Raw genomic sequence first — 57,671 nt, 5'->3', positions numbered from 1 at the left:
TATATTGCCGAGAAGCCTCGCGGAGAAGGCGGCTTCGGCTACGATCCGTTATTCTGGCTTCCCCAGCTTAACCGCTCGATGGCGGAGCTGTCCAAGGAAGAGAAGCAGGCGATCAGCCATCGCGGCAATGCTCTCGCTAAGCTGATCGAGAAGCTTGCCAACAAGTAACCATGCAAAAAAACGTCACCGGATTATACCGGTGACGTTTTTTATTCTCCCTTTTAAGGTTTGGTGAGCGGAACGATCGAATGATTCTGGAGGGGAACAACAGCGGCCGGAAAAACATTCGAATGCGCGGCGATTATCGTTTATCGCTTCACGTTCACTTTACGCTTACTCCATACTCCTTCAGCCAAGTATTCACCTGATACAAATAAGCAAACAGCTGCGGCCCCGACATCAGCTGACCAAACCACGGTATATTCGATTTTGCCGAATCCGATTCGGCCAGCTCTCTGATCCTGCTTACATTAATAAGCGGAAGCAGCGGTGAGGAAGGATCGTTTAATATATCAAGCACAAGCCCTTTTACGGCCGCGAGGTAATTCGGATTATGCGTCTTTGGATAAGGGCTTTTCTTGCGCGTCAGCACATCGTCGGGCAGCACGCCTCGCAGCGCCCGGCGAAGAATGCCCTTCTCGCGGTCGCCGGCCGTTTTGATTTCCCAAGGGATATTCCAGACATACTGCACAAGCCGGTGGTCGCAGAACGGCACCCGCACCTCCAATCCGGCAGCCATGCTCATCCGGTCCTTCCGGTCAAGCAGGGTCGGCATGAAACGGGTGATGTTCAGGTAAGACATTTTGCGCATTTTGCGTACCGTTTCGGATTCTCTGTCCAGATGAGGCACTTCGGCAATGGCTTGCGCATAACGGTCGTTAATATAGTCAATCGGTTTGATCCATGCCGCAACGTCCGGCGCAAGCAGATCTGCCCGCATCGAGGAGGCAAGAGACCATGGGAATGTATCGGCGCTTAGCGCTTCCTCCCGGTGGAACCACGGATAACCGCCGAAGATTTCATCCGCCGCTTCGCCGGAGATCGCAACGGTAGCGCCTTTTTTGATCTCGCGGCAAAACAATAGGAGGGAGGCGTCAACGTCTGCCATGCCCGGCAAATCGCGTGCCAGCGTGGCGTCTCGGAGCGCGCCAACCAGCTCCGGCGTATCGAACTGGATCGAATGATGAATGGTATCCAGGTGGGAGACCATGCGCTCGATCCAAGGAGCGTCGCTGTTCGGCTGGAACGCATGCGCCTTGAAATGCTTGTCGTTATCCCGGTAGTCGACGGAATACGTATTTACATTGCCTTGGCCGGTCTGTTCGTAATAACGCACGGCCAGCGCCGTTAACGCGCTCGAGTCGAGTCCCCCGGAGAGCAGCGTGCCAACCGGCACATCCGATACAAGCTGCCGCTCGGTCGTATCCTTCAAGAGCTCGCGAACATGCTCGGCGGTAGCTTCGACATCCTCTTCGTGGGGGATGGCCTCAAGGCTCCAATATTTGGTCTTGCGGATGCCGGAGCGGGTAACCGTCATGCATTGTCCCGGCAGCAGCTCCGTGATGTCCTTATAGACTCCCTGGCCCGGCGTGCGGGCAGGACCGATAATAAAGATTTCCGCCAAGCCTTCGGCCCCAACCTCCGCTTTCACAGCCGGGTGGGCCAGAATGGCCTTTTGCTCGGAACCAAAAATAAAAAGTCCATCCGCAAAGCTGATGAACAACGGTTTTACGCCTAGTCTGTCGCGGGCCAGGAACATCTCCTGTTCGGTAACGTCCCAAATCGCAAATGCAAAAATGCCGTTGAACCGTTCGACGCAAGCCTTGCCCCATTCCATATAGGACACCAGAAGAACTTCCGTATCGCAGTGGGTCGTAAAGGTTCTGCCGCGGTCCTCCAGCTCTTTCCTCAGTTCAAGCGCGTTGTAAAGCTCGCCGTTATAGACAACGACATATGTGTCATCGCCCGAGCGCCGAATCATCGGCTGAGCGCCATTCTCGGGATCAATAACGCTAAGCCTGCGGTGGCCAAGCGCGCAATGGGATGAAATCCATGTACCCGACGCATCAGGACCGCGCAGCGCTAATGTCTCGGTCATTTTGATCAGGCTGCTGCTGTCCTGCGTTAAATCCCGGGTCCAATCGATCCAGCCGGTTATTCCACACATAATCTCATTCCTCTCTTCTGCTGGACTCCTGTAGCGATAATATCCGTTATATGCGGAAAAAAGGGATAAAATGTCTGTCCGCCGGGGGATGCTAAAAGCGCATGTTTGTGAAAAGGAGCTGAGTATTTACCTATGTCAGGCAATGAGCGTAAAAAATATTATGTCTCGGTCCAGGCCGGGCAAATTTTGCGGGATCAGGGAGCGGCCTCCTACGAGCTGGAGATTACGGCAAACGATGAGGAATTTAATCAGCTGCAAGTCATGTTCGAGGATTTATCCAGCATGGACGAAGCGATAACAGGGCATTACAATTACGCGGTGGGTACACTGCAGGATCTGCCAAGCGACAAACGGATGAATGCCGGCTACGACGCCATTCTCCACGATATCTACTTGTTTATTCATGAGCACGGAACAGAGACTACGCGCAAGCATGTTGAGGCTATGGGGATTTTGGATCCTGGCCGTCTATAAAATAGACCAATTCAGGGATAATGGACGCTCTTAGGAGAACATTATCCTTTTTTTGTAAGGGGATTGTCCGAAAATGACGGATTTTGTTAGCTTTGTGATACCTTTATTAGGCGAGGAGTGGTACAATGAGAGGATAAAACTAGTTTTATAGTGGAGGCATCAAGCATTGCAAAAGTTAGTGTTTTTCGTAGGTGTGGCAGGTACGGGCAAGACAACCGTAGCCAGAAAAATTTCCGAGCGCATTCCGGCGGCATTTCTGGATCGCGATACGGTAGGCGGGCGGTTTGTTGAGGCGATGCTGGAGCGTAACGGCCTCGACAAGAACGACCGCGATTCGGATTTCTACAAACAAAACCTTCGTGATCTGGAATATGACACAACCAAGGACATTTGCATCGAGAATCTCGCAGCAGGTCAAAACGTCTTTATGATCTCTCCTTTTACGGCGGAGCTTAAAAATAAAGCTTGGATTGAGGAAGTCATTGCGGCAGCGGGGCTGACAAAATCGCAGGTGGATGTTAAGGTGATCGTGGTCACGCTCGACAACATCGAGCTGCAAAAGAATCGCATTATTGGACGCCATACCGACCGCGACCAATGGAAGCTCGACAACTGGTCGCAATTCGAGAAACGCGTTGCTTTTGTACCCGAGATTAACTGGGATATCCCGCAATCATCCATCCTCGTGTATGACAATAGCGGCGATATGACGGACGAGCAGGTGGAAAAGCTTTATCAATTCGTAGCGGACAAAACCGCCGCTGCCGTATAATCATTCAGCAGGACGGTGCCCATTCGGGTCTTCGTTTTTTTATAATCTAAGCATGTATAGTTTTCTCTCTAACCGTGACTTATAATTCTCCGGATTTAAAACGAGCACCCCGCCTACGGACGGAGATTGCCGCGTTGCCTTGACCCGCGTGCGCCTTGAGATACAAGGCGCACGCGGGTTTCTTGTATTAATGCACCCATTCAACGACTTCGTCGATTGGACGCCGGGCCTGCTGATGTTTTGGCTCGGACGCGCGGTATCCGAAGGCAACCATGACCGACAGGTCGTATACCTCCTCGTCCAGGACGCCGGCCTTCTTTAGAATAGCCGTAACCTTTTCTTTGTTGTAACCTTCCATCGGGCAGGAATCGATGCCGATTTGCGCGGCTGCCGTCATCATATTGGCTAGCGGGATATACGTTTGCTTGGAAGACCAGTCTATCAGCGCTCTTTCGTTCTCCAGAATGCGGATATCGTTTTCTTGAAACTCCTTGTACACCGCGGGAATGGACTTGAACGCCTCATCGGACAAACCTTTAATATTCTTGTAAATGTATTCGACATATTCGGAATCGTATCTTACGTCCTTGCGGGCAAGGAGAAGGACCAGGTGGCTTGCGGTCGGGAGCTGTCCTTGTCCGCCGAACGCGACTTCGCGAATCTTCATTCGAAGCTCTTCGTTCTGGACAACGAGGAATTTCCACGCCTCAAACCCGACGGAGCTGGGGGAAAGTCTTCCCGTTTCCAATATAAATTGAAAATCCTCATCGGAAATTTTCCGGTCGGGATCAAATTGCTTGGTGGCATGACGGAATGCGAAGGCATCCAGAATTTCTTTCTTTTTTTGCATGTTATTCATCGTTGGAGTCTTCCTTTCGAATATCGGGTATTCATCAACGCGTTGATAAATTAGATCTTACATTCACGCATGCAAGGCAACAAGTACGCACAATTTTGTCGGATAATATCAAAATTGTGCTATAGTATTAAAAAAGATACTATAGGAACGTCAAACACAATACGGCTTCGTGCAAAGGAGAATCGTAATTATGGACAATAAAACGGATATCATTAATTTCGGGTGCCCGGTAACCGTTACGGTGGACGTCATCGGCGGGAAGTGGAAAGGCGTTATTTTATACCATTTGACGGATGGGCCCAAACGCTTTAACGAGCTGCGCAGGCTGTTTCCCCGGATTACGCAGCGCATGCTTACGCTGCAATTGCGGGAGCTGGAAAGCGACGGCGTCATCCATAGGGAAATTTACAAGGAGATCCCGCCAAGGGTGGAATACTCGCTTACGGAGTTTGGCGAAACGTTAAGGCCGCTGATCGTGCTTATGAGGGACTGGGGCGTGACCCACGAGAAAACCGTTCTCGCCAATCGGAAAACCAATGACGTCATGGCAAGGAACAGCGCGTCCATCAGCAGTTGCGGAGTTGAAGCGTAACAGGGGGATTTCGTTGAAGGAAGCTCAGATGGGGATTTACCCGGAAACGACAAAAAACCCGCATCTCCTTGTTTAGCAAGGAAGTGCGGGTTTGTGATTAATGGCTATAAAATGGCGTCCCAGGAGGGATTCGAACCCCCGACCGCACGCTTAGAAGGCGTGTGCTCTATCCGGCTGAGCTACTGGGACACGTAAGAATGAGTATAGCATTAAGTTGCTTGGCTTGGCAAGAGGTAATTTTTGAAAAAGTCTTAAATTACATCCGCGAATCAAATTCGCTTGGTAAATATAGCATAGGCGTGAATAGAAAATCAAGACTTAAGGGAACTAAGTTTTTATATTTATAGGTTCCGTGATATAATCGAACGCAAGCAATAGGCAGACGAATGATACGGTTTGACCGATAAGGCGGTGATACCATAACTACATCAGACAACGTATATTTATTTCCGAAGATGCTGGATCATTATCAAATTCAGCTCACCCGCATGCTGGAATCCGAGCAATACGGCGAAGCCAAAAATTTGCTTCGCTTCCTGCTGCAGTGCCGCGGTGAGGATGAACGGCATTACGAGGAATGGGGCAGCCTCCTTACCTGGCTGGAAATGGCTTTTCCGGGCTCCGAAGACGCGGCTATGCCGACCGGCGCCGACAATGAGGCGGGAGAGAGCGAAGAGAGCTTCCGGGAGCAGCTCTTGAACCCGCCCGAGCAAGATGAGGCTTACATTAAGCAAGTGCTCTATATTATGGAGCATCATCCGATGATCGACCAGCAGATCCTGGCGCTGGAACGAGCGGCATACATACACTCGCAGGAAGTGGACCAGGTTATGCTGGACTGGCTCTCGAGCGGCAAGACCATTCATCCGGTCGTTCAATTCAAGGCTTTGCAATGCCTGAAGAAGCGGGAGATATCGGGAATGGTCATGCTAGACCGGATGGGCGAGAAGGTGGAGCTTGATATAGAGGCGACGCCGCTGGCGCTGGATGATTTTCCGCAGCCTGTCATCCGGATTCTGGAGCGGGTGGAAGCCGTCACCGAAGCCGACGATCCGACGCTTCCTCATTTTGCCAGGGAGCTGTGGAAGGAAAGTCTCCAATTTCTGTATGGAACTTCGGCCTATCAGTGGATGCAAAGAGAGGACGATGAGACGGTCGACAGCTATGCGGCGGCGCTCCATCTTACCTTGCTGCTTACGGTTTACGGCTCCGCGAACGATGACGATATCCGCGAGGCGTATGGCATAACCGAACCGTTGAGGTTCCGTTACGAGCAGGCATGCAGGACTCTTCGGCAGGTAGCTGCCATGCAGCAATCTACCGAAGATGATCATCAGCCTTGAAATGATGGCCAAGGTTGATTATAATAGAGTGGTTTATGAAGCGAATACTAATTGGCGTGATGCGTAATTTTGGAGGGGAAAGCATAAAATGAAAGCAACTTGGGAAAAAATAGACAAGAACCTCGTGTCGATCGACGTTGAGGTTGATGCTGAGAAAGTCGCTGCAGCACTTGATCAAGCATTTAAGAAAGTCGTTCAAAAGGTAAACGTACCTGGCTTCCGCAAAGGCAAAGTGCCTCGTGGAATGTTCGAATCCCGTTTCGGCGTGGAAAGCCTATACCAGGATGCCATTGACATCCTGCTGCCGCAAGCTTACGAAGAAGCGGTAAAAGTGACGGAGCAACGTCCTGTTGACCGTCCGGAAATCGACGTTGAACAATTCGCTAAAGGCCAATCGTTCAAATTCAAAGCGAAAGTTATCGTTCGCCCTGAAGTAACGCTTGGCGAATACAAAGGTCTGGAAGTTCCATCCTTTGAAGCGACAGTTAGCGAAGAAGAAGTTAACGCTGAACTGGAGCGCCTGCAACAACGCCACGCGGAGCTGACTGTTGTTGAAGAAGGTCCTGCTCAAAGCGGCGACATCGCTGTAATCGACTTCGACGGTTATGTAGACGGCGAAGCATTCGACGGCGGCAAAGCGGAAAATTATTCCCTGGAACTGGGCTCCGGTTCGTTCATCCCAGGCTTCGAAGAGCAAGTTGTTGGCATGCAAACAGGCGACTTCAAGGATGTTGAAGTAACATTCCCTGAGAGCTACCATGCGGAGAACCTGGCAGGCAAACCAGCCGTGTTCAAAGTGAAACTGCATGAAATCAAACGCAAAAACCTGCCGGCTCTTGACGATGAGTTCGCGAAAGACATCAGCGAATTCGACACTCTTGATGAGTACAAGCAGGATCTTGTCTCCAAGCTGAAGGAAAACAAAGAGGGCGAAGCGGAACGCAACCTTCAAAACGCTGTAATCGAAAAAGCGGCTGAAGCTGCCGAAGTAGAAGTGCCGCAACCAATGATCAACACGGAAGTTGACTTTATGCTCCGCGATTTCGAGAACCGTCTTCGCATGCAAGGCATGAACATCGACCTGTACTATCAGTTCTCCGGCCAAAGCGAGCAAGTTCTGCGCGATCAAATGAAAGAAGACGCAGAGAAACGCGTTCGCAACAACCTGGTTCTGAATGCAATCGCGAAAGCGGAGAACATTCAGGTTTCCGAAGAAGACGTGAACGAAGAGCTCGAATCCCTGTCGAAAGCTTACAACCGCCCTGCGGCTGAGCTTCGCGACGTTTTCGAGAAAAACGGTCAATTCGACAGCTTGAAAGAAGACATCGAGCTTCGCAAAACGATTGAATTCCTCGTTGAAAACAGCAAAACGGCTGAAGTTGCCGGAGCGTAATAGATCAATTGAATAAATAGGAAGAAAAGGCACGTCATCGTCAGATACGTGCCTTCTTTTCACCCTACATAACGAAAGAGCCTTACCTGAAGAATGATCTTCAGTACATATCGAGCAATGCCCACCGTATACTGTATTATGGAAAAATGACATTGACCATTTGACGTGATACAATAGAGAACATGAACCAAAAAGTCATAGTAGAAAAGAGGTTGGTCGCATGAATCTGGTACCTATCGTAGTTGAACAAACGAATCGCGGAGAACGGTCTTACGATATTTACTCGCGCTTGCTTAAGGACAGAATCATTTTTCTCGGGAGCGCTATCGATGATGATGTAGCAAACTCAGTTATCGCACAGCTGCTTTTTCTGGCGGCCGACGACCCGGAGAAAGACATCCACTTGTACATTAATTCACCTGGCGGCTCGGTAACGGCCGGCATGGCGATTTATGATACAATGCAATATATTAAGCCTGACGTATCCACGATTTGCATGGGGATGGCGGCAAGCATGGGCTCGCTCCTCCTTACGGCTGGCGCGAAAGGCAAACGTTTCGCCCTTCCGAATGCGGAAGTTATGATTCATCAGCCGCTTGGCGGCGTTCGCGGCCAGGCATCGGATATTAAAATCCATGCGGACTGGATCCTGAAGACGAAGCAAAAGCTGAATCAGATCTATGTGGAGCGTACCGGTCAGCCTTACGAGAAAATCGATCGCGATACGGACCGCGATAATTTCATGAGCGCGGAAGACGCTCTGAATTACGGTTTGATTGACAAAGTAATAACTACTCCGGTATCCTAAGGATTTAATCGAAGGGGTGAATATGGCATGTTTAAATTCAATGATGAGAAGGGCCAGCTGAAATGCTCGTTCTGCGGAAAATCCCAGGAGCAAGTACGTAAACTGGTAGCCGGTCCCGGCGTTTATATATGCGACGAATGTATCGAGCTCTGCACGGAAATCGTGGAGGAGGAGCTTGGACATGAGGAAGAGCTTGATCTGAAGGACATTCCGAAACCAAAGGATATCCGCGCTATTCTTGATTCGTACGTAATCGGACAGGAATTCGCGAAGAAATCCCTTTCCGTTGCGGTATACAACCACTACAAACGGATCAACTCGCAAAGCAAGATCGAAGACGTTGAGCTTCAAAAATCCAATATCCTGCTTGTAGGTCCCACAGGCTCGGGTAAAACGCTGCTTGCTCAAACGATGGCAAAAATCTTGAACGTGCCGTTTGCGATTGCGGATGCAACCTCGCTGACGGAAGCCGGCTATGTCGGGGAAGACGTTGAGAATATCTTGCTGAAGCTCATTCAAGCTGCGGATTACGATGTAGAGAAGGCTGAACGCGGCATTATCTATATCGATGAAATTGATAAAGTAGCCCGCAAATCCGAGAATCCGTCGATTACTCGCGACGTATCCGGTGAAGGCGTGCAGCAGGCCTTGCTTAAAATACTCGAAGGCACGGTTGCATCCGTTCCGCCGCAGGGCGGACGCAAGCACCCGCACCAAGAGTTTATTCAAATCGATACTACGAACATCCTGTTTATTTGCGGCGGCGCATTTGACGGTCTGGAATCGCTGATCAAACGCCGTATCGGCAAAAAAGTGATCGGTTTCAGCTCGACCGGCGAAGTTCAAAAGGATCTGAAGCCGGGCGAATACCTGTCCATGGTTCTTCCGGAAGACTTGCTGAAATTCGGCTTGATCCCAGAGTTCGTAGGCCGTTTGCCGGTTATTTCGACTTTGGAGCCGCTTGATGAAGCAGCCCTGATGCGTATTTTGTCAGAGCCGAAGAATGCTTTGGTGAAGCAATACCAGAAGCTGCTTGAAATGGATAACGTGAAGCTGGACTTTGAACCCGCCGCTCTGGAAGCAATCGCCAAAGAAGCGATCAAACGGAACACGGGTGCCCGCGGCTTGCGTGCCATTATCGAGGGCATTATGCTTGAAGTGATGTACGAAGTCCCTTCGCGCGACGACGTGAGCACTTGTCTCATTACGGAGAAAAACGTAAAAGACAAAATCATGCCGGAGCTGACTGCTAAGAAGGGCAAGAAGAAGGAAGAAAGCGCCTAAGTTCATTACCGTCATTCCCTCCACCCTTTGGCCGCGGATTTATCGCTCGTCAAAGGGTGGACTTTGACGTTCATGGGAGAGATCATTTTATGTATTTGCGCAAGGATACTGTGCCGGTCAAAGTCGGCAACCTGACGATTGGCGGAAGCAATGAAGTCATCATTCAGAGTATGTGTACAACAAAGACGGCTGATGTAGAGGCTACAGTAGCCGAGATTTTGCGTCTGGAAGAAGCAGGCTGCCAGATTGTGCGGGTTACCGTCAACAATAAGGAAGCCGCCGATGCGATTAAGGAAATCAAGAAACGGATTCATATTCCTCTTGTTGCCGATATTCATTTCGACTACCGTCTTGCCCTTCTGGCGATCGAGAACGGCATTGATAAAGTCCGGATTAACCCGGGCAACATCGGCCGCCGCGAGAAGATTGAAGCTGTCGTGAAGGCTTGCAAGGAACGCGGCATTCCAATCCGGATCGGCGTTAACGCGGGCTCGCTTGAGAATCATCTGCTGGAGAAATACGGCTACCCTACGCCGGAAGCGATGGTGGAGAGCGCGCTCTTCCATATCGGCATTCTGGAGGAGCTGGATTTCCACGATATTATCGTATCGCTTAAGGCGTCCGACGTTCCGATGGCGATTGCGGCTTACAGCATGGCTGCGGAGAAAATCAAGTATCCGCTTCATCTTGGCATTACCGAAGCAGGCACGCTTCATTCCGGTACGATCAAGAGCTCCGCTGGTATCGGCGCATTGCTTGCAATGGGTATCGGCAACACGGTTCGCATCAGCTTGAGCGCGGATCCGGTGGAGGAAGTGAAGGTAGCCCGCGAGCTGCTCAAGACCTTCGGTCTGATTACGAACGCGGCAACCTTGATTTCCTGCCCGACTTGCGGCCGCCTGGATATCGACCTGTTCTCGATCGCGAATGAAGTGGAGGAGTATATCTCCAAGGTGAAGGTGCCGATTAAGGTATCCGTGCTTGGCTGTGCCGTTAACGGTCCCGGCGAAGCCCGCGAGGCGGATATCGGCATTGCCGGCGCCCGCGGCGAAGGTATGCTGTTCCGTTACGGAGAGATGATCCGCAAAGTGCCTGAAGCGGAGCTTCTTAACGAGCTTAAGAAAGAAATCGACGAGATTGTACGCGTATTCGAAGCGACTGGCGAAATTCCGGGACGCAAAAATCATGCGCATGCATAACGAACTCTCTGCCATCTGACAAAAGAGGCATTCCGAAACAACCCCGCTTGGCGGTTGACAAGGAATGCCTCTTTTTTCTTCCGGAAGCGATTATTCCCTGCAGCAAGGGGCAATACTACCAATTACGTACTCTTTTGCCGGAATAGTTCGCTTTGAGAGGAGAAGATATTAATGAGTTTAAGTATGGTTTTGATGCTGATCCAAGTCTTCTTTGCTGTGGTTATTGGTTTATATTTCTGGAATCTGCTGCGCAATCAGAAGACCAACCGCTCTGCGGTAGATCGGGAATCGCGCAAGGAGATGGATAAGCTGCGCAAGCTGCGCTCCGTCTCGCTGACGAAGCCGCTTGCGGAGAAAACGCGTCCGCAGGCGATGCAGGATATCGTCGGGCAGACTGACGGTCTGCGCGCGCTCAAGGCGGCGCTTTGCAGCGCGAATCCGCAGCATGTCATTATTTACGGTCCGCCGGGCGTCGGAAAGACGGCGGCTGCCCGCGTTGTGTTGGAGGAAGCCAAGAAGAATCCTTCGTCGCCGTTTCTGAATGAAGCGAAGTTTACCGAGATTGACGCAACGACGGCCCGGTTCGACGAGCGCGGCATTGCCGATCCGTTAATCGGCTCCGTTCACGATCCGATTTATCAAGGGGCAGGGGCGATGGGCGTGGCGGGCATCCCGCAGCCGAAGCCGGGAGCGGTGACGAAGGCGCATGGCGGGATCCTGTTTATCGACGAAATCGGTGAATTGCATCCCATCCAAATGAATAAGCTGTTAAAAGTACTGGAAGACCGCAAAGTGTTCCTGGAGAGTGCTTATTACAATTCGGAAGATGCGAATATCCCGCTTTATATCCATGATATTTTCCAGAACGGTCTCCCTGCCGACTTCCGTCTTGTAGGGGCCACAACGCGTTCGCCGCAGGATTTGCCTCCGGCCATCCGCTCGCGCTGCATGGAAATTTATTTCCGTCCGCTGCTTGCCAGCGAGATTGCTTCGATTGCCGAGAATGCGGTTAAAAAAATCGGCTTTGCTCCATGTCCGGATGCTGTGGACGTGGTGAAGAAATATGCGACGAACGGACGCGAAGCGGTTAACGTTATTCAGCTTGCAGCGGGTATGGCATTGTCCGAGAAACGGGATGCTATTACCGCGGCCGATGTGGAATGGGTTGTGAACAGCAGCCAAATTCCGCCTCGTCCGGACCGTAAGGTGCCGGAAGCGCCTCAGATTGGTTTCGTTAACGGCTTGGCGGTGTATGGACCTAATATGGGGACCTTGCTTGAGATCGAAGTCAGCGCCATTCCGGCGGCTGCCGGCAAAGGCCAATATACGATTACCGGCGTGGTCGACGAGGAAGAGCTTGGCGGCGGCTCCCGGACGCTGAGACGGAAAAGCATGGCGAAGGGCTCGGTTGAAAACGTGCTGACGATGCTCCGCCGTTACGGACTGACCCCGCAGGACTATGACCTGCATATCAACTTCCCCGGCGGCACGCCGATCGATGGTCCGTCTGCCGGCATTGCCATGGCAACGGCCATCGCCTCCGCAATCAAAGAGGTGCCGATTGACAACAAGCTGGCGATGACCGGCGAGGTTGGCATACACGGCAACGTGAAGCCGGTAGGCGGCGTGCTGGCCAAGGTAGAGGCGGCATTCCAGGCTGGCGCGGATACGGTTATTATTCCGCGCGAGAATTGGCAGGCGATTTTCGCGAATCTGGAAGGGCTGAAGGTCATACCGGTAGACCGGGTTGACGAGGTGTTCAGATACGTCTTCCCGGTTGGCGAAACCGTCGTCGCAGAGGTTGAAAACCATGTCGGTTCCGATCTTTTTATCGCTTCGGGGGTTCCCTATTTGCAGGCGGATTCCGTGGAGTGATAAAATAGGGTATTCGAAACAATTGGAGGTGCTGGTGTGGGATCCGGAAAAACGAAAGGCCGTCGGCTTCCCCTGCTTCCTTTAAGGGGGCTGCTTGTATATCCCAGCATGGTGCTCCACCTTGACGTGGGAAGGGACAAATCGGTGCGGGCGCTGGAGAAATGCATGATCGACGATCATATGATTCTTCTTTGCTCGCAATCCGAAGTCAATATTGAAGAGCCTACAGAAGACGATATTTACCGCGTCGGCACCATTGCGAAGGTCAGACAGATGCTTAAGCTGCCAAACGGTACAATCCGCGTGCTTGTTGAGGGCGTTGTAAGAGCCGAGATTGTGGACTATGTGCCTAACGAACAGTTCTACGAAGTGACGGTGCTCGAGCTTCCAGAGCCGGAGACTGACGATCCCGAAGTGGATGCGCTTATGCGGTCGGTACTCAGCCAGTTCGAGCATTACATTTCGCTGTCGAAGAAGGTAACGCCGGAGACGCTTGCCGCGGTATCGGATATCGATGAACCGGGCAGGCTTGCCGATGTCATTACAAGCCATTTGTCGCTGAAGATCAAGGATAAGCAGGATATTCTCGAGACGATTGATGTCCGGGAGCGCCTTGAGCGTCTGCTTGATATCCTGAATAACGAGCGCGAGGTGCTTGAGCTCGAACGCAAAATCAACCAGCGCGTCAAAAAGCAGATGGAGAAGACGCAAAAGGAATATTATTTGCGAGAGCAGATGAAAGCGATCCAGAAGGAGCTTGGCGAGAAGGAAGGACGCGCCGGCGAGGTCGAGGAGCTTCGCAATCAGCTGAATGAAGCGGGAGTTCCTGACCATGTGCGGGAGAAAGTCGAGAAGGAAATCGACCGTCTGGAAAAAATGCCCGCAACCTCCGCCGAGGGCGGCGTTATCCGCAATTATATCGATTGGTTATTAGCATTGCCTTGGAGCAAGCATACGGAAGACGATTTATCCCTAAGCAAGGCGGAAGAGATCCTGAACAACGATCACTACGGCCTGGAGAAGCCGAAAGAGCGCGTGCTTGAATATTTGGCGGTTCAGCAGCTGGTGAAGAAGATGAAAGGGCCGATTCTTTGCCTCGTAGGGCCTCCGGGTGTCGGAAAAACCTCGCTTGCCCGCTCGATCGCCAAATCGCTGGATCGCAAATTCGTTCGAATCTCGCTGGGCGGCGTTCGCGACGAAGCGGAAATCCGAGGTCATCGCCGCACGTATGTAGGCGCTATGCCCGGACGGATCATTCAGGGGATGAAGACCGCGGGATCCTATAATCCGGTCTTCCTGCTCGACGAGATCGACAAGATGGCAAGCGATTTCCGCGGTGATCCTTCATCCGCATTGCTTGAGGTGCTTGATCCGGAGCAGAACAATACGTTTAGCGACCACTTCATCGAGGTGCCGTTCGATTTGTCTAACGTAATGTTTGTCACAACGGCCAACTCTTTGCACAATATTCCGCGTCCGCTGCTAGACCGGATGGAAGTGCTCTACATTCCGGGCTATACGGAGCTGGAGAAGCAGCAGATCGCGGAACGCTACCTTCTGCCGAAGCAGCGCAGGGAGCATGGACTGGCGGAAAATCAGCTTGTCGTCGAGGATGAGGTTGTCCTGCAGTTGATCCGAGAATATACGCGTGAATCCGGCGTACGGAATCTGGAGCAGCAAATTGCCGCTTTGAGCCGGAAAGCCGCGAAGCATATCGTATCTGAAGGTTCCAAGCCGCAGGCTGGCAGCAAGGAGCGGAACGAAGGCGATTTGGCCGGTCAGCCGTATGAAGCTCCCGAGCTGAATGCGTTGGAGGCCGCTTTTGGCGGAGACGATAAAGCGGCAGCAACGGAGGAAAAGCAAGCCCACGCGGAGGCTTCGGCAGCGACGGTGACGGTTACGCCGCAGCTGCTGAAGGAATGGCTTGGACCTGCGAAGTTCCGTCATGGCACGGCCGAGGTCGAGAACCAGATCGGTGCCGTAACGGGCCTCGCCTGGACCGAGGTTGGCGGCGATACGCTGGTTATCGAGGTAACGGTTATGCCGGGCAGCGGCAAGCTTACCTTGACCGGCAAGCTTGGCGATGTGATGAAAGAATCGGCTCAGGCTGCCTTCAGCTATACGAGGTCCAAGGCTATTGAGCTTGGCATCGATCCCGAATTCCATGTGAACAAGGATATCCATATTCATATTCCGGAGGGCGCAATTCCCAAAGACGGACCATCTGCCGGCATAACGATGGCAACCGCTTTGATCTCCGCCCTGACGAACCGGTATGTATCGAAGGAAGTTGCAATGACCGGCGAGATTACGCTGCGCGGCCGCGTGCTCCCGATCGGCGGCTTGAAGGAAAAATCGCTCGCCGCTCACCGGGCAGGCATCCGAAAAGTGCTTCTGCCGAAGGATAATGAACGCGACTTAAGCGATATTCCGGACAGCGTACGCAGTGAGATGACTTTTGTTCCTGTCAGCCATATGGACGAAGTTCTGCAGCATGCGCTGCTGCCGGCTAACACCGAAGAGAAAGCGGGAACAGTAATCGGATGAAAATTACCCAATCAGAATTTATCATAAGTGCAGTAAGACCTTCGCAATATCCAGTTGACGCCTTGCCAGAGATTGCTCTGGCAGGGCGTTCCAATGTCGGCAAATCGTCGCTTATCAACAAATTGATCTTGCGTAAAAACCTGGCGAGAACAAGCTCGCAGCCCGGCAAGACGCAGCAGCTTAACTATTACCGCGTGAACGACATGGTCTATTTTGTCGATTTTCCCGGCTACGGCTACGCGAAAGTATCCAAGACGCAGCGGGAACTGTTCGGGCAAATGATCGAGACTTATATTCGCGATCGCAAGGAATTGAAGCTGCAGCTTCTCGTTATCGACATGCGGCACGCCCCGTCAAAGGACGATGTGCTCATGTACCATTGGCTGAAGCATTACAATGTGCCGACCTGCATCGTCTGCACGAAAGCGGACAAAATCCCGAAAGGCAAATGGGACAAGCACGTAAAGGTCATCAAGGAGTCGCTTGAGGCGGATCCGCGAGATCCGCTGGTTATGTTTTCCTCGGAGACAGGGCTTGGCCGCGACAAGCTGTGGGAGGTCATTAATGGAGCGATTGGGCATATAACGGAGATAGATCAATAACTTCCTCTATAATGCAGAGGATACAGCAAGAAATACGGCGTTCCTCGTGAAATCTACGGGATTTTTCTGAAATATGCGAGAATATCGAGGCTGAACGGCAGGAATAAAAAGCTCTGATCACGTATAATATACTTAGGCATTAAGAACAAAAGCGCAAGTTTAAAGAATTGAGGAGATTTTTATGGCTCAGCGGCTAGCCACAGAGTATGTAAGTGCCAAACTGCAATTGACGAGCGATGAGATGAAGCAATTTATTCGGTTTTTCGATGACCAGCAGGTATGCATGAACGTGAAGGTCCTCGATAACGGAAACCAGGAGCTGGTTCTCGAAGACGTAGCAGGGAAGGAAGAAGTCACACTGACGTTTGAACGTCAGCAAGACCTCTATGTATGTGAACTCTCTTGCCGCCTGATTCACCCCAAGCTGACCAACGCCATGCGCAAAGCCGTAACGGCTTTCCGTGGAGACGCAATTGTTAATCGTATCTACAGCCATTATACGATGATCTACCATTATACAAATGGCAGCGTCCGCAAAATCGTTGAAAGCACATCGTCGGGCACACGGGTCGTATTCGAATACAAGGATACGGTCGGCCAATTGGAGCGTGTGTTCAAGAGCCGCTTAATCGAACGTGAAATCGAGCTGGTCAACAACGCGATTAACGAATTGCTTGACCTGCGCAATCAAACGAAGGACCGTCTGCAAATTGCCGGCATCGACGAAAGACTGGCGATGCTGACCAAGAAATTGTTTGTATTAGAAGCTTAACTCGATAAGCCTTGAATCCAGGGAGCCGCTGAATGCGGCTTCTTTTTTTACGAAAAAATGATAATGCAATGGACGCTTTCCAAGGTACCGAAACCGCTTCAGCCACATACTGTGTATACGGGATTGAAGCGGAAAAAAGTTTTCGTTTCTTCCCGAAAAAAAGGGTTGCAATTCTGCCCAATAGATGTTATTTTTAATCTCGTTGAAAACATTGGTCTAAACAAAATAGGAACCAGGATTCACTCAGGACATGGTTATGTTGCGAGAGATTATTCCCTCGGGAAGTGAATGACGTAGGTCCTAGCGGATGAAATTTTTTTAAACATTTTATTCCTAGGAAGGGGGAACCGGAAGATGGAATATTCAACTTTCGGAAGACACGTTGCTGTTGATACTTGGGGAGTAGACTTTGATCTGCTGAACAACGCTGAATTTTTGCAAGCCCAAATGGTGGAGGCTGCTGAAGCATGCGGCGCTACCGTATTATCGGTGCAATCGAAACAATTTGAGCCTCAAGGAGCAACAGTACTTGTATTGCTGTCGGAGAGTCATCTCTCGATTCATACGTATCCTGAGAAAGGATTCGCCGCTCTCGACTGCTACACTTGCGGTGAAACTGTGGATCCACAGCTTGCGATTGACTACATGATCGCTGTACTGAAGCCGACAACTACTCATGCGAAGAAGCTGATTCGCGGCATGGGCGAGTTGAAAGTAGAAGAACCAAAAATGCAACAAGTTGAGCTTGTTTAAGCTTTTAAATTGAAACGATATAGAGATAACCATAGACCTCGGTCCATGGTTATTTTCTTTGTATAAACAGGGAATAATGGCAATGAGGGTTTTCAAACATTATTCATAAATGAAGCCAATATGAAGTTATACGGCTTGTCGAACTATGTTATAATCATTCTAAAGTTAATTTTGAAGAAAGGCAGGTGAACGCGCATGCACATTATCGTAGTTGGTTTGAACTATAGAACAGCTCCCGTAGAAGTAAGAGAACGATTTGCCGTAGCAGAGAAAGAATTGCCGGAAGCGCTCAAACAACTAATGAGCACGAACAGCATTATGGAATGTGTCATTGTTGCGACCTGCAATCGTACCGAGCTGTATGCGGTAGTGGACAGACACCATCTATGCGGGCATTATATCCGCAGCTTTATGGAGCAGTGGTTCAAGCTGCCAAGAGAGCAGTTCACAAGCCATTTATATATGCATGAGGATGACAAGGCTATCGAGCATCTATTCCGGGTAACAAGCGGACTTGATTCGATGGTGATCGGAGAGACGCAAATTCTCGGGCAAGTGAAGGATGCTTTTGCGCTTGCGCAGCAGCAGAAGACGACAGGAACCTTGTTCAACATGCTGTTCAAACAAGCGGTTACGATGGCGAAGCGCGCACATTCGGAGACAACGATTGGAGAATCGGCGGTATCGGTCAGCTATGCGGCTGTTGAGCTTGGCAAGCGGATCTTCGGCCAGTTCAACAAGAAGACCGTTATGGTGATTGGCGCCGGAGAGACGGGCGAGTTGACCGCAAAGCATTTGTACGCCAATGGCGCTGACCGCGTTATCGTGGTGAACCGGACTTACGAACGCGCTGCCCAGCTGGCCGAGAAATTTAACGGTATCGCTTGCTCGATGGAAGATGCGGCAAGCAAGCTTCATGAAGCGGACATCGTGATCAGCTCTACGGGAGCGGACGGTTACGTGCTGGAACGCCAAGCGGTAGCCGAGGCGATGAAGCGCCGGAAGTCGAAGCCTTTGTTCATGATCGACATCGCCGTTCCGCGCGACCTTGATCCGGGGATTGCCGCGGTCGAGAACGTGTTCTTGTACGACATTGACGATTTGGAAGGCATTGTGGCTAGCAATATCGAGCAGCGCCGGAAGGAAGCGGAGAAGATCGAAACGATGATTGAACAAGAGTCGGAACAGTTCGAGCAATGGTACAAGACGCTTGGCGTCGTGCCTTTGATCCGCGCCCTCCAGACAAAGGCTGCCCACATTCACGAAGAGACGCTTAACAGCCTGACGAACAAGCTGCCGGATCTGGACGAGCATGAACTGAAGGTGATCCGCAAGCTGACGAAGAGCATTGTGAACCAGATGATGCAAGATCCGATCCTGCGGATCAAAGAGATGGCCGGGGAGAAGCATTCCGAGGAAGCAATGGATATGTTCGTTAAGTTGTTTGCGCTTGAAGATGAGCTGGCCCAGTCGAAACAAGCTGAAGCAGACACGGCGTCTGCGGCGAAAAAGAAAACGATGCCTGCACGTCCGGCAGCTTCGGCACTGGCGTCCATCCTTCGATAACAGCGCGCTACCCGAATAATCGCGAAGGGCGGCAAGGTGGAAGCTTATGTTTTTTACGCAAAAATGGCTTTACGACGCGATACTTTATATTTACGCCCTGAGCCTTCTGTTTTACTTCTCCGATTTCATGGATGCGAACCGGAGAGCGAAGCGGATTGGAACAGGGCTCCTTATTTTTGTATGGATATTGCAAACCGTCATTCTGGTGAGCCGGCTCGTGACCCATTTCGAGATTGCGGCAATCTCTTCCTTTGAATATTGGCTAGGCTTTTCGTGGCTGCTGGTTACAATATCCTTGGTCATCAGCCAGTTTTTCAAAATCGAGTTTCTGGTTTTTCTTGTCAACATCATCAGCTTCTCCGTGCTTGCCCTAAACTTGTACAGCCGGCCGGGCGTGGATGAGCAATTCGGGGTTTCGCAGGCTTTGCGCGACCTGCTCCTTGTACATATTAGTTTGGTGCTATGCGCGTATGCATCGCTTACGATAGGGTCGGTGTTCGCGGGAATGTACCTCTTCCTGCACAAGCAGTTGAAAGGGAAGCGCTGGACCCCGTTCACGCGCAGGCTCCCAAGCCTTGATACGATCGAACGCTTCTCGGACAGGGCGATCATTATCGGCGTGCCTTTGCTGGCCATGTCCTTGTCGGTTGCGGTTACGCTGCTGATTGCGGAAGGACGGCCGCAGCTGCTGCTTGACTGGAAGGTGCTGACCTCGTTTGCGACTTTGATCTTTTACGTCAATTATATTATTCAAAGAGCGATGCTTAGACGTCCGGGCACGCAGCTTGCAAGACTTCATCTGATCGCGTTCGTTATGCTGATCATTAATCTGTTATCCAGTTATCTATCGACGTTTCACTAGAAGAAGGGGATGCGCATGAACGGCTACTACCCGGTAATGCTTCAGCTTCGCGGCGAACGCTGCGTCATTATAGGCGGCGGGCGGATTGCCGAGCGCAAGGCGTTAGGCCTCCTGGAGGCGGGAGCGGATACCGTCTTTCTTGTCAGTCCCAAGATCACCTCCCGGCTGGAGGAGCTTGCTTCATGCGGATCCCTTCGATGGCATTGCCGGACCTACGAGCCGGAGGATGCGCTGGAGGCGCGTCTGCTGTTTGCCGCAACGGATGATTCCGGGCTTAACCGCCGGATTGCGGATGACGGCAGGCGGGCCGGGGCTTTGGTGAATACGGTCGACGAGTCCGAGGGACGAGGGTTTCTCAATCCTTCGGTTATACGCCGCGGAGATCTTCTGATTGCCGTCTCCGCAACAGGCGCAAGCCCGGCTTTATCGGCAAGGTTGAAGCGGGAGCTTGAAGGGCAATACGGCGAGGAATACGGATATAGCGTGGAGCAGCTCAGGCGGCTGCGCGAATACGTGAAAGCCGCTGTCTCCGAGCCGGGCGAGCGGGAAATGCTGCTGAGGCTGGCAGCCGAAGAAGTGCCGTTTGGGGATCGGACAAACATCGAATTAAAAGCTTGGGTAGAACGACTTCGGGCAAAAAGGCCCTTGGATGGACGACGGGAGGAAGACAATAATGGGAGCTCATAATAATGGACCGCGTACAATCGTGGTAGGAACACGCCAGAGCGCTCTTGCTTTGACGCAAACGGGGCAAGTCATTGACGAGTTGAAACGAATCAGCGAGAAGCACGGGTTTGGGTACGATTTCGAAATTCGGAAAATTGTGACGAAGGGCGACCGCATTCTGGATGTCACGTTGTCCAAGGTTGGCGGCAAGGGCTTGTTCGTAAAAGAGATCGAGCAAGCCCTTCTTGACGGCGAGATCGACATGGCTGTCCACAGCATGAAGGATATGCCTTACGAGCTGCCGGAAGGCCTGATGAACGGTGCTACTCCCAGACGGGTTGATCCGCGAGACTGCCTGATTATGAAGCAGGGGAGCTCGCTTGAGGACTTGCCTCCAGGCTCGCGCGTGGGAACAAGCAGTCTGCGCCGCTCCAGTCAGCTTAAAAATATCCGGCCGGATCTTCAGCTCGATTCCATCCGCGGCAATATCGACTCGCGGATCCGGAAGCTGGAGACGGAAGGCTTTGATGCGGTTGTCCTGGCTGCGGCCGGGCTTACCCGAATGGGTTGGCAGGACCGGATCTCCGCTTTTATACCGGTTGATCTGTCGATCCCGGCGGTTGGGCAAGGAGCGCTTGGCATTGAGTGCCGCACGGACGATGCCGGCGTGCGCGAGCTGCTTGACTTGCTGAACGATACCGAAACCTCGTTGTCCGTTCGTGCGGAGAGAAGCTTCCTGGGCGCGCTGAACGGCGGCTGCCAGGTTCCGATCGGCGCTTTCGCCGTGGTGCACAAGAAGTCTGGGGACAGCTTCGATAACGCCGAGCTGGAGCTGACCGGCATGGTTGGCTCTCCCGACGGAGAAGTGATGCTGAAGGAAATCCGGAGGGGCACCGATCCGGAGCAGCTGGGCCGTGACGTTGCGGCAGCTTTGGCAGCAAGAGGCGCGGACCGCATTTTGGCGGAATACGGGGGTAACGGGGGATAACGGAATGAATAAGGGAGTTGTCTATCTCGTAGGCGCCGGACCGGGAGATCCTAAGCTGATTACGGTTCGCGGCCTGGAATGTCTGAGACGAAGCGACGTTGTTGTCTATGACCGTCTGGCGAGTCCAAGGCTGCTGAGACATATGAAGGAAGGCGCCCGCAAAATTTACGTCGGCAAACTTCCGGACCGTCATACGATGAAGCAGGAAGAGATTAACCAGCTGCTCGTGGATCTGGCTTTGGAAGGGCATACGGTCACAAGGCTGAAAGGCGGGGATCCCACGATCTTCGGCCGAGTCGGCGAAGAAGCGGAATTGCTGCAGGAGCATGGCGTTACGTTCGAGATTGTTCCTGGCATTACATCGGCCATCGCGGTTCCCGCTTATGCCGGTATTCCGGTGACTCACCGCGATCTGGCCTCTTCCTTATCCATTGTAACGGGGCATGAGAGCCCGGAAAAACTCGACCGCTCCATCCATTGGGATAAGGTAACCAATGCGACGGGTACGCTTATTTTCCTGATGGGCGTAGCCAAGATCGGTTATATTGCCGAGCAGCTTATCCGTCACGGCAAGCCGGCAACAACGCCGGTTGCCCTTATCCGCTGGGGGACCCGCGTGGAGCAGCAGACGATTGTCGGCACGCTGGAGTCGATTGAACGAATCGTGAAAGAGGCGAATTTCCAGCCACCGGCGGTTATTGTCGTTGGTGACGTAGTATTGCAGCGGGAAAAGCTGAAATGGTACGAGCAGAAGCCGCTCTTTGGCGTGCGCGTGCTTGTCACGCGGGCCAGAGCCCAAGCCAGCGACCTGGCTGACCGGATCGAAGAGCTTGGCGGCGAGCCTTGCGAGCTTCCGGTCATTGAGACGCGCGAGCCTCGGGATGAGGCTGTTGTCGAAGCAATCCGTAAGGCTCTCGCGGATGCGGAATCCTATAAATGGTTAATGTTTACGAGCGTGAACGGGGTGGAGTATTTCTTCAACTGGCTGGATCGCTTCGAGGTAGATATCCGGCGTTTCCATGCCGCCCGCATTGCGGCAGTTGGTCCCCGGACCGCCGAAGCTTTGCGGAAGCGTGGCCTGATTGCCGATCAGCTGCCGGCCAAGTTTCAGGCGGAAGGACTTCTTGAGCGGTTGGAGGGCGAACTGCAGCCGGGAGAAAAAGTTCTTCTTCCCCGCGGCGATCTCGCGCGCGAGATTTTGCCGCGCGAGCTGAAGGCTAAGGGGCTTGTTCCGGTTGAACTGGATGTTTACGAGACGGTAATTGCGGAATCGCAGGATGAGCAGGCGTTTGAATGGATCCGCAAACGGGAGATTCATGCGATTACGTTCACCAGCTCATCGACGGTAACGAATTTGCTTGAGGTGCTTCGCAGGAACGGGTTCAAGGATCCGGCCGCGCAGCTGGCCGGCATAGATATAGCAAGTATTGGCCCCGTAACCACGAAGACGGCGACCGAAGCCGGGCTTTCCGTTACGATTGAACCTGAGGATGCTACAATCGAAGCACTGGTTGAAGCGCTGGTTCAGTATCAGATGACCAAACGTTTGACGGCTGATCCGTCTTGATTACGAGCCATTATCGCATACCCATCGCTAGCAGGATTAAAGGAGGATTTTAACATGGCATTTCCTATTGTGAGACACCGCAGATTACGCCAATCGGCCGCTATGCGCAATATCGTACGCGAAACCGTATTGACGGCGAATGATTTTATATATCCGATCTACGTGAAATACGGAACGAACATCAAGGAAGAGATCAGCTCGATGCCGGGCGTATACCGCTTCTCGCTTGATCTTCTGGAGACGGAGATCCGCGAGATCACCTCGCTTGGCATTCAGGCGATTATGCTCTTTGGTCTGCCTGACCATAAGGATGCTGAAGGTACTTCGGCCTATGATCCGAACGGTATCGTACAGGAGGCTACGCGCCTGATCAAGAAATGGGCGCCTGAGCTGATCGTTATGGCGGATACCTGCCTGTGCCAATTCACCGATCACGGCCATTGCGGCATGGTGCATCTGGATGAAGCTACGGGCACGGCGGTTGTGGATAATGATCCTTCTCTGTCGCTGCTCGTTCGCACGGCCGTTTCCCAGGCGGAAGCGGGAGCGGACGTGATTGCTCCGTCGAACATGATGGACGGTTTCGTATCGGCTATCCGCGAAGGATTGGATGAAGCGGGCTTCAGCCATGTTCCGATTTTGTCGTATTCCGTCAAATATGCTTCCGCTTTCTACGGGCCTTTCCGGGATGCGGCGAAGTCCGCGCCGCAGTTCGGCGACCGCAAAACGTACCAGATGGACCCTGCCAACGCCCGCGAAGCTTTGCGCGAAGCGGATTCCGACGTGCTGGAAGGAGCGGATATGCTGATGGTCAAGCCTGCTCTTTCTTATCTCGATATCGTTCGCCAGCTTCGCGACAGCTTCGATCTGCCGATCGTTGCCTACAACGTAAGCGGTGAATACGCCATGGTGAAAGCCGCTGCGGCTAACGGCTGGATTGACGAGAAGGCGATCGTGCTTGAGAAGCTGATCAGCATGAAGCGCGCCGGCGCGGATCTGATCATTACTTACCACGCGAAGGATGCTTCGCGCTGGCTGAGAGGAGAATAAAGAGGGATGAGCAAATCGATTGGCAACAGACGCGATAACCGTTCGAGAGAGGCTTTCGCCCGTGCGAAGCAGGTGCTTCCCGGCGGCGTAAACAGCCCGGTGCGCGCATTCAAATCCGTAGGTCTTAACCCGGTCTATATGGATCACGGCAAGGGCAGCCGCGTATACGATATCGACGGCAACGGCTACATTGATTACGTGGGTTCGTGGGGACCGCTCATCATGGGTCATGCCCATCCCGAAGTCATCGAAGCGATTAAGAAAACCGCGGAAAAAGGAACAAGCTTTGGCGCGCCTACCGAACTGGAGACGCTAATGGCCGAGCTCGTCGTAGAACGCGTTCCTTCCGTTGATATCGTCCGCATGGTAAACTCCGGCACGGAAGCGACGATGAGCGCGCTGCGTCTTGCGCGCGGTTATACGAAGCGGAGCAAGATTTTGAAATTCGAAGGCTCCTATCATGGGCATGCCGACAGCCTGCTTATCAAAGCCGGCTCCGGCGTAGCTACGCTTGGCCTGCCGGACAGCCCCGGCGTTCCGGAAGGCGTGGCCTCCCAAACGATTACCGTTCCTTATAACGATCTGGAATCGGCGAGGCTCGCCTTCGAAAAATTTGGCGAAGAGATTGCCTGCGTTATTGTCGAGCCTGTAGCGGGCAATATGGGAGTTGTCCCGCCGCTGCCGGGCTTCCTGCAGGGTCTCCGCGAGCTGACGGAGCAATACGGCAGCCTGCTCATCTTTGACGAAGTCATGACCGGCTTCCGCGTCCATTACAACTGCGCGCAAGGACTGTACGGCGTTACGCCGGACTTGACCTGCTTCGGCAAAGTCATCGGCGGCGGCCTGCCGGTCGGCGCTTACGGCGGCAAACGCGAGATCATGGAAATGATCGCGCCAAGCGGCCCGATCTATCAAGCAGGCACCTTGTCCGGCAACCCGCTCGCAATGGCAGCCGGCTATACCACGCTGAAGCTGCTGACAAAAGAAACCTACGAGCTGTTGGAGCGTCAAGCCGTCCGGCTTCAACTCGGCTTTGAGACTAATGCCGCTAAGCATGGCGTTGCAACAACGATCAACCGGGTCGGTTCGATGGTATGCCCGTTCTTCACCGATACGCATGTCATCAACTTCGAGACAGCGAAGACCTCCAATCTTGAACGATTCAGAGCCTACTTCTCGGCGATGCTTGATCTTGGCGTAAGTATTGCTCCTTCGCAGTTTGAAGGCATGTTTGTATCGGCCGTCCATTCAGACGAAGATATCGACGCAACGATTGCGGTCCATGATCAGGCGCTTGCAAGCTTATAAAACATAGAACAGGAAGGTTTCGATATCCATGCATAAACGTCCTTATCGACGCGAGGGGCAATGGCTGTCGCTGCTGCCGGCGGATTTGGCCGGGAAAGCGGCAGGCAAGGATACGGCTTCCGGGCAGCAAACGGAGCAGCTTTCCATTCCGGAGGCCGGCAGTCACCCGCATCTTGTGCGGCAGTGGCTGCTGGCCTGTTCTTTATTTCCGGCCAAATGGATTAACCGTTTGTTCTCGGTAGGCGGTATCGGTTGGGAGGGAGAGCGCATTCGCCTCTTGGCCTTCCCGCCGGTTGACCCTGTCTCGGATTCGCTATACCGAAAAGTAAAGAGCGGCGGCCATTCCTCGCTTGAACCCGCGGTGGATATCCTCTACGAGGATGATTTCTGCCTTGTCCTGAACAAGCCCGCGGGTATGCCGGTTCATGAATCCCATGCCGGTCAGACCGGTACGCTGGACGAATCGGCAGCGCGATGGCTGCTTGCGCAAGGCGATCCGCTTCCCGTCCGGCATATCCACCGTCTGGATGACGATACGTCCGGTCCGGTGCTGTATTCGAAGAATGATCTTGCCCAATGGGTACTGGATGAAGCCATGCGCGAGAAGCGGATTGACCGGCGTTATCTGGCAGTCGTCCAGGGGAAGGTAAAAAAGGCATCCGGCACGATCAATGCCCCCATCGGCAAAGACCGTCATCATTCTTCAAGACGACGCGTAACGCCTGGCGGCGATCCAGCGATTACTCGTTATGAAACGATTCGCACGTTTTCGGACGCTACGCTTGTCCGTTTGCAGCTGGAAACCGGCAGAACCCATCAAATTCGCGTGCATATGAGCCATCTTGGACATCCGCTGATTGGCGACAAGCTGTACGGAGGGGAAACGAGGCTGCTGCAGCATCAGGCGCTCCATGGCGAACGGCTGCTTTTTCCTCATCCGTGGACCGGTGATTTAGTAGAAGCGAATGCAGAGATGCCCGATTGGTTTGCAAATCTTCTTGACAAGCTGGGCGGACGGACAAATTGATAGTCATGCTCCTTATTTCCGCGCCATATAGATATTAGTGAATGTAACTTTAGCCCAAGCTTTAGGCATTTGCTTTTCATTTATGGTATTGGGAGGGAGGATATCGCGTGACAGATCAATCCAAAGGCTTGCGATTTGATTTGTATGAGCGTATTCATTTGCCGGATGAGGTAGCGGCGATTGACGAACTGGAGGAAATCGAGCTAACCCCGCGTATTCAGGTCATTGAGCAGGGTGATCATGCAGTACTGAAAGGGCAGCTGCTCTTGAACGGCGTGTATCGCGGACAATCGGACGGAGGCAGCTTACAGACGCTGGAGCACTGGATTCCGGTCGAAATTACGCTGCCGCTCAACCGGGTATCCCGGCTGGACGACATCTCGGTAGAAATCGATAATTTTGACGTCGACTTATTGTCTGCTCGGACGCTTAACGTTACTGGCGTATTATCGCTTAGAGGCATACTGGTCGAACCGCTGCCCGATGCGGAAGAGGCGTGGCGGGAGGAGCCGATTACGGTCGTTCATGAGCGCGAGGCTTCGAATGAAGAGCCGGAATTCGAGGCGGAGGCGCAGTCGGACATTGAATCCCAGCCTCCGGAAACCTGGCAGTCCGTGACCCAGCAGCCTTATTTTACGGGCTTTGCGGGCCAGCTGCCGGCAGCGCAGAGAACTCAGGAAGAAGAGTTCGAGGAAGAAGAGGAAGAAGAAGAAAGCTTCGAGGCATTCGAGGAAGAGGAGCAGGAAGAGCAACTGGATGAAGCCGATGAAGCGGATGCCTCCGTCACCATCTCGGCGTCGCCGAGGGACGGCGGCTGGTCTGCTTCCCAGTGGTTCCAATCGAGCCAGCCGGCCAATCAGCCGGTGAACCAGCAGCCTGAAGCACAGTCCTATCAACCGGTGAATCCGTTCTACCAGCCAACGGTTCCTCCGCAAGCGCCTCCGCCTTCGCAGAGGGAAAATACTTACGAATTCGAGCAGGAGAGCGAAGAAGACTGGCAGGAAGAGTCATTTGCCGAGCAAGCGGAGGAACAAGAGGAGGCTTTTGCTTCCTTTGGCGAAGAGCCGGCGGTTGAAGCGGAATGGCAGGCACAGCCAGAGGCTCCCCGCGTGCCGGATAACGAAAAGCAGGAAATCCGGATAGGCGTAGGCAGCAAACAGCCGGAGAACAATCCGGAGCAAGCGCCGAATGTCGGTTTGATGACGCTGCTGCAAACGAGCAAGCGCGAGCAGGCTGCCCGCCAGGCCGCGGAAGAAGTTGCGGCCAAGCAGGCCGAGCAGGCCAAAACCCGTTCATCCGGCGACGATATCGAGTGGAAGACCTTATTTCTCGGCAAACAGTCGGAGGAGAACGAATTCCGCAAAATCCGCGTCTGCATCGTGCAAAGAGACGAGACGCTGGAGTCGATAGCGGTCAGGTACAGCTTGAATCCCCGTGAGATTCTGTTGTATAACGGCTTGAATGAATCTTCCGTTGCGGAAGGACAGCTTCTCTATATTCCCTAATTGAAAAAGCTCCTCCGTTAGCCTATCTCGCGGCTGACGGCGGAGCTTTTTCAATTCACGGAGAAACCGTTTTACCTTGGTTAGTCTTGAACAAAGGACCCAGCATGGTCATGCAGAAGTTGTCGGCAATCTGTTCGATCGAGTAACCAAGCACTTTGGAATAATAGATAAGAGATTCGGGAGCCATCGCGCTAATCAGCATATGGGCCGTAAATTCGGGATCAAGGGCTATCATTTCGTCTTTGCTCTGCGCTTCCCGTAGGAGAGACAGAAACAGATTATTTAGTTTCCGGTAGTTTGGACTTTCATAGAAATCCATGTCTTCCGGCTTGCACGTCTTGCTGACCTTAATGACCTTCAGCCATTCCAGCTGATCGTTCGAGAAGACGATCAAACGCCGGAGTACGGCTGTCAGTCTGTCATGGACAGGCTTATCGGCAAGCGGCTCCAGCAGGCGGCGGATTTCCTCCATCAAATCCTCGAAGGTGTCATTCATCAGGTCCATGCACAAGTCGGATTTGTTCGCGTAACGCCTGTACAGGGTGCCTTGTCCAATTTGAATGGATTTAGCAATCTGGTGCATGCTGACGGCTTCAACGCCGTGTTCGGCAAAAAGGGACCTTGCGGCTTGCAGAATCATCTTGCTAACCTCTTGCGAGTCCTTCTTTTTATCGGTCATGCGCGCACCCTCCATTTCATGAAAAAATAAATAAAGCCTGGCTGTATTGACAAACCGGACAATTGTCCGGTATCATACGTTAGCGGACAATTGTCCGCAGTCGTCTTGCGCCTTACTCATTTTACTGCTGGATAGTAGAGAGGTCAAGGCGTCAGCGGATTCGCAATAGAGAAAGAGTAACTTGCTACCCAAGCAAAGATTACTAAAATTTTTTCAGGAGGAGAGAGAAATACATGACTGAAGCAACAAACAACGGCTCCATGTCAATCAAATCCATAATGGTACCGCTTCTCGCTATCATTGTGGGGATGTTCATGGTTATTCTCGACGGTACGGCGATGAACGTAGCGATCCCTAAACTTCGCGAAGATTTTGGGGGAGCAAGCCTGTCGCTTATCCAATGGACCGTAACGGGCTATGCGCTTGCGCAGGCCGCCGTTATTCCGCTTGCCGGATGGTTATCCGACCGTTTCGGCGCGAAGCAGATCTATTTGACTTCCATCGTTTTGTTTACAATCGGTTCAGCGCTTTGCGCATTTGCGACTACGGCGGACCAATTGATTATTTACCGCATTATTCAAGGTCTGGGCGGCGGCATGGTTGCTCCGATTGCAATGGCCTTTACTTACCGTTTAAGCCCTCCGGGCAAACAAGGCGCCGTGATGGGCATGATCGGTATTCCGATGCTGCTCGCGCCTGCTCTTGGGCCTGTCCTTGCAGGCTGGTTGGTTGACTATGTCACCTGGCACTGGATTTTTATTATTAACATCCCTGTTGGCGCGGTAGCAGTTGTTCTTGGTCTTCGCACCTTGCCGGCTTTGGCTCGCCAAACGGTTCCGCAGCTTGATCTTCTCGGTATGATCTTTGCACCGCTTGCCTTTGCAGGCCTTGCATACGGAGTCAGCGAAGGCGGTACAGACTGGGGCTCTGCGAAAACGTTGACCGGTCTTATCGTAGGCGGCGTTTCGCTTATTATCTTTATTATCGTGGAATTGAACCGCAAACAGCCGCTTCTTGAGCTTCGCGTGTTCAAATCGGCGGATTTCTCCAAAGGAATCGTCGTTCAATGGGTATCCCAGATCGCCCTCTTTGGCACGTTGTTCCTGTTCCCATTGTTCCTGCAGACGGCCAAAGGCTACTCCGCCCTGGATACCGGCTTGATCCTGCTTCCGCAGGCTTTGGCCGCGGCGATCTGCATGCCGATTGGCGGCAAGCTGTTTGACAAGATTGGAGCTCGTCCACTTGTAATGACCGGTCTTGGCATTGTTACGATTGGCGCATTCCTGCTATCTAACATTTCAGCCGATGCAACGGTAGGCACTTATATTCTTCCGCTCATTTTACTCGGAGCGGGTATGGGCCTCTCGATGATGCCGCTTAATACGCATATTATTCAAGCAGCACCTCCTGAACTGGTTGGCCGCGTAACTTCGCTTACAAGTGCAGCCCAGCAGGTTATGACGTCCTTTGCGGTAGCGGGTCTTGCCACGATTCTGGCTAGACGCTCCGAGCATTACATGGCTTCCGAAATGGCGGCCGGAGGAATAACGAATCCTGCCGACATCACTCCCGTGATTGCTTCCCATGTGGCGGCATCTTCTTACGGGGATACGTTCCTGATTCTGACGATCATCGGCGTCGTTGGCACGCTGATCGGATTCATGCTCTCGAAGCCGAAGCGCGCGGAAGGCGCAAGCGCGGAAAAAGCCGAAATGCCGATGATGATGGGTCACTAATTAGGCGTAGACGCAAGTTGACTTTCGGGGACATCTTGGATAAAATATGCTATATCTGATTTTTTTCAACATATATTGACGTTGAAGGGGAAGAGTAAGCAGCCAAGCCTCCAGAGAGCGGGACTGTAACGCTGAAAGGTACCGCAGGAATTTACTGCTTCGCTTGTCGCCCCGGAGTTGCTTGAATGAAGCGGGTTCATCCGTTATTTCAAGCCGGCCGCAGCCGTTATCTGTTTGAGTGCCGTGCTTGCTTTTCCGGGGTGCGGAACAAAGGTGGTACCACGGAAGATAACCTTTCGTCCTTTGCTATAAGGGCGGAAGGTTTTTTTGTATTTCTATCCATGCAATGACAAGAATGGTAATGCTTACGAAATGAAATTTTATTCACAATTTTTAGAGCAAATGCTTGCGAAGCATGAATTACCACAGTGGTTAATGGTTTACCTTGGTAAGGCAATTCATTTTAGGAGGATGTAAAGATGTCAGACAAGACAACGATGCCGACGACTTATGATCCGAAGGCAGCCGAGCAGAAATGGTACGATTTCTGGCAGCAGGGGCAATTTTTCAAGGCGGGCCAACGCCCGGACGCAAAGCCTTTTACGATCGTAATCCCGCCGCCAAACGTTACGGGGATGCTTCATATCGGGCATGCGCTAGATTTCACCCTTCAAGATATTATTATCCGCACCAAACGGATGCAGGGCTTTGACACGCTGTGGCTGCCTGGCACGGACCATGCGGGTATTGCGACTCAAACCAAGGTGGAGCAGAAGCTGCGCGAGCAGGGGCTGAGCCGTTACGACCTTGGCCGCGAGAAGTTCCTGGAGCAGGTATGGGACTGGAAAGAGCTTTATGCGGGCACCATTCGCGAGCAATGGGGCAAAATGGGACTGTCTCTAGACTATTCCCGCGAACGTTTTACATTGGATGAAGGTTTGTCCAAGGCGGTTCGCGAGGTATTCGTCCGTTTGCACGAGAAGGGTCTTATCTACCGCGGCAAAAAGATTATTAACTGGGACCCGGCTGCGCGTACGGCCTTGTCCGATATTGAAGTAGAGTACAAAGAGCTGAACGGCCACCTGTACCATCTCCAGTATCCGCTTAAGAACGGCAGCGGGCATATTACCGTTGCGACAACGCGTCCGGAAACGATGCTTGGCGATACGGCCGTAGCGGTTCATCCGGAAGACGAGCGTTACAAGCATCTGATTGGCCAAATGCTCGTACTGCCGGTTGTTGGCCGCGAAATTCCGATTATTGCCGACGAATACGTGGAGAAGGACTTCGGTTCCGGCGCGGTGAAAATTACGCCGGCGCATGATCCGAATGACTTCGAGGTTGGCTTGCGCCATGACCTTCCGCAAATCATCGTCATGGACGAGACAGGCACCATGAACGAGCACGCGGGTCCTTATCAAGGCCTCGACCGTGCGGACTGCCGCAAGAAGCTGGTGAAGGACCTGCAGGAGCAAGGCGTTTGCATCCGCATCGAGGACCACGTGCACCAAGTCGGCCACAGCGAGCGCAGCGGCGCGGTTGTTGAGCCGTATTTGTCGACGCAATGGTTCGTCGCGATGAAGCCGCTGGCTGAACGCGCGATCGAAGCGCAAAAATCCGGCAAAGGCGTTAACTTTGTGCCGGACCGCTTCGAAAAAATTTATTTGAACTGGATCGAGAATGTACGCGACTGGTGTATCTCCCGTCAGCTGTGGTGGGGCCACCGGATTCCGGCATGGTACTGCGAAGCCTGCGGCGAGATGCATGTTGCCCGCGAGGACGTAACTGCCTGCCCGGCCTGCGGAAGCACATCGCTCCGTCAGGATGAAGACGTTCTGGATACCTGGTTCAGCTCCGGGCTCTGGCCGTTCTCCACGCTAGGCTGGCCGGAAGAAACGGAAGACTTCAAACGTTACTACCCGACGGATGTTCTTGTAACGGGCTATGACATCGTTTATTTCTGGGTTGCGCGCATGATCTTTACAGCGCTTGAGTTTACGGATCAAATTCCGTTCAAGGACGTGCTGATGCATGGTCTCGTTCGCGACGCGGAAGGCCGCAAAATGTCCAAATCGCTTGGCAACGGCGTTGACCCGCTTGACGTAATCGAGAATTACGGAGCCGATGCGATGCGTTACATGATCTCGACAGGCAGCACGCCGGGACAGGATTTGCGCTTCCGGATCGAGAAGGTCGAGCAGGCCCGCAACTTTGCAAACAAAATTTGGAACGCCTCCCGATTCGCCCTGATGAACCTTGAAGGCTTTACGGCTTCCGATATCGATATCAAGAGTAATCTCGGTACGGCTGAGCGCTGGATCCTTCATCGTCTGAACGAAACGGTGCGCGAGGCTACCCGTCTGATCGACAGCTACGAGTTTGGAGAAACCGGCCGCATTTTGTACAACTTCATTTGGGATGATCTGTGCGACTGGTATATCGAATTTGCGAAGCTTAATCTGTACGGCACCGACGAGCAGGCCAAGCGCGCTACGCAGTCGGTTCTGGCTTACGTGCTTGACCGTACGCAGCGCTTGATTCATCCGTTTATGCCTTATATCAGCGAAGAGATCTGGCAGCATCTGCCGCATGAAGGCGAGTCGATTACCGTAGCCGCTTGGCCGGTATTCGACGAGGCTCTTGAAGCGCCGGAAGCGGTCAAAGAGATGGAGCTTCTCATGGACATTATCCGTGCGGTTCGCAACGTTCGCGCGGAAGTAAATGTTCCGATGAGCAAGAAGGTTGAGCTGATGATTAAGCCTTCCGGCGAAGCGGAGGCGGCGATAGTCAGCCGCAACGAAGAATTTATCAGACGTTTCTGCGGCACTTCGTCGTTTGAGACCGGCCTTGGCCTGGCGGCTCCGGACAAAGCCATGACGGCTATCGTAACCGGCGCCGAGCTTTACCTGCCGCTTGCGGGCCTGATCGATATTTCGCAGGAGATCGCCCGTCTTGAGAAAGAGCTTGCTACGCTCAACTCCGAGGTTGAGCGCGTAGAGAAGAAGCTTGGTAACGAAGGTTTTGTTGCGAAGGCCCCGGCTAAAGTCATTGAAGAAGAACGCGCCAAAATGGCAGACTACGCAGGCAAACGCGATAAGGTTCTTGCGCGTATCGAAGAGCTGCGCAGCTAATGATCTGATGGAAGAAGGACGTTTACGATGATCGAAAACGGAACAGAAACGGAACGAAGCGGCATGCTTCGTTCCTATAAGGAAGCGGTCGACTGGATCAACGGGCTTATTCCGTTCGGAATCCGCCCGGGTCTCGACCGTATCGAGCAGCTGCTGGAGAGACTGAATAACCCTCACCGCAGGCTCAAATTCATTCACATTGCGGGAACGAACGGCAAAGGTTCAACCTGCGCGTACTTAACGAGCGTATTAATGAAATGCGGTTATGATGTAGGGACGTTTACATCGCCTTATATTACGAAGTTCACAAACCGGTTCCAATATAACGGTCAGGATATCGACGAAGAGACTCTTCTTCGTTTGTCCAACGTGCTTAAGCCGCATGTAGAGGAATTGGCAGAAACGGAATTCGGCTCGCCTACGATGTTCGAGGTATCCACGGCTCTTGCAATCCTGTTCTATGCGACGGTTACTTATCCGGATTATGTCGTTTGGGAAACAGGGCTCGGCGGAAGAATGGACGTTACGAATATCGTTACTCCTGTCATCTCCGTCATTACGAATGTCGGCCATGATCATATGGACCGGCTTGGCAACACGCTGGAGGCCGTTGCCTCCGAGAAAGCCGGCATTATTAAAGCGGGCGTTCCGGTAGTTAGCGCAGTGGATCAGCCCGAAGTCGTTGAGGTTGTGAAGCGGACGGCAGCAGAGAAGAAAAGCACGCTGTACCTGTTAGGCGAGCAGTTTAACGTCAAGGAGCTGTCGAGCGAAGAAGATGAGCAAACCTTCCGTTTCGAAGGCATGTTCCGTTCCATTGACCCGCTCGCGATTACGCTTAACGGCGCGCATCAACGCACGAATGCCGCGGTTGCGGTCATGACGCTTGAAGTGCTCCGTCAATATTATGCCTTGATCGTAGAAGACGACGCGCTCGCGGACGGTCTGCGCGAGGCGAAATGGCCGGGACGGCTCGAGATGGTATCCCGTTCGCCCCGCATTCTGATTGACGGCGCGCATAATCCGGAGGGGGCCGAATCGCTTGTGCAGGCGCTTCGCTCGACTTACAGGTACGATCGTCTTCATGTCATGATGGCGATGGTAGAGAATAAGAATCATCGGGATGTTCTAAAGCATATACTACCAATAGTGGATACGCTTATCGTGACCGAGCCTGATTTCCGCAGCAAGCTGGATGCGGAACTTCTCGCCGATCTAGTCCGCGATGTGAAGCCTGCGGAGTCTTCTTTTGAGCTTATCGTGGAGAAGGATTGGCGCGAGGGCCTCCGCAAATTGCAACAATTGACCGGGGAAACAGACCTTGGGGTTGTGACTGGTACGCTTTATTTGATAGGTGACGTTCGCTCCCGCATATTGTACAACTCGGATTCTGAAAAAGGTTGGTGAACCGTCTTTGAATACGGCAGAACATGTTCATTTCATCGGAATCGGCGGTTACGGCATGAGCGCAATCGCCCGCGTTATGCTAGAAATGGGTTATAAAATTACCGGTTCCGATGTAGCTCGTCAGGAATTGACGGAGAAGCTTGCGGCGAAAGGCGCGCAAATTTATATCGGCCATGAGGCGGAGCATGTCAAGGGAGCCGATCTTGTCGTTTATTCGACAGCGCTCTCGAAAGACAATGTGGAACGAAAGGCAGCGGAGGAGCTGAATATTCCGGTGCTGCACCGCGCGCAGATGCTTGCGCGGCTCATGAATGCCGGCAAGGGCGTTGCCGTAGCCGGGGCGCATGGGAAGACGACTACTTCCTCCATGATCGCACTCGTTATGGAAAAATGCGATGCCGATCCAACTTATATTATCGGCGGCGAGATTGTCAATGTGGGAACGAACGCAAAGGCCGGCAAAGGCGAATACGTCGTTGCGGAAGCGGATGAAAGCGACGGTTCATTCTTGCAGTATCATCCAAGCATCGCGATTGTCACGAACATTGAGCCCGACCATCTGGAGAACTATGACGGTGATTTCGGCAAGCTGAAAGCAGCTTACGTCACATTCCTGTCCCAGGTGAAGACGGACGGCAGGGCGATTGTATGCGCGGACGACGAGACGATCACCGAGCTGCTTCCGAAGCTTGATGCGGACACGGCCGCGAAGCTGATCACTTACGGTATCGACAGCGATGCCGAGTATAAAGCGGAAAACATCCGTCTCGGCGACCGCAAGGTATCGTTTGAAATGACGCATCGCGGGACGACGCTGGGCACAATCGAATTGTCCGTACCGGGCCGCCATAACGTGTATAACGCGATGGCAACGGTTATTACCTGCCTTGAAGCGGGATTGTCGTTTGACAACATAGCGGAAGCCATTCACGAATTTATCGGCGCAAAACGCCGTTTCCAGGTGCTTGGCGAAGTGAATGACATTCTCGTTATTGACGACTACGCGCATCATCCTACGGAGATTCAAGCAACGATAAGCGCAGCAAAAGCAACGGGTAAGCGGATTATTGCGGTATTCCAGCCTCAGCGCTACACGCGCACCTTCTTCCTGCTGGAGCAGTTCAGCCGGGCATTCCCGGAGGCGGATGAGGTTATTATTACCGATATCTATTCGCCGGCGGGCGAACAGCAAATTGAAGGGGTGCATTCCAAGAAGCTGGTTGAGATGATCAAGACGAACAGCAATGCCAACACGTTTTATATCCCGACAAAAGAAGAGGTGCTGGAGCATTTGACCGCTAAGGTTGTTCCGGGCGATCTCGTTATTACGATGGGTGCGGGCGACATTTGGAAAACGGCGGATGCGCTTGCGAAGACGCTGAAAGCAAAAGCATAAACCGTAAATCATATATCATGAATGGCGAAGAACGCTCTGAAAGCCTCTATCGAGGTTTTTTAGAGCGTTTTTTTACATGAGTGGATCCGGCAAATCTATCATAATTCTCTATCGAATCTCATAGAGTAGCATTAGAAGAACGGGACAAGGAGAGAATGTCATGAACAAGAATAACCGGATCACTTACCGATTTGACCGTACCGGCCAGAGCATTGAAGATAACGGCCGCAAGGAAATCAGCGCTAAGCCTCAGCCAGCCCCGGAACGGGAACAGGGCAAGCCTTCGAATATTGTACCTCTCTATGCCAAATCCGAATACGAGACCGCGGAAAGCCCGTTTAGTCCCTGGATGAGTCCGTTTCAGGAGGATGTCGGCGCGCTTGAGGATCTGATTCGCGAGACGGAGCCAATTCCAGCTCCGGCAGCGGATAAGAAGCCGGCAGCTCCCGCGGTCGCGTCGGTTCAGGACACGGCAGTTCCCGGCTCGAGGCCGGAGACGGGACCGTCAGTCAAGCAACCGCCGCGTCCGGCGCAGTGGCACCCCCGCCAAAAGGTACAGCCTTCCCCGGCATTGCCGGGCTCAATGCCTCGCTCCGAGTCAAAGCCGGTGCAGCCCGAGCTGCATGACGTGCTTGCGCAGACGGAGTCCGATGCTTGGGGCGAGCTTGAGCATTATCCGGAGCTGGAAGCGGATCTGAACAACAATGGCCGGAAGGCAAATCGCTGGTCGGGTCCCGTTCACCATTATTCCGCGCCTCCATCCTGGATCAAAGTATTTCTATCGGTAGCTGGAGCGCTGGCAACGGGCGCGTTGTTCGGCTATTTGCTGCTCTCCTTGTTTACGAATACGCCGGATCAGTCCGATTCCGGCAATAAGCTGGCCAATCCCGTGAATGGCTCCGTAACCAATCCAAGCTCGACGCAAAACGGGGATAAACCAAACGCAAACGGCGGGACGTCCAGTCCGGCGGCTAATCAGACAGCCGCAGGCCGCGTGAAGCTGGACATACCGCTTCAATCGTATCAGCTGCTCCAATACGGCGTATTCAGCAATACGGAAGGCAGAGACGCTGCCATTAAGGAGTTGACGGACAAAGGGCTGGCTGCAGCAGGACTTCAAACAGCCAACGACTACCGGGTATACGCAGGAATGGCGATAGACCGGGGACGCGCGCTTGCCCTCAGCAATGATCTTGGCGAGGATGTTCCCGTCTATATCAAGCAGATCGACGTTCAAGTGCCCGAGCAGTTCCCTTTTGCGGGAGATGCCAAAGCGGCAGCGGCGTTCATGACCAACACGATCGGCCTGATCAGCATGCTCGATGAGCTCGCCTTAACGCAGCTGGAGCAGCCAAGCTTGTCGCCGCTTAGCTCCGCTGCTGCCGAATCCTGGAAGGCAGAGCATCAGAAGTGGACGGAAAGCGTGAAAGCGATGCAGGCGGGCGTAAAAGACGAGTCCGGAAAAGCATTTCTCATAAAATTAATTCAATCTATGAATACGGCGGCCAAATCGCTGGAGGAGTACGATAAAAAGCCGTCGCAATCGCATTTGTGGGCTGTCCAGGACGCGCTTATGGACGCGGTCGTGACGCAAAAGCAGTGGTATGATTCGATCAACGCATTGTAAACGAAATCGAACCTAAGTATAATAGGGAACAGGTGTCAATAAATGGCGAGAGGCGTTGAATAATGAAGAAAAACGGCTGGATTTTATTGCTTTTCCTCGTGCTGGGCTTACTGGCCGGCGCACTCGTTGCGCGATGGCTGGAGCCGGTATCCGGAATCTCTTTTTTGACCAAAACGATTGATACAACCTGGTCTCCTGCCGTTGATCTGTATGTGCTCAGCCTGGATCTGAATGTACATGTTCAAATCAGTTTATTCAGTATTATTGGCGCTCTAGCCGCTATTTGGTTATATCGTAAATTGTAAACCGGCTAATCTGCCGGAAATGAAGGAGCAAGTGGAACTTTTGAGCAAGTATGAATCGACTAAACCGATCAGCCAGCTCGTGCTGGCATCGTCGTCACCGCGCCGGAAGGAACTGGTCGCATCGCTGGGCCTTTCCTTGCCGGTTTATATTTTGTCTTCGGATGCGGATGAATCGGTTCCTTCCGATTGGGCGCCTGCGCGTATTGTCGAGCAGCTTGCTCTCCGCAAAGCGCATGCGACGGCAGCCATTCTGAAGGATCGCGGGGAAGAGAAGCATTCTCTGGTGGTTGGTGCGGACACGATTGTTGTTGTAGACGGCCGGGTGCTTGGCAAGCCGAAGGACCGTGAGGACGCATTGTCCATGCTCCGAAGCCTTCAGGGTCGCGAGCATGAAGTTTATACGGGAGTAGCTTGCGTGGTTGCAGAGAACGGTGCCGAGACCTCCGCGCATCGGATGACGAAGGTTTATATGAAGCCGATGGAAGATGAAGTGCTGAAGCGGTATATCGCAACGGGCGAACCCGATGACAAAGCGGGTGCTTACGGAATACAGGGGCTTGGAGCAACGCTGGTCGACAGGATTGACGGCTGTTATTTTAACGTCGTTGGCCTGCCGGTATCCCTGTTGTCGGACATGCTTGCTCATTACGAAATTCAGGTTTTCTAACCCAATCAGAAATTATAAGTTTTGGAACTCGAAAACTAGCTTTCTGATTGGCGATAAAAAACGCCACTGAATGGCGGTCTTTCATCTTCAAAGTACATCGATAGAAGTTTTTCTCATTAACCTTTCATGAAGTGACCTTGATTTGGACATAACACCAAGTAATGCCATATCATTATAGCTGGAAGAAGAGGCAGGGACGGACATGGAGCAAGGCAATCTGTTACGAAATGTCCCCCATGAAGAGCGACCAAGAGAACGCATGATGCAATATGGGGCCGAAGCGCTTAGCCATACCGAATTGCTTGCCATTCTGCTGCGTACGGGTACGAAGCGGGAATCGGCCGTTCATCTGGCTGGTAAAATATTGAGGGAATGCGGAAGCTTGCGAAATTTGCTTGATATGAGCATGAGCGAGCTGACGGCAATAAAAGGGATCGGACCGGCAAAAGCGGTCCAGCTGCGGGCCGGAATCGAGCTTGGACGCCGTATCGTACGGAGCGGACAAGGCGTGATTGTGACGGTACGTAAACCGCAGGATGCTGCGAACTATGTGATGGAAGAGATGCGCTACTTGAAAAAGGAGCACTTCGTCTGCCTGTTTCTAAATACGAAGAACCATATTATTGCCCGGGAAACGTTATCGGTCGGTACGCTTAACGCGTCGCTCGTTCATCCAAGGGAAGTTTTTCGAGCGGCCGTAAAAGCCGGCAGTGCTTCGATTATTTGCGTACACAATCATCCGAGCGGAGACCCTATGCCAAGCCCGGAAGACATCACGTTAACGAAGCGCCTTGTGGAGGCCGGTGAACTAATGGGGATTGAAGTGCTGGACCATTTGGTCATCGGGGATGGAAGGTTTATCAGTTTGAAGGAACATGGCTACATGTAATATAATAAGAAGGATTGTCGCAATTAGAAGGGAGCATTAACATGTTTGGTGGTTTTTCGAAAGATTTGGGAATTGATTTGGGTACTGCAAACACGCTCGTATTTGTAAAAGGAAAAGGTATTGTTGTAAGAGAGCCCTCTGTTGTAGCTCTTCGCACTGACACAAAAACGATTGAAGCGGTTGGCGAGCAAGCGAAAAAAATGATCGGCAGAACACCTGGCAACATCCGCGCCGTTCGTCCGATGAAAGACGGCGTTATCGCCGATTTCGAAACAACCGCAACAATGATCAAATATTTCATTCGTTCCGCGCAAAAACAAAAATCGCTGTTTCCTAAGCATCCTAACGTGATGGTATGCGTACCGTCCGGTATTACCGCGGTTGAGAAACGCGCCGTTGAAGATGCGGCCAAGCAAGCAGGCGCTCGCGAAGCGTATACGATCGAGGAACCGTTTGCTGCCGCAATCGGCGCTGATCTTCCGGTTTGGGAGCCGACAGGCAGCATGGTTGTCGATATCGGCGGCGGCACGACGGAAGTTGCCGTTATTTCGCTTGGCGGTATCGTGACAAGCCGTTCGATCCGCGTCGCGGGCGACGAGATGGACGAAGCGATTATTCAATATATCAAACGTTTCTATAATCTTATGATTGGCGAAAGAACAGCCGAGCAGCTGAAGATGGAGATTGGCACGGCACTTCCGTTCGATGTTTCCGAATCGATCGAAATCCGCGGCCGCGACCTTGTAACGGGTCTGCCGAAAACATTGCCGATTACGTCGGAAGAGATTACGGAAGCTCTTACGGACACCGTAAACTCGATTGTGGATGCGGTGAAAATTACGCTGGAAAAATGCCCGCCTGAACTGTCTGCCGACATTATGGACCGCGGTATTGTGCTGACTGGCGGCGGGGCGCTGCTTCGCAATCTGGACAAGCTGCTGGCGCGCGAGACGGGAATGCCTGTTATTGTGGCGGATAATCCGCTTGATTGCGTAGCTATTGGTACAGGCCGTTCGCTTGACCACATTCACTTGTTCAAAAAAGGCGGATCTTCCCGCTCGAAACGATAAGAGAACCAGAGCGGTTAGGATATGGAACGGGCAGGTGATTAAAACTGTTTAAGCTGCTAAGAAATAAGCGGTTGTTTATGCTTATGATCGGATTAATCCTGTTCATTGCGGTTATCGGTTTCTCACTAAGCGACCGCAAGGAGCTAACCTATCCCGAGAAGTTTCTCGGCGATTCTGTTGGATTCGCTCAGCAATGGTTCTACAAGCCCGCTGGATTAGTAGCGGGCTTCTTTGAGGACATTCGCGAACTCAAGACGCTGCATGAGGAGAACGAACAGCTGAAGCTGACGGCTGCTGCTTATGCGCGGGACAAGATTAATTACAATTTTGTCCAGAAGGAGAACGAGCGGCTGCAGGAAGAGCTTCATTTCACGGAACGTCAGAAGAATATGTACAAATACAATTATTTGATAGCCCAAGTTATTGCAATTGATAACGATCCTTACAATCATACGATGGTTATTAACCTAGGCTCCAAGAACGGAATCAAGCCTAATATGGCCGTAACGACAATAGACGGTCTAGTTGGACTTGTCAGCAATGTCCGTCCTTACACAGCTACAGTAACTCCTATCACGGAACTGGATGACACTTCCCCAACGTCTAACGCCATCGCGGCAACGGTTCTCGGCAGAGAAGACTCCTCATTTGGCATCGTCGGCAGCTATGATAAAGAGACAGATCGCTTGATCATGACTAAAATTGCCGAGAACGACAAAATGATCGTTGACGATACGGTTATTACTTCTGGACTTGGCAATGTGTATCCCCGTGGTCTCGTGATTGGTACGGTAGAAACAAGACAGGTCGGAGATTTTGGCCTTACCCATACCGCTACGATTAAAATGGCAGCCAAATTCGATCATCTGACCGAAGTTTTCGTCGTTCAGCCGACGGAATCGGGAGATGAATAGGATGGGCGACAAAGGCATCAACCGGCTTATTCTTGTCATGCTGCTCTTGTTTATCATAGAGGGCTCCATCATGCCTTGGCTTATTCCGATTGAGCTGACCGGAAGAATCGTTCCTCACTTTATGTTCGTGTTTGTTGTTTTCGCAGCATTATACAGCGGGCGACACCGGGCTTTGTTTTTCGGAATAAGCTTCGGCTTTCTGCAGGATATCGTCTATTTCGGACATTTAATGGGGGTTAACGCCTTTTCCATGGGGCTTATCGGATACTATACCGGCGTACTGCTGGAGCGCCGCCGCAGCACGCTGCTCACGGCTTTGTCCGTGGTTGGACTCGGCTCTATTCTGTATGACACGATTGTGTATTTCGTAAATATGGTCTTCCGGATTACGAAGGAAACGTATGCCTGGGCGCTAATGGATCATATTTTGCCAAGCCTGTTTCTTCAAATGGTCTTTGCGCTGGCGGTTTACGTACCGGCTAGGCGTCTTTTCGAAAGCCATTTGAAGCTGAATCCGGATTCGGACGAAGAATAAATTATAGGCAGAAAGCAGGAATTTGCACATCGCGAAAAGAATGGATTACGTTGGGGAGGGACAGACGTGACCGAGAAGCAGCATATAATGATAAAAGGTGTCAAGGAAGGTCTCGTGTTCCTTCTCGACGATAAGTGCGAATTCGCAGTTTTGCTTGACGAGCTGCAGTATAAGTTGGAGAAAACGCATCAGCAGCTGCTGACCGGCCCGCTGGTTCACGTGCATGTGAAACTTGGGACAAGGCAGCTTGGCGAGGACGATAAGGAACGGATCAAATCGGTTATTCGTTCCCAGGGCAATTTAATGGTGCAGTCGATTGAATCATCAGCCGAGATGCAGGGAGGAGCCAATGCGGGTCCCGTCGGCCCTCATGTAATAACGGGAATTGTCCGATCCGGACAAACTATCGAGCATGACGGTGACCTGCTGCTGGCCGGGGATGTTAATCCGGGCGGTACAATCCTGTGCAGCGGAGATATATACGTAATGGGCGCGCTGAGAGGTGTCGCCCATGCAGGCGTAAACGGCCGGACGGATGTCATTATCGCCGCTTCGCTTATGCGTCCAACCCAGCTTCGAATTGCCGATATCATCAGCCGTCCGCCGGAGGAATGGATGTCCGGGGATGCAGCCATGGAATTCGCTTATCTGTATGAAGGAAACATGCAGATTGACAAAATGACGCAATTATTCCGTTTACGCAATAATCCGATTAAGGTATAAGGGGTGTTCATGCATGGGAGAGGCGATTGTTGTAACATCAGGCAAAGGTGGAGTCGGAAAAACGACGACCTCGGCTAATTTAGGTACGGCACTTGCTTTGCTTGGCAAAAAGGTTTGTATGGTCGATACCGACATCGGATTGCGTAATTTGGATGTTGTAATGGGACTCGAGAATCGAATCATTTATGACCTGATTGACGTAGCAGAAGGACGCTGCCGGCTTAATCAGGCTTTAATTAAAGACAAGCGCTTTGAAGAGCTGTACATGCTGCCTGCCGCCCAAACCAAGGATAAGCAGGACGTATCGCCGGAGCAAGTCCGGGATATGGTGCTCGAGCTCAAGAAGGATTTCGATTATGTAATCATTGATTGTCCAGCGGGCATTGAGCATGGCTTCCGAAATGCGATTGCGGGCGCGGATCGCGCGATCGTTGTAACAACGCCGGAGAATGCGGCGGTACGGGATGCGGACCGCGTTATCGGATTGCTCGAGAAAGAGCAGATTGCATCCAAAATTATTATTAACCGGATTCGCCAGAACATGGTGAAGAACGGCGAAATGCTTGATATTGACGAAATTTGCCAGGTGCTTGCCGTGGATTTGCTTGGTATTGTCCCTGATGACGAGAAGGTCATTAAGGCTGCCAACTCCGGAGAACCAACGGTAATGGATCCATCTTCGCGGGCAGCGATTGCATACCGCAATATTGCGCGCCGGATCCTGGGGGATATGGTTCCGCTTATGCTGCTCGATGAGAAGGCCGGTGCCTTCAAACGCTTCCGCAAGTTTCTTGGAATAGGATGATTGCCTTGTGCTAAACAAGCTGAAAAAGATAGACTGGGGCATCGTAGCCATTCTGGTCTGCCTGATGGGCATTAGTACCGTTTTGGTTAGAAGCGCTACGCATAACAACCCGCTTTATCACAACTATGATGTGAAAACAGTCGCTTTTTATATAGCCGGTTTTTTTGTAGCTATAATGGCTACCGTATTCGATTATCGCATTTTGCTGAAAAGCTGGTACGTTTTATACGGTATCGGAGTGGCGCTGCTTATAGCGGTCTTCTTCTTTGGGGCAAACATTAACGGCGCGTCCGGTTGGTTCAAACTTCCGGGCGGCTTCTTGTTTCAGCCCGCTGAGATTATGAAGATTATTATTATTATCGGTATTGCATACATTATGGGCCGGAGGCAGGGAGATCGCTTAACCTTTATCGAGGACTTGCTCCCGATTGCGGCCTTTGCGTTTCTGCCGTTTCTGCTCGTCATGATACAGCCTGACCTTGGCAACGCGATTATTTACATCGTTATCGTCCTTGGGATGCTCTGGATCGGCAACGTCAAGTATACCCATGTGCTGATAGGCTTGACAGCGGTTGTTGCCGCGGTCGTATTGTCTATTTCCTTGTTTACGATGTTTAACTCCGAGATAGAGACTTATTTGAAGGACCATCACAAGGAGCACTGGTACAAACGGATCAATACGTTCCTGGACCCAAGCCAGGCGTCATCCGATGACAAGCATCAGTCGGAAAATGCCAAGATAGCGATCGGTTCCGGCGGACTTAGCGGCGATGGCTATTTGAAAGGCGACATGATTAACGGGAAGTTTATTCCGTACCCGTATTCCGATTCGATCTTTGTCGTAATCGGGGAGGAGTTTGGCTTCCAGGGCTCGGCGATCCTGCTGCTATTGTACTTCCTATTGATATACAGGATGATCTTAATCGCCTTCCGATGTTATGATAACCGGGCGGCGTTTATCGTAATCGGGATCGCATCCATGTACGTCTTTCAAATATTCCAAAATATCGGCATGATGATCGGGCTTATGCCAATCACCGGCATTACGCTGCCGTTCATCAGCTACGGCGGTACGTCGCTGCTGCTTAACATGCTGTGTATCGGTATTTTGTTTAGCATTAACGCCCACCAAGAGAAGTACGAGCTGGCCGAGTAGGCCAGCTTTTTTGTTTTACAGGTAAATAGGCCGCGCTGCGCATCAAATGTTCTTCCGATCGCCATTGCTCGGGGATTCCTTGAACTATTCCAATCGAATTGGAATCCCCTCGCAAAAGCGACCGCTAACGCTTCTACAGAATCATTTGATGCTCCGCCCTTGCCATTAACCCGCATCTCAAAAAGAGCTGAAGCCTTTAGCCCAGCTCGTAAAGAAACCACCATGTCCGAGCAGACATTAACCTGCTCGGCTTTTTTCGGCCCTCAAGCTAAAACGGAGCAGTTGAATGATTCTGAAGAAGCGGCAGCGCTCGCCTTTGTTCACCGGATTCCAACCATTGACCAGTAAATTCAAGGAATCCGGGAACAACAGCGATCGAAGAACATTCAACTGCGCAGTTTCTGGCGCAGCATACTTGTCAGCTTGGCCACATATTCATGTAGAAAGGAAATGTGGGCTGCGCCAATGCCAGCCGGCTTGTCTTGCGAGAGGGAGGCTATTCGATGAGTAAAAAAGACGGGATTAGAGAGCGGCGTCAGGAGAAAATCAGACAGCTGCTGGAGCAGCAGGAAAAGCAGGCCAAGCTGTGGCAGCAGCAAGAGCGTATGCAGGAGCAGAAGCATCAGGTGATGCCTGCAAAAAAAAGGCCGGAAAGGGAGAAGCAGAATACTAGGTACGAAGAAGATTCCTTTTTGCCTATGCCGTATCACATGGATACGGGCGGCGGTGACGAGCTGGACCCGGAGAAGCTGTGGAAAACCAATCCGCATCCATGGATGGGCTGGGAAACCGGAGACGGAAAAGGCGGCCGCCTTGGAGGCGACTTCGCTTCGATATACGAATCGAATAACGAGGGCGGCGGTCGCGGGCCCTTTTTCCGCAGCGATCTGAAATGGAAGGTCATTATTGCGGCCCTTCTGTTTGCCGGGATTTGGGGCATTTTCCACAATGAATCGCCGCTTGCGCAAAAGGGACAAACCATTGTCAAAAATGCGTTGACGGATGAAATGGACTTTACGGCTGTCGCGAATTGGTACAAGGAAACCTTTGCCGGCGCGCCATCGTTTATTCCAATATTCAACCATAATGCGAAAGAGGCGGAATCCGCTAACGGCTCAGTCGAATTGCCTGTTGTGTCTCCCCTTCCGGACGGCGCGATCGTACGCACCTTCGCCGAGCTCTTGAACGGGGTCGAGCTGGCCGGCACGTCCAAGGAAGAGGTATCGGCTATCGAGACGGGCAGAGTCCTGCTTGTTTCGGAGGCGGAAAACGGGAGCGGAGTTACGGTTGTGATCGAGCATGCGAACGGCCGCGATTCGGTGTACGGCAAGCTCGGGGCTGCAACCGTCAAGCAAAATGATTGGGTCGAAGCGGGCGACGGAATCGGGACGCTGAAAGAAACGACAAGCGAGGAGCCAAGTCTTCTTTATTTCGCGGTTCGGCAAAATAATCAATACGTCGATCCCGTGAGCGTGATTCCGATTGATTAAATGGAAAGGCATCCGCTGGTCCGTTCATCCGCTGTTTGTGCTTGTCATGATTGGCTCTGTTGTGACTGGCTATTTCGCCGAGCTTTTCACTTTATTTCTGATCGTGTTAGTCCATGAGATTGGGCATGTCGTGGTTGCGCGAAGCTTTGATTTGACGGTGAGGGAAGTCAAGCTGCTTCCCTTTGGCGGCGTTGCGGAGCTTGAGGATGCAGGCAGCATTCCGGCCAGGCAGGACGCGTTGGTCGCCATCGCAGGTCCTCTTCAAAACGTATGGATGGGACTTGCCGCCTGGGGCTGCGGCCAATTGGGCTGGTGGGATCCGGAGTGGGCTGCTTACGTGTGGCAGGCAAATTTCATGATCGGCTTGTTTAATCTGTTGCCTATCTATCCGCTGGACGGAGGCAAGCTGATGCAGGCTGCCTTCAGTTATGGCTTTAATTACTATTCCATGATGAAATGGACGTCCTGGATCAGCATTGGCCTTAGTACGCTGATGATTGGCTACGCGTTGTCTACCGCATTCCGGGAGGATGCCGGCATCCAGCTTAATTTGCTTATCGTCGGCCTGTTCCTGCTCATGACGAATTGGACGTATTACCGCAACATGCCGTATCTGTTTGTCCGCTTTCTGATGCACCGCGACCGGGTCGCCGTCCGTGCGATCTCCCGCGGCTCGCTGGCCCGCCCAATAATTGTAAATTTAAAGCAACCAATTATTGCCGTCGTCCGTCTATTATGGCGTGAACAGTACCATCTCTTTTATTTGATGGAACTGGAAGGCCGAGTCGTCAAGGTTGTTCCCGAGAAAGATATCATTGACCGCTATCTGACCGAGCCCGATCCGAACCGCGCTGTTATCGAGCTTTTTCGATAGAGGTAAAATAGACCACTTTTTCGCTTAGGAGCCTTGGTGTAGAATAGAGTAGATGACAAAAAGTAAGGCGGTTGATATTCGGGAATGAAGCGGATGTTAATGCACGGACACGGCGAGCTGCTGCAGACCGCCGTGCTGATGGACGGTCGGCTTATTGATTTTTTCATGGAAAAGTCGGAAAGCAGCGGATTAGTCGGTAATGTGTACAAGGGACGAGTTGTCAATGTTCTGCCAGGCATGCAGGCCGCTTTCGTAGATATCGGTCTGGGAAAAAACGCGTTTCTATACATAGATGATCTGCTGCATCCGCATTTGGAGAAACAGCCGGAGCACAAGCCCTCCATTACGGAGCTGGTCAAGCCGGGACAAGAGCTTGTTGTACAAGTCATGAAAGAACCGATGGGCAGCAAGGGCGCCCGCGTGACGACGCATTTTACGCTGCCTGGCCGTTGGCTGGTCTATATGCCAATCGCCGGTTATGTCGGAGTATCGAAGAAAATTATGGCCGAAAGCGAACGGTCGCGGATCCGGATGATCGGCGAGCGGCTGAGGCAAGGCGAAGAAGGCATCATTATGCGCACCGCGGCGGAAGGCGAATGCGAGGAATCGCTTGGCGCCGACGTTGAACAGCTGCGTCAGCTGTGGACAAGCGTGCTGGAGCGTGCGGATCAGGCCAAGGCGCCAGCGGAGCTGCACCGCGAGGCGGGACTACTGCGGCGTGCGGTAAGGGACACGCTGACGGACGATATGGACGAGGTGTGGCTGGACGACCCTTCCCGTTACAGCGAAGCGGTTTCCCTGCTCAAGGAAATGACTCCGCATCTTGCCGGACGGTTGAAGCTGTTCGAAACGCGGAAGGAAAAGGCTTCTTTATTCGACCGATTCGGGGTAACCGATCAGATTGAGGCGGCCTTTTCGCCCCGCATCCGACTGGAGAGCGGCGGCTCCCTCGTCTGGGATGAGACGGAGGCTTTAACCGTAATCGACGTCAATACGGCGAAATACATTGGCGCAACCGGACTTGAAGATACGGTTTTCAAGACCAACATGGAAGCGGCGGACGAGATTGCCAGACTGCTTCGGATTCGCGATATCGGCGGCATTATCGTCATTGATTTTATCGATATGGAAAACGAGTCCAACCGGGAGAAGGTAATGGCCAGACTGTCGGAATGGGCGAAGAAGGACCGGACCAAATGCACGGTGTTTGGCTGGACAAGACTTGGACTACTGGAATTGACAAGGCGGAAAGCCCGGGACAACGCCGCGCGGCAGTTAACCGAACGATGCCCGTCATGCGGCGGCACGGGGAAGAAATCTTCATTTCATTCTTAGGTAATAGTTGATTGGTTACGCATAGTGTGATAGAATGTTCTAGTATGTCTCATCCTATAACTGTGTGGACATGCATGAACCGCTCCAATCGGGTTTAAGCGCAGCAGCTTTGCGCTGCAGCCACCTGGATTAGGCGAGTCTTCGACAATAAGGAGGTGCAACACATGTTCGCAATTATCGAAACTGGCGGCAAGCAATACAAAGTTCAAGAGGGCGATGTAATCTACATCGAAAAACTGAACGTAACGGAAGGCGAAAGCGTAACGTTTGATCGCGTATTGGCAGTATCTAACGGCGAAGGTCTCGTAACTGGAACTCCAGTTGTTTCCGGCGCTACAGTTTCCGGCAAAGTCGAGAAACAAGGTAAAGGCCAAAAGATCATCGTTTACAAATACAAAGCCAAAAAGAACTACCGCCGCAAGCAAGGTCATCGTCAACCGTTCACGAAAGTAACAATCGAGAAAATCCAAGCGTAAGAGGACTTTCTAATGATTTCTGTTACAGTCGAACGTAGAGCCGCTGACAGACGGATTGTATCTTTTGCGATCTCCGGACACGCTAAATATGCAGACCGCGGCAAGGATATCATCTGTGCCGGGGTGTCGGCCGTTTCGGTCGGAACCGTCAATGCTATCGAGGCTTTGGCGACAGTGAAATTGCCCGCTGCGATGAAGAATGGCTGGCTATCGTCGGACATTCCGGAGCAGCCGGATAAGGAAGTTGACGACAAGGTGCAGCTGTTGCTCGAATCGATGGTCGTTATGCTCGGCACAATCGCAAAAACTTACGGCAAATACGTCGTAATTCATGAACAACTTCTTTAACGAAGGAGGGAAACACCATGTTGAAATTAGATCTTCAGCTTTTCGCATCGAAAAAAGGTGTAGGTTCTACTAAGAACGGTCGCGACAGCCATTCGAAACGTCTCGGCGCTAAACGCGCTGACGGTCAAGTCGTATCCGCTGGCAGCATCTTGTTCCGCCAACGCGGAACTAAGATTCATCCGGGTACTAACGTGGGCATCGGTAAAGACGATACGCTCTTCGCATTGGTAGAAGGCGTAGTGAAGTTCGAACGTCTGGGACGCGATCGCAAAAAAGTGAGCGTGTACCCTGTTGATCTGGCTCCGGTAGCCGCAGCAGTAGAAGCTTAAATAGCACCAAGTGCCCCGGCCTGATGAACAGGCCGGGGTTTTTGTTTATCGTAGATCTTTCGGCTACCGAATTCGCATGCTATACTGGTTTAGCTAGGAAACAAGCAGAAAGTGGGAACGATCAGGATGGATCGCATTAGAATGGCGAGACAGTCGGCAGCGGCTTCCGTTGTGCTGCCAGGCGCGGCTGTACTCATTTGGCCTTCTTCGGTATGGCTGGTTGCACTTTTTCTCTTATGGACAATAGCAGCTGCGGTATTTTGGATTAGGACGGAACGCAAGGAACAGGAACAAAGGCTGGCACGGACCGTGCATATGCTGCAGACGGCCAGCGTAAAGACGCTAAATCACCACCGGCATGATTGGATGAATGATCTCCAGGTATTGTTTGGTTACATACGGATGAACAAGCTGGATAAAACCGTGGAATACGTGGAGAAAATAAGGGCTAGAATGACGGATGAGAGCCAAATCGCAAAGCTTGGCGTTCCATCGCTAGTCAGCTATATACAATCTTTCCGAACCCTCACCAATGCCATGCAGCTTCAGGTGAAGCTGGAGGAAGGCATTTACTTAAACGAGATGAAAGATGAAGGCAAGCCAATAGCGGAAACCTTGATGAGCCTGATCAACGCCTACAGATTTTCGGTGAAGACAGGATACGGGGAACCGGCAGTGCTTACCTTGAAGCTCTCCCGCGAAGAGGAGATGCTGATTGCAGCTTTTTATTACGAGGGCGATTTAACCAGCGAGCAGCAGCTTGCGGATAAAATAAAACAGCAGTTGGAAGGCGCGTCTTTATTGCCCGTCGATGTGGAGCATCCGCAGCGGAAATTGGTATTGCAAGCAGAATGGCGCGCTTGAACGGGGGCAAAACATGTTTGTCGATAAAGCGAAGATTTTTGTAAAAGGCGGCAACGGGGGCAACGGGATCGTATCCTACCGCCGCGAGAAATACGTACCTGAAGGCGGACCCGCAGGCGGCGACGGCGGTAATGGCGGCGACGTTATTTTCCGTGTGGACGAGGGCCTGAGAACGCTGATGGATTTCCGTTACCAGAAGCACTTCAAAGGCCCGGCAGGCGAGCGCGGCAAAGTAAAATCGATGCACGGCGCGAGCGCGGAGGACATGATCGTACGCATTCCTCCGGGAACGATTATCGTGGATGACGACACGCAGGAAATTATCGCCGACATGACGCGCCACGGTCAAGAAGTTGTCGTTGCGCGCGGCGGCCGCGGCGGCCGTGGCAATATCCGGTTCGCGACGATTAACAATCCTGCTCCGGATATTTGCGAGAACGGCGAAGAAGGGCAAGAGCGCTGGGTCACGCTGGAGCTTAAAGTCATGGCGGATGTGGGCCTTGTCGGCTTCCCGAGCGTAGGCAAATCGACGCTTCTCTCCGTTGTGTCCGGTGCCAAGCCCAAGATTGGCGCGTACCATTTCACAACCATCACGCCTAACCTGGGCGTCGTGGACGTTGGCGACGGACGCAGCTTTGTTATGGCCGATCTGCCGGGCTTGATCGAAGGGGCACATGAAGGCGTAGGGCTTGGCCATGAATTCCTGCGGCATGTCGAACGCACAAGAGTTATTGTCCATGTCGTGGACATGGCGGGCACGGAAGGCCGCGATCCGTTCGAGGATTGGGTCAAAATTAACGAAGAGCTCGTAAAGTACAACGAGAAGCTTTCGGAGCGTCCGCAGATCATTGCGGCCAACAAGATGGATATGCCGGAGGCGGCCGACAACCTGGAGCTGTTCAAGCAGCAGCTGGACGAGGTTCGCGGCGACCGGGAATACCTGATCGTGCCGATCTCCTCGCTGACCAAGCAAGGCGTTCAGGAGCTTCTGTACAAAGCGGCCGATACGCTGGATTCGGTTCCGGAAGAGGTATCGGTTGAAGAAGTGAAGGATGTCGCGGAACGCAAAGTATTCACGTACGAGAAGCGCGAGGACGACAGCTTTACGATTCACCGCGAAGACGAAATTTTTGTGGTGCAGGGCGCAAGAATCGAGAATTATCTGAAGCGCATGAACATGAACTCGTACGACGCGATTATGCGTTTCGCGCAAATGATGCGCAAAATGGGCGTAGACGCAGCGCTTCGCCGCGAGGGCGCAAGAGACGGAGATACGGTTCAGATCGCCGACTTTACGTTCGAATTCTTCGAGGGCAGCGATTATAATGGTTAATGAAATATAGCAAAAATGCGGAAGGACGGCCAATGGCCGTCTTTTTTTGTTGAAAAGCATCGCAGTTACCTATTGCCGCATCTCTTATATTCCGATATAATGTCCATTATAGAAGAACAACTGTCTTTGTAGGGAGGACGAAATAGTGACGCACCGTTATTATGTCGTTCGTGAGGATATGCTCCCGGAGGCGATCGCGAAGACGATCCAGGTGAAAGAGATGCTTAACCGGGGCGAGGCGTCCACGGTGCATGAGGCGGTCGAGAAGGTCGGACTTAGCCGAAGCGCCTTTTATAAGTATAAAGACGGCGTCTATGCGCTTCAGGAGCTGGAAAGAGAACGGATCGTGACGATAGCGATGGATTTGGAGCATCGATCCGGTGTATTATCTAAGGTATTGGCTCTTGTGGCTGGCCTTGAAGGAAATGTGCTGACGATGAACCAGAGCATTCCGCTGCAGGGTCTTGCCAACGTCGTTATATCCGTAGATATTTCACAGCTGAATGAAGAACTGACAACGCTGATTGAAGTGATTCGCAGCCAGGAAGGCGTGCGGAAAGCTGCCGTAATCGGACAAGGTTGAATAGATGGAGGGAATTGTATGAAGCCAGTTAAGGTAGGTTTGCTTGGTCTCGGAACAGTCGGGACTGGCGTAGTGCGTATTGTGGAAGGACATCAGGAGGATTTGCAAAGCCAGGTTGGATCGCCGATCGTGATCGAGAAAATTCTCGTGCAGAATAAAAGCAAATCCCGCAGCATTTCGATCGATTCGAACAAGCTGACGGAAGATCCTTGGGAAATTATCGGCAATCCGGATATCGATGTCATCGTTGAAGTAATGGGCGGCATTGGTTCTACCAAAGAATACATTATGGAAGCACTCTCCCGCGGAAAGCATGTCGTCACGGCGAACAAGGATTTGATGGCGCTGCACGGTCCGGAGATTCTGGCCAAAGCGCAAGAGAACGGCTGCGATGTGTATTACGAAGCAAGCGTTGCAGGCGGTATTCCGATTATTCGTACACTGGTGGAAGGATTCTCATCCGACCGCATTACGAAGATTATGGGTATCGTGAACGGCACGACTAATTATATCCTGTCCAAGATGAGCCTTGAAGGCGCGTCTTACGGTGATGTATTGAAGGAAGCGCAAGAGCTTGGCTACGCCGAAGCGGACCCGACCTCCGACGTTGAGGGCCTTGATGCCGCCCGGAAAATGACGATTCTCTCCACGCTTGGCTTCCGTGCAAAGGTAGCTCTTGAAGACGTCTCCGTGCAAGGCATGTCGAAGGTTTCGAAAGAAGACATCCTGTATGCGAAGCGTCTTGGCTACGAAGTGAAGCTGCTTGGCATTGCAGAGCGCCAGGATGACCAGTTCAGCATCAGCGTTCAGCCAACGATGGTGAAGAAATCGCATCCGATCGCTTCGGTTAACGGTGTATACAACGCGGTCTACGTGTACGGCGAAGCAGTAGGCGAGACGATGTTCTACGGCCCGGGCGCAGGCGAGCTGCCAACGGCAACTTCGATCGTATCCGACCTTGTGGCGGTTGTAAAGAACTTGAAACTTGGCGTTAACGGCAAGCAAAGCGTATTGACCTACAAAGAGAAGAAGCTCAAAACCGATGAGCAGATATCATCGAAATATTTTCTGCTGCTGCATGTAGACGACCGCGCAGGCGTGCTGGCGCAGATCACGCAGATCTTCGCCGAGTATGAAGTAAGCTTGGAATCGGTGCTGCAGCAGCCTAATCCGACTAACCCGGACGCTGAAATTATCGTCATTACGCATGATGCGAATAAGGCTGCAATCCAAAAAGTGCTGCAGAAGTTTGAGTCGCTGGACGTTATTCGCAAGGTGAAGAGCGTATACCGCGTAGAAGGCTAAACAGCCGCGTCGTACTTCAGCAGGAATGATTGCAAAAGCAAATAAAGGAGCTTTATCCGTCATGAATAATCGTCGAGTAATTGTGAAAGTGCCGGCCAGTACGGCAAATCTGGGTCCCGGCTTCGATACGCTGGGCATGGCGCTTTCGCTCTATGCGTGGATCGAGATGTCAGCAGCGGAGTCTACGACTTTCAGGCTGTATGGCGATCAAATGCAAGGGATACCAACCGATAAATCGAATCTGTTGTATAAAGTGGCTCAGCTTGTATTCGAAGAAGCTGGTGTTAGCGTTCCTGAGCTGGATATTGCGATGTACAGCGATATTCCGCTCGCCAGAGGACTTGGGAGCAGCGCTTCGGCTATTGTTGGTGCGTTAGTTGCGGCAAATGCGCTGATCGGCAGTCCGCTGTCCGACCATACGCTGTTCCAGCTTGCGACGAAGCTCGAGGGACATCCGGACAATGTGGGGGCATCCTTGTTTGGCGGCATCGTTGTATCCGCCTGGGACGGCGAGCGTGCGGATTACGTGAGACTGGAGCCGCATGCAAAGCTGGAGACGCTAGTTGCGATCCCGGCATTCCAGCTGGCAACGGAAAAAGCCCGTCATGCCCTGCCTTCGCAGATCAGCATGGCCGACGCGGTCTTTAACGTCGGGCGCAGCTCGCTTCTTGTCGCGGCGCTGGCAAGCGGAGAGCTTGGCTTGATCCGTCATGCGATGCGCGACCGGCTTCACCAGCCATACCGGGCGCCCCTTATTCCCGGCATGTCGGCGATACTGGAGCAGGCCGTCGAATACGGCGCGCTTGGCGCTGCGCTTAGCGGAGCGGGTCCTACTCTCATCGCGTTCGTTGATGCCGGCAGCAAGAGCAAATCCGAGCTGGAGCAATTCCTGCTCGCGACCTTGAAGCAGGAAGGCATCGAAGCGGAAACGTTGTGGCTGAAGCCGGACGGAGAAGGTCCGGCAATTACGGTCGAGGATGCGGCAGCTCCGGCTCCGGGTCTAATGGAACGGATCAAAGGAGAAGTTGTCCGATGAAGACAATTGCGGTACTTCCGGCCGGCTCCGTATCCGATGAAGCGGTGAAGCGGTTGTTTGCCGGTGAAGAAATGAATTGGAAGCATCACCGCCTGATTGCGGACGTGTTCATGTCGACCGTAAACGGCGTAAGCGATTATAGCGTTGTTCCCATCGAGAATACGATCGAGGGCTCCGTTAATCTGCATGTGGACTGGCTGGTTCATGAGGTGGATCTGCCCATACAGGCGGAATGGGTATACCCTTCGGTTCAAAATTTGATCGGGCGCGGCTCCGAGGCTGAAAGAGAAGACGGTACGATTGATTTCAGCCGGATCAAGAAAGTAATCAGCCATCCGGTTGCGATTGCGCAATGTCTCCAATTCCTGCGGAGCGAGCTCCCGCATGCGGAGATTGAGACGGCTGGCAGCACGTCGGAGGGCGTCAAGATCGTGAAGGAAAACCCCGGCGAGGGCTGGGCGGCGATAGGCACGATGACCGCTGCCGGCAATAACGGGCTGGATGTGCTGAGTCAGGGCATCACGGATCACGACAATAACTTTACACGTTTCCTGCTGGTGGGGAGCGAGCCGTTTACGGCTCGTCAATCCGAAAGGCGGAAGACGAGTATCCTGATTACGCTGCCAGAAGACTATCCGGGCGCCTTGCATCAGGTGCTTGCCGCGTTTGCCTGGCGGAAGATCAACCTGTCAAAGATCGAATCCCGCCCGACGAAGAAAAAGCTGGGTAATTATTATTTTTATATCGATATCGACATGGCGCTGGATACGGTGCTGTTGCCTTCGGCGCTGGAAGAAATTGAAGCGATTGGATGTCAGGTGCGGATTCTTGGCAGCTATCCAAGCTTTACTTACGAGCAGCTTTTGTAATGAAATGACGAGCCATAGCGTTGCCCTTTTGGGGGCAGCGCTATTTTTTTTGCGTGAAGGTGGAGACACCTGCCTACGTTCTGCATAGGATGTAATGATTGATAGCAGGCATTCGCCGTGCCGTTATACAAAGAACGTGACAGGAGGTTTTTCGCTAGTGAAAATCCATGTTGTAAAGAAAGGCGATACATTGTATTTCATTGCCCAGAAACATAATGTATCGATTGAGGACATTTTAAAGCTGAACCCTTCCATTACGAATCCGGATCTGCTGGATGTCGGAATGAAGCTGAAGGTTCCATCGGCAAACGAGGTCGGCGGCGGAACAGGAGGACTGGACATTATGCATCAGCATGTGGTGAAACAAGGAGATACGCTCTGGAAGCTGTCGAAAGCTTGGGGAGTGCCTCTGGCAGACATGATTAAGGCGAATCCGCAGCTTAAAAACCCGAACGTGCTCCTGACGGGCGAGATTGTCAACATTCCAAAAACAGCTACTCCGACAGAAGTACAGGGTAACGGTGGCGGCGTTACCGCGCAAGGTACGGGGAACGCGCACCATCCGCTTCATCCGATGTCGCTGATGCACGGCGTACAAAATTGGGTGGGCAAGAAGCCAACCGGCCAAATGCCGGCAGCTCAGGCTCCGGTGCAAAAAACGCCGACAGCTCCAATTACGCCGGTAGCTCCGGTCGAGAAAACACCAACGGCGCCAATTGTTACTCCCGTAGCTCCCGCAGCGAAAGAACAGCCTGCAAAGAAAGCTCTGCCTATTCAAAAATCGCCGGGCAAAAAAGCGAAGCATGAGGAAGAAGCGGCAAACGTGAAGCCGAATATGAAGCCAAATATGAAGCCCGCTATGGAAGCCAACGTTCAACCCAATATGAAGCCAAACGTATCGCCAATTATGCAATCCAATCCGGAGCCTAACCTGCAGCCAAGCGCAGATTTATTCAAGCAATACGGCATCCCTGCGGTAGAGGCGGCTTCCCAGCAGCACCATCATGGCTACGGCAATATGGCGCCGATGGTATCGCCTATGCAAGTTGGCCCAGGCTACGGTTACGGTCATGGCGATTGGCCGGGATCCAATGTGAGCCCTGCAAGCGAAGGCCCATGGTGCCCTCCAGGAATGATGCCGATCGCGGCTGGCCCAGGCTACGGTTACGGCATGGGTAACGTATCGCCGGCTGTATTTGGATCCGAAAATGCTTCTCCGGTACTTGGCGCGGAAAATGTAAGCCCTGCAGCGTTTGGAAATAATGCTGCCCCTTCTGCGCTTGGCAACAATGTTGCTCCAATGAATGTAAGTCCTGAAGCGGTTAGCCCAACACAAGGCTACGGCTTTGTATCTCCGGCAAATGCCGGCCCAGAGCATGGTTACGGCTACGGCCCAACAGCGGTATCCCCAGCAGAGATGGGTCCAGGTTACGGCTGGCCGGGAGCGGTATCCCCAGCAGAGACGGGTCACGGCTACGGCTACGGCCCAACGGCGGTGTCTCCGGCAGAGATGGGACCTGGCTACGGCTACGGCCCAACGGCGGTGTCCCCGGCAGAGATGGGACCTGGCTATGGCTGGCCGGGAGCAGTGTCTCCGGCAGAGATGGGTCACGGCTATGGCTATGGCCCAACGGCGGTGTCCCCGGCAGAGATGGGACCTGGCTATGGCTGGCCGGGAGCGGTGTCTCCGGCAGAGATGGGTCACGGCTACGGCTACGGCCCAACGGCGGTGTCCCCGGCAGAGATGGGACCTGGCTATGGCTGGCCGGGAGCGGTATCTCCGGCAGAGATGGGTCACGGCTACGGCTACGGC

54 protein-coding genes, 1 tRNA gene and 2 other annotated features (1 of these 57 running past the window's edge) are annotated in these 57,671 nt (G+C 52.5%); of the genes, 51 read left to right on the top strand and 4 right to left on the bottom strand.

What is annotated here, in order from left to right; genetic code table 11:
• Positions 1-168, top strand: the 3' portion of a protein-coding gene (rdgB, locus tag EV294_RS13000; protein WP_132307365.1) for an RdgB/HAM1 family non-canonical purine NTP pyrophosphatase. 465 nt of this gene lie to the left of the window's left edge; only the last 168 of its 633 coding nucleotides appear in the window; its start codon lies beyond the left edge, outside the window; the stop codon is at positions 166-168.
• A 154-nt stretch (positions 169-322) separates the two neighbouring features.
• Here the strand turns inward: rdgB and asnB are convergent, their stop codons facing one another.
• Positions 323-2,167: an asparagine synthase (glutamine-hydrolyzing) gene (gene asnB, locus EV294_RS12995; RefSeq protein WP_132307363.1), complete on the bottom strand. Its 1,845-nt coding sequence runs from the start codon at positions 2,165-2,167 to the stop codon at positions 323-325.
• Between the two features lie 132 nt (positions 2,168-2,299).
• Here asnB and EV294_RS12990 point away from each other — a divergent pair, with 132 nt between their 5' ends.
• Both EV294_RS12990 and EV294_RS12985 read left to right on the top strand, forming a co-directional pair.
• The gene (locus tag EV294_RS12990) at positions 2,300-2,641 is read left to right on the top strand and encodes a hypothetical protein (RefSeq protein ID WP_132307361.1); all 342 of its coding nucleotides are present in this window, start codon (positions 2,300-2,302) and stop codon (positions 2,639-2,641) included.
• 166 nt (positions 2,642-2,807) lie between these two features.
• The gene (locus EV294_RS12985; RefSeq protein WP_132307359.1) at positions 2,808-3,413 is read left to right on the top strand and encodes a P-loop nucleotide/nucleoside kinase family protein; all 606 of its coding nucleotides are present in this window, start codon (positions 2,808-2,810) and stop codon (positions 3,411-3,413) included.
• A 187-nt stretch (positions 3,414-3,600) separates the two neighbouring features.
• Here the strand turns inward: EV294_RS12985 and EV294_RS12980 are convergent, their stop codons facing one another.
• Positions 3,601-4,272, bottom strand: coding sequence for an NAD(P)H-dependent oxidoreductase (locus EV294_RS12980; protein ID WP_132307357.1), 672 nt, complete (start codon positions 4,270-4,272; stop codon positions 3,601-3,603).
• A 190-nt stretch (positions 4,273-4,462) separates the two neighbouring features.
• Here EV294_RS12980 and EV294_RS12975 point away from each other — a divergent pair, with 190 nt between their 5' ends.
• Entirely contained in the window at positions 4,463-4,864 is a 402-nt protein-coding gene (locus EV294_RS12975) for a winged helix-turn-helix transcriptional regulator (protein ID WP_132307355.1), read from the top strand.
• 112 nt (positions 4,865-4,976) lie between these two features.
• On the opposite strand, the gene EV294_RS12970 is transcribed toward EV294_RS12975, so the two are convergent.
• A tRNA-Arg gene (locus EV294_RS12970) sits at positions 4,977-5,053 on the bottom strand.
• A 266-nt stretch (positions 5,054-5,319) separates the two neighbouring features.
• Here EV294_RS12970 and EV294_RS12965 point away from each other — a divergent pair.
• The 19 genes from EV294_RS12965 to EV294_RS12875 all read left to right on the top strand — a co-directional run bounded on the left by EV294_RS12965 (position 5,320) and on the right by EV294_RS12875 (position 27,979).
• On the top strand, positions 5,320-6,207 hold the full coding sequence (locus EV294_RS12965; RefSeq protein ID WP_132307353.1) for a hypothetical protein: 888 nt from the start codon (positions 5,320-5,322) through the stop codon (positions 6,205-6,207).
• 88 nt (positions 6,208-6,295) lie between these two features.
• Positions 6,296-7,600 (top strand): trigger factor, encoded by a 1,305-nt coding sequence (gene tig / locus EV294_RS12960; protein ID WP_132307351.1) that lies wholly within the window; start codon positions 6,296-6,298, stop codon positions 7,598-7,600.
• Between the two features lie 220 nt (positions 7,601-7,820).
• Entirely contained in the window at positions 7,821-8,408 is a 588-nt protein-coding gene (gene clpP / locus EV294_RS12955) for an ATP-dependent Clp endopeptidase proteolytic subunit ClpP (protein WP_127494642.1), read from the top strand.
• A 27-nt stretch (positions 8,409-8,435) separates the two neighbouring features.
• On the top strand, positions 8,436-9,692 hold the full coding sequence (gene clpX, locus EV294_RS12950) for an ATP-dependent protease ATP-binding subunit ClpX (RefSeq protein WP_015846009.1): 1,257 nt from the start codon (positions 8,436-8,438) through the stop codon (positions 9,690-9,692).
• A gap of 89 nt (positions 9,693-9,781) precedes the next feature.
• Positions 9,782-10,891, top strand: a complete 1,110-nt coding sequence (gene ispG, locus EV294_RS12945; protein WP_132307349.1) for a flavodoxin-dependent (E)-4-hydroxy-3-methylbut-2-enyl-diphosphate synthase — start codon at positions 9,782-9,784, stop codon at positions 10,889-10,891.
• A 171-nt stretch (positions 10,892-11,062) separates the two neighbouring features.
• On the top strand, positions 11,063-12,766 hold the full coding sequence (gene lonB / locus EV294_RS12940) for an ATP-dependent protease LonB (RefSeq protein WP_132307347.1): 1,704 nt from the start codon (positions 11,063-11,065) through the stop codon (positions 12,764-12,766).
• Positions 12,767-12,802: 36 nt separating this feature from the next.
• A complete protein-coding gene (gene lon, locus EV294_RS12935; protein WP_132307345.1) occupies positions 12,803-15,313 on the top strand; it encodes an endopeptidase La in 2,511 nt (836 codons plus the stop codon).
• Positions 15,310-15,915: a ribosome biogenesis GTP-binding protein YihA/YsxC gene (yihA, locus tag EV294_RS12930; RefSeq protein ID WP_132307343.1), complete on the top strand. Its 606-nt coding sequence runs from the start codon at positions 15,310-15,312 to the stop codon at positions 15,913-15,915. Before lon ends, yihA begins: the two co-directional genes overlap by 4 nt.
• 181 nt (positions 15,916-16,096) lie before the next feature.
• Positions 16,097-16,687, top strand: coding sequence for a non-ribosomal peptide synthetase module (locus EV294_RS12925; RefSeq protein WP_132307341.1), 591 nt, complete (start codon positions 16,097-16,099; stop codon positions 16,685-16,687).
• Between the two features lie 354 nt (positions 16,688-17,041).
• Positions 17,042-17,440 (top strand): adenosylmethionine decarboxylase, encoded by a 399-nt coding sequence (gene speD / locus EV294_RS12920; protein WP_091185927.1) that lies wholly within the window; start codon positions 17,042-17,044, stop codon positions 17,438-17,440.
• A 195-nt stretch (positions 17,441-17,635) separates the two neighbouring features.
• On the top strand, positions 17,636-19,006 hold the full coding sequence (gene hemA / locus EV294_RS12915) for a glutamyl-tRNA reductase (protein WP_132307339.1): 1,371 nt from the start codon (positions 17,636-17,638) through the stop codon (positions 19,004-19,006).
• A gap of 46 nt (positions 19,007-19,052) precedes the next feature.
• Positions 19,053-19,868: a cytochrome c biogenesis protein CcsA gene (gene ccsA / locus EV294_RS12910; RefSeq protein ID WP_132307337.1), complete on the top strand. Its 816-nt coding sequence runs from the start codon at positions 19,053-19,055 to the stop codon at positions 19,866-19,868.
• 15 nt (positions 19,869-19,883) lie between these two features.
• Positions 19,884-20,555 carry a precorrin-2 dehydrogenase/sirohydrochlorin ferrochelatase family protein gene (locus tag EV294_RS12905; protein ID WP_165930676.1) on the top strand — a complete coding sequence of 224 codons (672 nt, stop codon included), beginning with the start codon at positions 19,884-19,886 and terminating at the stop codon, positions 20,553-20,555.
• A complete protein-coding gene (hemC, locus tag EV294_RS12900) occupies positions 20,542-21,522 on the top strand; it encodes a hydroxymethylbilane synthase (RefSeq protein WP_132307333.1) in 981 nt (326 codons plus the stop codon). Before EV294_RS12905 ends, hemC begins: the two co-directional genes overlap by 14 nt.
• Positions 21,523-21,526: 4 nt before the next feature.
• Positions 21,527-23,089 carry a uroporphyrinogen-III C-methyltransferase gene (cobA, locus tag EV294_RS12895; RefSeq protein WP_132307331.1) on the top strand — a complete coding sequence of 521 codons (1,563 nt, stop codon included), beginning with the start codon at positions 21,527-21,529 and terminating at the stop codon, positions 23,087-23,089.
• A 54-nt stretch (positions 23,090-23,143) separates the two neighbouring features.
• Positions 23,144-24,139, top strand: coding sequence for a porphobilinogen synthase (gene hemB / locus EV294_RS12890; protein ID WP_132307329.1), 996 nt, complete (start codon positions 23,144-23,146; stop codon positions 24,137-24,139).
• A 6-nt stretch (positions 24,140-24,145) separates the two neighbouring features.
• Positions 24,146-25,447, top strand: coding sequence for a glutamate-1-semialdehyde 2,1-aminomutase (hemL, locus tag EV294_RS12885; protein ID WP_132307327.1), 1,302 nt, complete (start codon positions 24,146-24,148; stop codon positions 25,445-25,447).
• 28 nt (positions 25,448-25,475) lie between these two features.
• A complete protein-coding gene (locus EV294_RS12880; protein WP_132307325.1) occupies positions 25,476-26,474 on the top strand; it encodes an RluA family pseudouridine synthase in 999 nt (332 codons plus the stop codon).
• A gap of 107 nt (positions 26,475-26,581) precedes the next feature.
• Positions 26,582-27,979 carry a LysM peptidoglycan-binding domain-containing protein gene (locus tag EV294_RS12875; protein ID WP_132307323.1) on the top strand — a complete coding sequence of 466 codons (1,398 nt, stop codon included), beginning with the start codon at positions 26,582-26,584 and terminating at the stop codon, positions 27,977-27,979.
• A 55-nt stretch (positions 27,980-28,034) separates the two neighbouring features.
• On the opposite strand, the gene EV294_RS12870 is transcribed toward EV294_RS12875, so the two are convergent.
• Positions 28,035-28,658 (bottom strand): TetR/AcrR family transcriptional regulator, encoded by a 624-nt coding sequence (locus EV294_RS12870; RefSeq protein WP_165930675.1) that lies wholly within the window; start codon positions 28,656-28,658, stop codon positions 28,035-28,037.
• Between the two features lie 233 nt (positions 28,659-28,891).
• Between EV294_RS12870 and EV294_RS12865 the strand changes: the two genes are divergently transcribed.
• From EV294_RS12865 to EV294_RS30660, 28 genes are all read left to right on the top strand, one after another.
• The gene (locus tag EV294_RS12865; protein ID WP_132307319.1) at positions 28,892-30,394 is read left to right on the top strand and encodes an MDR family MFS transporter; all 1,503 of its coding nucleotides are present in this window, start codon (positions 28,892-28,894) and stop codon (positions 30,392-30,394) included.
• Positions 30,395-30,466: 72 nt separating this feature from the next.
• Positions 30,467-30,701, top strand: a binding site (T-box leader).
• Positions 30,702-30,873: 172 nt separating this feature from the next.
• Complete coding sequence (locus EV294_RS12860) at positions 30,874-33,525, top strand: valine--tRNA ligase (protein ID WP_132307317.1); 2,652 nt, start codon at positions 30,874-30,876, stop codon at positions 33,523-33,525.
• Positions 33,526-33,552: 27 nt separating this feature from the next.
• The gene (locus EV294_RS12855; protein ID WP_132307315.1) at positions 33,553-34,929 is read left to right on the top strand and encodes a bifunctional folylpolyglutamate synthase/dihydrofolate synthase; all 1,377 of its coding nucleotides are present in this window, start codon (positions 33,553-33,555) and stop codon (positions 34,927-34,929) included.
• 7 nt (positions 34,930-34,936) lie between these two features.
• Positions 34,937-36,325: a UDP-N-acetylmuramate--L-alanine ligase gene (gene murC, locus EV294_RS12850; RefSeq protein WP_132307313.1), complete on the top strand. Its 1,389-nt coding sequence runs from the start codon at positions 34,937-34,939 to the stop codon at positions 36,323-36,325.
• A gap of 160 nt (positions 36,326-36,485) precedes the next feature.
• Positions 36,486-37,952, top strand: a complete 1,467-nt coding sequence (locus EV294_RS12845; protein WP_132307311.1) for a hypothetical protein — start codon at positions 36,486-36,488, stop codon at positions 37,950-37,952.
• A gap of 62 nt (positions 37,953-38,014) precedes the next feature.
• On the top strand, positions 38,015-38,257 hold the full coding sequence (locus tag EV294_RS12840) for a DUF4321 domain-containing protein (RefSeq protein ID WP_132307310.1): 243 nt from the start codon (positions 38,015-38,017) through the stop codon (positions 38,255-38,257).
• A 40-nt stretch (positions 38,258-38,297) separates the two neighbouring features.
• Positions 38,298-38,924, top strand: a complete 627-nt coding sequence (locus tag EV294_RS12835; RefSeq protein ID WP_132307308.1) for a Maf family protein — start codon at positions 38,298-38,300, stop codon at positions 38,922-38,924.
• A gap of 202 nt (positions 38,925-39,126) precedes the next feature.
• The gene (gene radC / locus EV294_RS12830; protein ID WP_132307306.1) at positions 39,127-39,813 is read left to right on the top strand and encodes a RadC family protein; all 687 of its coding nucleotides are present in this window, start codon (positions 39,127-39,129) and stop codon (positions 39,811-39,813) included.
• A gap of 41 nt (positions 39,814-39,854) precedes the next feature.
• Positions 39,855-40,883, top strand: coding sequence for a rod shape-determining protein (locus EV294_RS12825; RefSeq protein ID WP_132307305.1), 1,029 nt, complete (start codon positions 39,855-39,857; stop codon positions 40,881-40,883).
• 77 nt (positions 40,884-40,960) lie between these two features.
• The gene (gene mreC, locus EV294_RS12820) at positions 40,961-41,797 is read left to right on the top strand and encodes a rod shape-determining protein MreC (RefSeq protein WP_132307303.1); all 837 of its coding nucleotides are present in this window, start codon (positions 40,961-40,963) and stop codon (positions 41,795-41,797) included.
• 1 nt (position 41,798) lies between these two features.
• Positions 41,799-42,332 (top strand): rod shape-determining protein MreD, encoded by a 534-nt coding sequence (gene mreD, locus EV294_RS12815; RefSeq protein ID WP_132307301.1) that lies wholly within the window; start codon positions 41,799-41,801, stop codon positions 42,330-42,332.
• Positions 42,333-42,398: 66 nt separating this feature from the next.
• On the top strand, positions 42,399-43,055 hold the full coding sequence (gene minC, locus EV294_RS12810) for a septum site-determining protein MinC (protein ID WP_207918141.1): 657 nt from the start codon (positions 42,399-42,401) through the stop codon (positions 43,053-43,055).
• A 13-nt stretch (positions 43,056-43,068) separates the two neighbouring features.
• Positions 43,069-43,860, top strand: coding sequence for a septum site-determining protein MinD (gene minD, locus EV294_RS12805; RefSeq protein ID WP_132307299.1), 792 nt, complete (start codon positions 43,069-43,071; stop codon positions 43,858-43,860).
• 7 nt (positions 43,861-43,867) lie between these two features.
• Positions 43,868-45,016 carry an FtsW/RodA/SpoVE family cell cycle protein gene (locus EV294_RS12800; RefSeq protein WP_132307297.1) on the top strand — a complete coding sequence of 383 codons (1,149 nt, stop codon included), beginning with the start codon at positions 43,868-43,870 and terminating at the stop codon, positions 45,014-45,016.
• Positions 45,017-45,175: 159 nt separating this feature from the next.
• On the top strand, positions 45,176-45,364 hold the full coding sequence (locus EV294_RS12795) for a hypothetical protein (protein WP_132307295.1): 189 nt from the start codon (positions 45,176-45,178) through the stop codon (positions 45,362-45,364).
• A 155-nt stretch (positions 45,365-45,519) separates the two neighbouring features.
• Complete coding sequence (locus EV294_RS12790) at positions 45,520-46,506, top strand: M23 family metallopeptidase (RefSeq protein WP_132307293.1); 987 nt, start codon at positions 45,520-45,522, stop codon at positions 46,504-46,506.
• Positions 46,499-47,380 (top strand): M50 family metallopeptidase, encoded by an 882-nt coding sequence (locus tag EV294_RS12785; RefSeq protein WP_132307291.1) that lies wholly within the window; start codon positions 46,499-46,501, stop codon positions 47,378-47,380. The genes EV294_RS12790 and EV294_RS12785 overlap by 8 nt, the downstream gene beginning before the upstream one ends.
• 84 nt (positions 47,381-47,464) lie before the next feature.
• Positions 47,465-48,715, top strand: a complete 1,251-nt coding sequence (locus EV294_RS12780) for an Rne/Rng family ribonuclease (protein ID WP_243711655.1) — start codon at positions 47,465-47,467, stop codon at positions 48,713-48,715.
• Between the two features lie 67 nt (positions 48,716-48,782).
• Positions 48,783-48,866 (top strand) — a sequence feature (ribosomal protein L21 leader region).
• 13 nt (positions 48,867-48,879) lie between these two features.
• On the top strand, positions 48,880-49,191 hold the full coding sequence (gene rplU, locus EV294_RS12775; protein ID WP_015845974.1) for a 50S ribosomal protein L21: 312 nt from the start codon (positions 48,880-48,882) through the stop codon (positions 49,189-49,191).
• A 12-nt stretch (positions 49,192-49,203) separates the two neighbouring features.
• Positions 49,204-49,539, top strand: coding sequence for a ribosomal-processing cysteine protease Prp (locus EV294_RS12770; protein WP_132307289.1), 336 nt, complete (start codon positions 49,204-49,206; stop codon positions 49,537-49,539).
• A 17-nt stretch (positions 49,540-49,556) separates the two neighbouring features.
• Positions 49,557-49,868: a 50S ribosomal protein L27 gene (gene rpmA, locus EV294_RS12765; protein ID WP_015845972.1), complete on the top strand. Its 312-nt coding sequence runs from the start codon at positions 49,557-49,559 to the stop codon at positions 49,866-49,868.
• 126 nt (positions 49,869-49,994) lie between these two features.
• Entirely contained in the window at positions 49,995-50,732 is a 738-nt protein-coding gene (locus EV294_RS12760) for a Spo0B domain-containing protein (protein ID WP_132307287.1), read from the top strand.
• Between the two features lie 13 nt (positions 50,733-50,745).
• Complete coding sequence (gene obgE / locus EV294_RS12755; protein ID WP_132307285.1) at positions 50,746-52,065, top strand: GTPase ObgE; 1,320 nt, start codon at positions 50,746-50,748, stop codon at positions 52,063-52,065.
• A 145-nt stretch (positions 52,066-52,210) separates the two neighbouring features.
• A complete protein-coding gene (locus EV294_RS12750) occupies positions 52,211-52,648 on the top strand; it encodes an ACT domain-containing protein (protein WP_132307283.1) in 438 nt (145 codons plus the stop codon).
• Positions 52,649-52,666: 18 nt separating this feature from the next.
• Entirely contained in the window at positions 52,667-53,953 is a 1,287-nt protein-coding gene (locus EV294_RS12745; protein ID WP_132307281.1) for a homoserine dehydrogenase, read from the top strand.
• Between the two features lie 61 nt (positions 53,954-54,014).
• Entirely contained in the window at positions 54,015-54,989 is a 975-nt protein-coding gene (gene thrB, locus EV294_RS12740; RefSeq protein WP_132307279.1) for a homoserine kinase, read from the top strand.
• Positions 54,986-55,858 (top strand): prephenate dehydratase, encoded by an 873-nt coding sequence (gene pheA, locus EV294_RS12735; RefSeq protein WP_132307277.1) that lies wholly within the window; start codon positions 54,986-54,988, stop codon positions 55,856-55,858. The genes thrB and pheA overlap by 4 nt, the downstream gene beginning before the upstream one ends.
• A gap of 157 nt (positions 55,859-56,015) precedes the next feature.
• Positions 56,016-57,671 (top strand): LysM peptidoglycan-binding domain-containing protein (locus EV294_RS30660; RefSeq protein WP_243711654.1); only part of this gene is annotated, 1,656 nt, incomplete at its 3' end.

The sequence above is a fragment of the Paenibacillus sp. BK033 genome (assembly GCF_004345425.1).
In the GTDB taxonomy this organism is placed as follows: domain Bacteria; phylum Bacillota; class Bacilli; order Paenibacillales; family Paenibacillaceae; genus Pristimantibacillus.
The sequence above is the reverse complement of the archived record's forward strand: the minus strand, read 5'-3'. Positions and strand labels throughout refer to the sequence as shown.

Excerpts from the sequence above, each read along its gene's own strand:
- asnB (WP_132307363.1), bottom strand. The coding sequence starts at position 2,167 with ATGTGTGGAATAACCGGCTGGATCGATTGGACCCGGGATTTAACGCAG.
- EV294_RS12990 (WP_132307361.1), top strand. The coding sequence starts at position 2,300 with ATGTCAGGCAATGAGCGTAAAAAATATTATGTCTCGGTCCAGGCCGGG.
- EV294_RS12980 (WP_132307357.1), bottom strand. The coding sequence starts at position 4,272 with ATGAATAACATGCAAAAAAAGAAAGAAATTCTGGATGCCTTCGCATTC.
- EV294_RS12975 (WP_132307355.1), top strand. The coding sequence starts at position 4,463 with ATGGACAATAAAACGGATATCATTAATTTCGGGTGCCCGGTAACCGTT.
- EV294_RS12965 (WP_132307353.1), top strand. The coding sequence starts at position 5,320 with ATGCTGGATCATTATCAAATTCAGCTCACCCGCATGCTGGAATCCGAG.
- tig (WP_132307351.1), top strand. The coding sequence starts at position 6,296 with ATGAAAGCAACTTGGGAAAAAATAGACAAGAACCTCGTGTCGATCGAC.
- clpP (WP_127494642.1), top strand. The coding sequence starts at position 7,821 with ATGAATCTGGTACCTATCGTAGTTGAACAAACGAATCGCGGAGAACGG.
- clpX (WP_015846009.1), top strand. The coding sequence starts at position 8,436 with ATGTTTAAATTCAATGATGAGAAGGGCCAGCTGAAATGCTCGTTCTGC.
- ispG (WP_132307349.1), top strand. The coding sequence starts at position 9,782 with ATGTATTTGCGCAAGGATACTGTGCCGGTCAAAGTCGGCAACCTGACG.
- lonB (WP_132307347.1), top strand. The coding sequence starts at position 11,063 with ATGAGTTTAAGTATGGTTTTGATGCTGATCCAAGTCTTCTTTGCTGTG.
- yihA (WP_132307343.1), top strand. The coding sequence starts at position 15,310 with ATGAAAATTACCCAATCAGAATTTATCATAAGTGCAGTAAGACCTTCG.
- EV294_RS12925 (WP_132307341.1), top strand. The coding sequence starts at position 16,097 with ATGGCTCAGCGGCTAGCCACAGAGTATGTAAGTGCCAAACTGCAATTG.
- speD (WP_091185927.1), top strand. The coding sequence starts at position 17,042 with ATGGAATATTCAACTTTCGGAAGACACGTTGCTGTTGATACTTGGGGA.
- hemA (WP_132307339.1), top strand. The coding sequence starts at position 17,636 with ATGCACATTATCGTAGTTGGTTTGAACTATAGAACAGCTCCCGTAGAA.
- ccsA (WP_132307337.1), top strand. The coding sequence starts at position 19,053 with ATGTTTTTTACGCAAAAATGGCTTTACGACGCGATACTTTATATTTAC.
- EV294_RS12905 (WP_165930676.1), top strand. The coding sequence starts at position 19,884 with ATGAACGGCTACTACCCGGTAATGCTTCAGCTTCGCGGCGAACGCTGC.
- hemC (WP_132307333.1), top strand. The coding sequence starts at position 20,542 with ATGGGAGCTCATAATAATGGACCGCGTACAATCGTGGTAGGAACACGC.
- cobA (WP_132307331.1), top strand. The coding sequence starts at position 21,527 with ATGAATAAGGGAGTTGTCTATCTCGTAGGCGCCGGACCGGGAGATCCT.
- hemB (WP_132307329.1), top strand. The coding sequence starts at position 23,144 with ATGGCATTTCCTATTGTGAGACACCGCAGATTACGCCAATCGGCCGCT.
- hemL (WP_132307327.1), top strand. The coding sequence starts at position 24,146 with ATGAGCAAATCGATTGGCAACAGACGCGATAACCGTTCGAGAGAGGCT.
- EV294_RS12880 (WP_132307325.1), top strand. The coding sequence starts at position 25,476 with ATGCATAAACGTCCTTATCGACGCGAGGGGCAATGGCTGTCGCTGCTG.
- EV294_RS12870 (WP_165930675.1), bottom strand. The coding sequence starts at position 28,658 with ATGACCGATAAAAAGAAGGACTCGCAAGAGGTTAGCAAGATGATTCTG.
- EV294_RS12865 (WP_132307319.1), top strand. The coding sequence starts at position 28,892 with ATGACTGAAGCAACAAACAACGGCTCCATGTCAATCAAATCCATAATG.
- EV294_RS12860 (WP_132307317.1), top strand. The coding sequence starts at position 30,874 with ATGTCAGACAAGACAACGATGCCGACGACTTATGATCCGAAGGCAGCC.
- EV294_RS12855 (WP_132307315.1), top strand. The coding sequence starts at position 33,553 with ATGATCGAAAACGGAACAGAAACGGAACGAAGCGGCATGCTTCGTTCC.
- EV294_RS12845 (WP_132307311.1), top strand. The coding sequence starts at position 36,486 with ATGAACAAGAATAACCGGATCACTTACCGATTTGACCGTACCGGCCAG.
- EV294_RS12840 (WP_132307310.1), top strand. The coding sequence starts at position 38,015 with ATGAAGAAAAACGGCTGGATTTTATTGCTTTTCCTCGTGCTGGGCTTA.
- radC (WP_132307306.1), top strand. The coding sequence starts at position 39,127 with ATGGAGCAAGGCAATCTGTTACGAAATGTCCCCCATGAAGAGCGACCA.
- EV294_RS12825 (WP_132307305.1), top strand. The coding sequence starts at position 39,855 with ATGTTTGGTGGTTTTTCGAAAGATTTGGGAATTGATTTGGGTACTGCA.
- mreC (WP_132307303.1), top strand. The coding sequence starts at position 40,961 with ATGCTTATGATCGGATTAATCCTGTTCATTGCGGTTATCGGTTTCTCA.
- mreD (WP_132307301.1), top strand. The coding sequence starts at position 41,799 with ATGGGCGACAAAGGCATCAACCGGCTTATTCTTGTCATGCTGCTCTTG.
- minD (WP_132307299.1), top strand. The coding sequence starts at position 43,069 with ATGGGAGAGGCGATTGTTGTAACATCAGGCAAAGGTGGAGTCGGAAAA.
- EV294_RS12790 (WP_132307293.1), top strand. The coding sequence starts at position 45,520 with ATGAGTAAAAAAGACGGGATTAGAGAGCGGCGTCAGGAGAAAATCAGA.
- EV294_RS12780 (WP_243711655.1), top strand. The coding sequence starts at position 47,465 with ATGAAGCGGATGTTAATGCACGGACACGGCGAGCTGCTGCAGACCGCC.
- rplU (WP_015845974.1), top strand. The coding sequence starts at position 48,880 with ATGTTCGCAATTATCGAAACTGGCGGCAAGCAATACAAAGTTCAAGAG.
- EV294_RS12770 (WP_132307289.1), top strand. The coding sequence starts at position 49,204 with ATGATTTCTGTTACAGTCGAACGTAGAGCCGCTGACAGACGGATTGTA.
- rpmA (WP_015845972.1), top strand. The coding sequence starts at position 49,557 with ATGTTGAAATTAGATCTTCAGCTTTTCGCATCGAAAAAAGGTGTAGGT.
- EV294_RS12760 (WP_132307287.1), top strand. The coding sequence starts at position 49,995 with ATGGATCGCATTAGAATGGCGAGACAGTCGGCAGCGGCTTCCGTTGTG.
- obgE (WP_132307285.1), top strand. The coding sequence starts at position 50,746 with ATGTTTGTCGATAAAGCGAAGATTTTTGTAAAAGGCGGCAACGGGGGC.
- EV294_RS12745 (WP_132307281.1), top strand. The coding sequence starts at position 52,667 with ATGAAGCCAGTTAAGGTAGGTTTGCTTGGTCTCGGAACAGTCGGGACT.
- thrB (WP_132307279.1), top strand. The coding sequence starts at position 54,015 with ATGAATAATCGTCGAGTAATTGTGAAAGTGCCGGCCAGTACGGCAAAT.
- pheA (WP_132307277.1), top strand. The coding sequence starts at position 54,986 with ATGAAGACAATTGCGGTACTTCCGGCCGGCTCCGTATCCGATGAAGCG.